Annotated in this window: 53 protein-coding genes and 1 pseudogene (1 of these 54 running past the window's edge); 13 read left to right on the top strand and 41 right to left on the bottom strand. The window is 60.6% G+C overall.

Annotated features, from left to right (window positions below; all coding sequences use genetic code 11):
• Nucleotides 1-537: the 3' portion of a mannose-1-phosphate guanylyltransferase/mannose-6-phosphate isomerase gene (locus H3V53_RS06750; RefSeq protein ID WP_336597303.1), read on the top strand. The gene continues 1,029 nt to the left of window position 1, outside the view; 537 of the gene's 1,566 nt are visible here — the last part of the coding sequence; its start codon lies beyond the left edge, outside the window; it ends in the stop codon at nt 535-537.
• Between the two features lie 211 nt (nt 538-748).
• Here H3V53_RS06750 and H3V53_RS06745 read toward each other — a convergent pair whose 3' ends face one another.
• The 16 genes from H3V53_RS06745 to H3V53_RS06670 form a co-directional block, all read right to left on the bottom strand.
• Nucleotides 749-2,122 (bottom strand): sigma-54 dependent transcriptional regulator, encoded by a 1,374-nt coding sequence (locus H3V53_RS06745; RefSeq protein ID WP_336597373.1) that lies wholly within the window; start codon nt 2,120-2,122, stop codon nt 749-751.
• A gap of 555 nt (nt 2,123-2,677) precedes the next feature.
• Complete coding sequence (locus H3V53_RS06740) at nt 2,678-3,376, bottom strand: methyltransferase family protein (protein WP_336597302.1); 699 nt, start codon at nt 3,374-3,376, stop codon at nt 2,678-2,680.
• 159 nt (nt 3,377-3,535) lie between these two features.
• Nucleotides 3,536-4,003: a MarR family winged helix-turn-helix transcriptional regulator gene (locus tag H3V53_RS06735; protein WP_336597301.1), complete on the bottom strand. Its 468-nt coding sequence runs from the start codon at nt 4,001-4,003 to the stop codon at nt 3,536-3,538.
• Between the two features lie 16 nt (nt 4,004-4,019).
• A complete protein-coding gene (locus H3V53_RS06730; protein WP_336597300.1) occupies nt 4,020-5,003 on the bottom strand; it encodes a type II secretion system F family protein in 984 nt (327 codons plus the stop codon).
• 42 nt (nt 5,004-5,045) lie between these two features.
• Nucleotides 5,046-6,023, bottom strand: coding sequence for a type II secretion system F family protein (locus H3V53_RS06725; RefSeq protein WP_336597299.1), 978 nt, complete (start codon nt 6,021-6,023; stop codon nt 5,046-5,048).
• A 75-nt stretch (nt 6,024-6,098) separates the two neighbouring features.
• Nucleotides 6,099-7,454: a TadA family conjugal transfer-associated ATPase gene (locus tag H3V53_RS06720; RefSeq protein WP_336597372.1), complete on the bottom strand. Its 1,356-nt coding sequence runs from the start codon at nt 7,452-7,454 to the stop codon at nt 6,099-6,101.
• A gap of 27 nt (nt 7,455-7,481) precedes the next feature.
• A complete protein-coding gene (locus H3V53_RS06715; RefSeq protein WP_336597298.1) occupies nt 7,482-8,660 on the bottom strand; it encodes a CpaE/TadZ family protein in 1,179 nt (392 codons plus the stop codon).
• A gap of 27 nt (nt 8,661-8,687) precedes the next feature.
• The gene (locus H3V53_RS06710; protein WP_336597297.1) at nt 8,688-9,152 is read right to left on the bottom strand and encodes a TadE/TadG family type IV pilus assembly protein; all 465 of its coding nucleotides are present in this window, start codon (nt 9,150-9,152) and stop codon (nt 8,688-8,690) included.
• Nucleotides 9,149-9,637 carry a TadE/TadG family type IV pilus assembly protein gene (locus tag H3V53_RS06705; protein WP_336597296.1) on the bottom strand — a complete coding sequence of 163 codons (489 nt, stop codon included), beginning with the start codon at nt 9,635-9,637 and terminating at the stop codon, nt 9,149-9,151. Before H3V53_RS06705 ends, H3V53_RS06710 begins: the two co-directional genes overlap by 4 nt.
• Before the next feature lie 10 nt (nt 9,638-9,647).
• Entirely contained in the window at nt 9,648-10,895 is a 1,248-nt protein-coding gene (locus H3V53_RS06700; protein ID WP_336597295.1) for a TadE/TadG family type IV pilus assembly protein, read from the bottom strand.
• 24 nt (nt 10,896-10,919) lie between these two features.
• On the bottom strand, nt 10,920-11,228 hold the full coding sequence (locus H3V53_RS06695) for a hypothetical protein (RefSeq protein WP_054919480.1): 309 nt from the start codon (nt 11,226-11,228) through the stop codon (nt 10,920-10,922).
• 21 nt (nt 11,229-11,249) lie between these two features.
• Nucleotides 11,250-13,187 (bottom strand): type II and III secretion system protein family protein, encoded by a 1,938-nt coding sequence (locus H3V53_RS06690; RefSeq protein ID WP_336597294.1) that lies wholly within the window; start codon nt 13,185-13,187, stop codon nt 11,250-11,252.
• Between the two features lie 100 nt (nt 13,188-13,287).
• Nucleotides 13,288-14,124: a Flp pilus assembly protein CpaB gene (cpaB, locus tag H3V53_RS06685; protein WP_336597293.1), complete on the bottom strand. Its 837-nt coding sequence runs from the start codon at nt 14,122-14,124 to the stop codon at nt 13,288-13,290.
• A 63-nt stretch (nt 14,125-14,187) separates the two neighbouring features.
• Nucleotides 14,188-15,615, bottom strand: coding sequence for an ATP-binding protein (locus H3V53_RS06680; RefSeq protein ID WP_336597292.1), 1,428 nt, complete (start codon nt 15,613-15,615; stop codon nt 14,188-14,190).
• Between the two features lie 126 nt (nt 15,616-15,741).
• Nucleotides 15,742-16,290, bottom strand: coding sequence for an A24 family peptidase (locus H3V53_RS06675; RefSeq protein ID WP_336597291.1), 549 nt, complete (start codon nt 16,288-16,290; stop codon nt 15,742-15,744).
• Nucleotides 16,291-16,410: 120 nt separating this feature from the next.
• Nucleotides 16,411-16,599, bottom strand: coding sequence for a Flp family type IVb pilin (locus H3V53_RS06670; protein ID WP_007737244.1), 189 nt, complete (start codon nt 16,597-16,599; stop codon nt 16,411-16,413).
• A gap of 1,465 nt (nt 16,600-18,064) precedes the next feature.
• Between H3V53_RS06670 and H3V53_RS06665 the strand changes: the two are divergent.
• A pseudogene (locus H3V53_RS06665) lies at nt 18,065-18,175 on the top strand (hypothetical protein); the annotation flags it as partial.
• Nucleotides 18,176-18,197: 22 nt separating this feature from the next.
• On the opposite strand, the gene H3V53_RS06660 reads toward H3V53_RS06665, so the two are convergent.
• A complete protein-coding gene (locus H3V53_RS06660; protein ID WP_336597290.1) occupies nt 18,198-19,787 on the bottom strand; it encodes a methyl-accepting chemotaxis protein in 1,590 nt (529 codons plus the stop codon).
• 212 nt (nt 19,788-19,999) lie between these two features.
• On the opposite strand from H3V53_RS06660, the gene H3V53_RS06655 reads away from it, so the two are divergent.
• Nucleotides 20,000-21,100 (top strand): MraY family glycosyltransferase, encoded by a 1,101-nt coding sequence (locus tag H3V53_RS06655; RefSeq protein WP_336597289.1) that lies wholly within the window; start codon nt 20,000-20,002, stop codon nt 21,098-21,100.
• A 100-nt stretch (nt 21,101-21,200) separates the two neighbouring features.
• Here H3V53_RS06655 and H3V53_RS06650 read toward each other — a convergent pair whose 3' ends face one another.
• From H3V53_RS06650 to H3V53_RS06635, 4 genes are read right to left on the bottom strand one after another with little or no spacing between them, the layout of a single operon-like run.
• Nucleotides 21,201-23,090, bottom strand: a complete 1,890-nt coding sequence (locus tag H3V53_RS06650) for a polysaccharide biosynthesis protein (protein WP_336597288.1) — start codon at nt 23,088-23,090, stop codon at nt 21,201-21,203.
• Between the two features lie 5 nt (nt 23,091-23,095).
• Complete coding sequence (locus H3V53_RS06645) at nt 23,096-24,127, bottom strand: MraY family glycosyltransferase (protein WP_336597371.1); 1,032 nt, start codon at nt 24,125-24,127, stop codon at nt 23,096-23,098.
• Entirely contained in the window at nt 24,124-25,092 is a 969-nt protein-coding gene (locus H3V53_RS06640; RefSeq protein WP_336597287.1) for a UDP-glucose 4-epimerase family protein, read from the bottom strand. The genes H3V53_RS06645 and H3V53_RS06640 overlap by 4 nt, the downstream gene beginning before the upstream one ends.
• Nucleotides 25,089-25,934 carry a glycosyltransferase family protein gene (locus H3V53_RS06635; RefSeq protein ID WP_336597286.1) on the bottom strand — a complete coding sequence of 282 codons (846 nt, stop codon included), beginning with the start codon at nt 25,932-25,934 and terminating at the stop codon, nt 25,089-25,091. Before H3V53_RS06635 ends, H3V53_RS06640 begins: the two co-directional genes overlap by 4 nt.
• A gap of 461 nt (nt 25,935-26,395) precedes the next feature.
• Here H3V53_RS06635 and H3V53_RS06630 point away from each other — a divergent pair, with 461 nt between their 5' ends.
• The 9 genes from H3V53_RS06630 (at nt 26,396) to H3V53_RS06590 (ending at nt 37,843) form a co-directional block, all read left to right on the top strand.
• Nucleotides 26,396-27,385 carry a GDP-mannose 4,6-dehydratase gene (locus tag H3V53_RS06630; protein ID WP_336597285.1) on the top strand — a complete coding sequence of 330 codons (990 nt, stop codon included), beginning with the start codon at nt 26,396-26,398 and terminating at the stop codon, nt 27,383-27,385.
• A gap of 31 nt (nt 27,386-27,416) precedes the next feature.
• A complete protein-coding gene (locus tag H3V53_RS06625) occupies nt 27,417-28,133 on the top strand; it encodes a sugar phosphate nucleotidyltransferase (RefSeq protein WP_336597284.1) in 717 nt (238 codons plus the stop codon).
• A gap of 3 nt (nt 28,134-28,136) precedes the next feature.
• Nucleotides 28,137-29,102, top strand: a complete 966-nt coding sequence (locus H3V53_RS06620) for an NAD-dependent epimerase/dehydratase family protein (RefSeq protein ID WP_336597283.1) — start codon at nt 28,137-28,139, stop codon at nt 29,100-29,102.
• A 108-nt stretch (nt 29,103-29,210) separates the two neighbouring features.
• Nucleotides 29,211-32,720, top strand: coding sequence for a glycosyltransferase (locus tag H3V53_RS06615; RefSeq protein WP_336597282.1), 3,510 nt, complete (start codon nt 29,211-29,213; stop codon nt 32,718-32,720).
• 43 nt (nt 32,721-32,763) lie between these two features.
• Nucleotides 32,764-33,393, top strand: coding sequence for a NeuD/PglB/VioB family sugar acetyltransferase (locus H3V53_RS06610; protein ID WP_336597281.1), 630 nt, complete (start codon nt 32,764-32,766; stop codon nt 33,391-33,393).
• A gap of 21 nt (nt 33,394-33,414) precedes the next feature.
• Nucleotides 33,415-34,497 carry a DegT/DnrJ/EryC1/StrS family aminotransferase gene (locus H3V53_RS06605; protein ID WP_336597280.1) on the top strand — a complete coding sequence of 361 codons (1,083 nt, stop codon included), beginning with the start codon at nt 33,415-33,417 and terminating at the stop codon, nt 34,495-34,497.
• Nucleotides 34,494-35,576, top strand: coding sequence for a glycosyltransferase family 2 protein (locus tag H3V53_RS06600; RefSeq protein ID WP_336597279.1), 1,083 nt, complete (start codon nt 34,494-34,496; stop codon nt 35,574-35,576). The genes H3V53_RS06605 and H3V53_RS06600 overlap by 4 nt, the downstream gene beginning before the upstream one ends.
• Before the next feature lie 200 nt (nt 35,577-35,776).
• Nucleotides 35,777-36,745, top strand: coding sequence for a class I SAM-dependent methyltransferase (locus tag H3V53_RS06595; RefSeq protein WP_336597278.1), 969 nt, complete (start codon nt 35,777-35,779; stop codon nt 36,743-36,745).
• 27 nt (nt 36,746-36,772) lie between these two features.
• Nucleotides 36,773-37,843, top strand: coding sequence for a glycosyltransferase family 4 protein (locus tag H3V53_RS06590; protein ID WP_336597277.1), 1,071 nt, complete (start codon nt 36,773-36,775; stop codon nt 37,841-37,843).
• Nucleotides 37,844-38,238: 395 nt separating this feature from the next.
• Here the strand turns inward: H3V53_RS06590 and H3V53_RS06585 are convergent, their stop codons facing one another.
• The 13 genes from H3V53_RS06585 to H3V53_RS06525 form a co-directional block, all read right to left on the bottom strand.
• Nucleotides 38,239-38,976, bottom strand: coding sequence for a glycosyltransferase family 2 protein (locus H3V53_RS06585; RefSeq protein WP_336597276.1), 738 nt, complete (start codon nt 38,974-38,976; stop codon nt 38,239-38,241).
• A gap of 4 nt (nt 38,977-38,980) precedes the next feature.
• Nucleotides 38,981-40,330, bottom strand: a complete 1,350-nt coding sequence (locus H3V53_RS06580; protein ID WP_336597275.1) for a hypothetical protein — start codon at nt 40,328-40,330, stop codon at nt 38,981-38,983.
• Between the two features lie 22 nt (nt 40,331-40,352).
• Nucleotides 40,353-41,261, bottom strand: coding sequence for a glycosyltransferase family 2 protein (locus H3V53_RS06575; protein ID WP_336597274.1), 909 nt, complete (start codon nt 41,259-41,261; stop codon nt 40,353-40,355).
• A 62-nt stretch (nt 41,262-41,323) separates the two neighbouring features.
• On the bottom strand, nt 41,324-42,490 hold the full coding sequence (locus tag H3V53_RS06570; RefSeq protein WP_336597273.1) for a glycosyltransferase family protein: 1,167 nt from the start codon (nt 42,488-42,490) through the stop codon (nt 41,324-41,326).
• Nucleotides 42,490-43,791 (bottom strand): rhamnosyltransferase WsaF family glycosyltransferase, encoded by a 1,302-nt coding sequence (locus tag H3V53_RS06565; RefSeq protein WP_336597272.1) that lies wholly within the window; start codon nt 43,789-43,791, stop codon nt 42,490-42,492. Before H3V53_RS06565 ends, H3V53_RS06570 begins: the two co-directional genes overlap by 1 nt.
• 158 nt (nt 43,792-43,949) lie before the next feature.
• The gene (locus H3V53_RS06560) at nt 43,950-44,696 is read right to left on the bottom strand and encodes an ABC transporter ATP-binding protein (RefSeq protein WP_336597271.1); all 747 of its coding nucleotides are present in this window, start codon (nt 44,694-44,696) and stop codon (nt 43,950-43,952) included.
• Between the two features lie 11 nt (nt 44,697-44,707).
• A complete protein-coding gene (locus H3V53_RS06555; protein WP_336597270.1) occupies nt 44,708-45,490 on the bottom strand; it encodes an ABC transporter permease in 783 nt (260 codons plus the stop codon).
• Between the two features lie 64 nt (nt 45,491-45,554).
• On the bottom strand, nt 45,555-46,475 hold the full coding sequence (locus H3V53_RS06550) for a glycosyltransferase family 2 protein (RefSeq protein ID WP_336597269.1): 921 nt from the start codon (nt 46,473-46,475) through the stop codon (nt 45,555-45,557).
• Nucleotides 46,476-46,534: 59 nt separating this feature from the next.
• Nucleotides 46,535-47,428, bottom strand: coding sequence for a dTDP-4-dehydrorhamnose reductase (rfbD, locus tag H3V53_RS06545; RefSeq protein ID WP_336597268.1), 894 nt, complete (start codon nt 47,426-47,428; stop codon nt 46,535-46,537).
• Between the two features lie 9 nt (nt 47,429-47,437).
• A complete protein-coding gene (gene rfbC, locus H3V53_RS06540) occupies nt 47,438-47,989 on the bottom strand; it encodes a dTDP-4-dehydrorhamnose 3,5-epimerase (protein WP_336597267.1) in 552 nt (183 codons plus the stop codon).
• Nucleotides 47,974-48,867, bottom strand: coding sequence for a glucose-1-phosphate thymidylyltransferase RfbA (gene rfbA / locus H3V53_RS06535; RefSeq protein WP_336597266.1), 894 nt, complete (start codon nt 48,865-48,867; stop codon nt 47,974-47,976). Before rfbA ends, rfbC begins: the two co-directional genes overlap by 16 nt.
• A 10-nt stretch (nt 48,868-48,877) precedes the next feature.
• Nucleotides 48,878-49,939, bottom strand: a complete 1,062-nt coding sequence (rfbB, locus tag H3V53_RS06530; protein ID WP_336597265.1) for a dTDP-glucose 4,6-dehydratase — start codon at nt 49,937-49,939, stop codon at nt 48,878-48,880.
• A 198-nt stretch (nt 49,940-50,137) separates the two neighbouring features.
• Nucleotides 50,138-51,040 (bottom strand): NAD-dependent epimerase/dehydratase family protein, encoded by a 903-nt coding sequence (locus tag H3V53_RS06525; RefSeq protein WP_336597370.1) that lies wholly within the window; start codon nt 51,038-51,040, stop codon nt 50,138-50,140.
• Between the two features lie 334 nt (nt 51,041-51,374).
• Between H3V53_RS06525 and H3V53_RS06520 the strand changes: the two genes are divergently transcribed.
• Nucleotides 51,375-52,223 (top strand): symmetrical bis(5'-nucleosyl)-tetraphosphatase, encoded by an 849-nt coding sequence (locus H3V53_RS06520; protein ID WP_336597264.1) that lies wholly within the window; start codon nt 51,375-51,377, stop codon nt 52,221-52,223.
• A 44-nt stretch (nt 52,224-52,267) separates the two neighbouring features.
• Here H3V53_RS06520 and H3V53_RS06515 read toward each other — a convergent pair whose 3' ends face one another.
• The 7 genes from H3V53_RS06515 to H3V53_RS06485 all read right to left on the bottom strand — a co-directional run.
• Nucleotides 52,268-53,119, bottom strand: coding sequence for a lysophospholipid acyltransferase family protein (locus tag H3V53_RS06515; protein WP_336597369.1), 852 nt, complete (start codon nt 53,117-53,119; stop codon nt 52,268-52,270).
• 45 nt (nt 53,120-53,164) lie between these two features.
• Nucleotides 53,165-54,442, bottom strand: coding sequence for a dihydroorotase (locus H3V53_RS06510; protein ID WP_336597263.1), 1,278 nt, complete (start codon nt 54,440-54,442; stop codon nt 53,165-53,167).
• Nucleotides 54,443-54,494: 52 nt separating this feature from the next.
• On the bottom strand, nt 54,495-55,535 hold the full coding sequence (locus tag H3V53_RS06505; RefSeq protein WP_336597262.1) for an aspartate carbamoyltransferase catalytic subunit: 1,041 nt from the start codon (nt 55,533-55,535) through the stop codon (nt 54,495-54,497).
• Nucleotides 55,536-55,691: 156 nt separating this feature from the next.
• Nucleotides 55,692-56,204, bottom strand: coding sequence for a bifunctional pyr operon transcriptional regulator/uracil phosphoribosyltransferase PyrR (pyrR, locus tag H3V53_RS06500; protein WP_336597261.1), 513 nt, complete (start codon nt 56,202-56,204; stop codon nt 55,692-55,694).
• Nucleotides 56,191-56,631: a Holliday junction resolvase RuvX gene (ruvX, locus tag H3V53_RS06495; protein ID WP_336597260.1), complete on the bottom strand. Its 441-nt coding sequence runs from the start codon at nt 56,629-56,631 to the stop codon at nt 56,191-56,193. Before ruvX ends, pyrR begins: the two co-directional genes overlap by 14 nt.
• The gene (locus tag H3V53_RS06490) at nt 56,628-57,203 is read right to left on the bottom strand and encodes a YqgE/AlgH family protein (protein WP_147234566.1); all 576 of its coding nucleotides are present in this window, start codon (nt 57,201-57,203) and stop codon (nt 56,628-56,630) included. The genes ruvX and H3V53_RS06490 overlap by 4 nt, the downstream gene beginning before the upstream one ends.
• Nucleotides 57,204-57,452: 249 nt before the next feature.
• A partial coding sequence (locus H3V53_RS06485) for a DUF3597 family protein (RefSeq protein WP_336597259.1) occupies nt 57,453-57,671 on the bottom strand: 219 nt, incomplete at its 5' end.

Raw genomic sequence — 57,671 nt, 5'->3', positions numbered from 1 at the left:
GTGCTGCTCGAAGGCGCGCGCGACACCTATGCACACTCGGAAGGACGGCTCGTCGCGTGCGTCGGCGTGACGGGCGTGGTGGTGATCGAAACGGCCGACGCCGTGCTGGTCGCCGCGAAAGACCGCGTGCAGGACGTCAAGGCCGTCGTCAACCGCCTGAATGCCGCGCAGCACACGGAAGCGAAAGTGCACCGGAAAGTGGAGCGGCCCTGGGGCTGCTACGACTCGATCGATCGCGGCGAACGTTTCCAGGTGAAGCGGATCGTCGTGAAGCCGGGCGGGCGGCTGTCGCTGCAGATGCATCACCATCGCGCGGAACACTGGATCGTCGTGCGCGGCACGGCGCGCGTGACGCGCGGCGATGACACGTTCCTGCTCACGGAGAACCAGTCGACCTATATTCCGCTCGGCGTGCAGCACCGCTTGGAAAATCCGGGCAAGACGCCGCTAGAGATCATCGAGGTGCAATCGGGCGGGTATCTCGGCGAGGACGATATCGTGCGCTTCGACGATCAATACGGGCGTGTAGGGTCTTGAAACGCAGGCCGCGGCCGCGTGGAGGCGGAACACGGCGAGTGCCCTGAAGATCTCCTGATACATCCATCTCAACTATCGGCAGCGGTGGTAACAAGCTGAGGCCGTATCACTGCCGGGGCGCTCGCCCCGGCAATTGAATCCTCTGCTGGGTTCTCATCAAGAGGAGCGACGACAACGCGTTACACGCCAATGCCTCGAGCCATCGCGAGGTTCAGTCGGCGTCACAGCGGCGCTTGCGAGGTTTGACGCAGACGCTGTCAGGTCCACGCATCCGATACATCTCCATAAGACGATAGAGCGTTACTCGCGAGATACCTAAATCGTTTGCTGCTTCACCATATCGCCCGCGATGCCGCAGCAATGCTTGTTCAATCGCCTTCCGCTCAGCATCTTCTCTCACTGAACTCAAAGATAAAGGTATTTGATCCGTGAGCAGTTCAAGATCCTTTGCACCGATTAACCGCCCCTCGGCCATCACCACTGCACGCCGGATACGATTTCCCAGTTCCCGGATATTGCCAGGCCACGTATGCCTGTACATTGCCTCGATGGCATCAGGCGCAAAACCCTGGATACGCCGGCCCGCACTCTTGCGAAGCTGACCCAGCTGATGATGAGCAAGCAGTTCAATGTCGTTACCTCGCTCCCGCAGAGGAGGCTCGACCACGCGCAACACGCAGAGCCGATGATAGAGATCCTCGCGAAACCTTCCTTCCGATACAGCTGCCTCTAGATCAACGTGGGTTGCGGAGATAATCCTTACATCGACGTCGATTGACTCAAATCCGCCAAGCCGCTCGATCTTGCGCTCCTGCAAAAAACGCAAGAGGCTCGCCTGGCTGTCAGCGGGAAGATCGCCGATTTCATCCAGGAACAATGTGCCGTGATTGGCCGATTCGACCCGGCCGATTTTGCGCTGGGTCGCGCCAGTGAATGCTCCACGTTCATACCCGAAGAGCTCGGACTGGACGAGGTCACGCGATATCGCACCACAATTGATGGCCACAAAAGGAGCATCCCGTCGCGAAGACCGGCGATGAATCGCCACTGCAGTCAGTTCTTTCCCTGTCCCGGACTCTCCCGCGATAAAGACAGGGGCATCCGTCGAAGCCATGCGTTTGATAGATCGAAACAGGGTTTGCATCGATTCACAGGCCCCCAGCATTTCGCCTTCCACAGCCTGATGTGCAAATTCCTCCCGGGATTCACCGGAAAGCGTCACCATTCCATGTGCATGACCGACGGCTCGCAGTGCTCTGTCAGGAATAACGGGTGTCGTCACGTAATCCGAGCAGTAGTCGCGTACCAGATGCCTCAGCGTGGCATGGGCCAGTTGTCCCGGCGAAACAATTGCAACCCAACCGGTATTCGGCATGGCCAGGCACGCCTCAAGCGAGTCGTACTCACCGGAAGGCAGACCAGCAGCCAGATCGAGCAGCCCACCCGCCGCCGGATTATTTTCTACCGCCCTTCTCAATTCCTTGCCCGACCGGACCTGACTGACATTCCAGTCGCGCCGCTCGAAAAATTCACGTAGTTCGGCGTCAGGCTTCGTCGAGAAATATATCAATCGCCGCGAGTTCATCATCTGCCCCTCTATGGTCGCGCGTGGGTCTCCTGATATCGAGAAGAACTGCTACAAACCACATTCTGGCTGCAATCCAATTGGCAAACGCAAATCACCGACGCCGTCCTGGCCTTCGCGCAAAGCGAACCTCGTATATCAGATAGCCCGCTTATCTTCCATTTCTTCGAAGAACAGAACCGGCTGTCAGCGCAGTGACAAAGCGATAATTCATTATGCGCTTACCACATGACCATCTGACGGAAGGGTCGCTACAACTACGAGCGGCAGGCTTTACGGATCGCGGTGCCTGCATTATGTATCGGCATAATCGCGAGGACCTTGAGGCTTCCGGCTGGTAAACCATGATTCGCCAATATCCACAGTCTGCTCTGGCATCGTTTTACGGATCGAGAGCAAATTCTTGTCGATATAACGGCAGCGATTCGTTATCTGACCACGGACGCCGACCAGTATCGTCTTGCGGTATTTAAAGACATCCACGACAGCCGACTACGTTAAAAAGCAATCAACTGCCCGCGTCGGTCGAAATTACACGGCATATCGATAACGCATTTAGTACAGTCCCGGCAGGACGCGATATCGAACGTTGCTTGTGTACGCACGGTAAAGCGCGTCATCGCTCAGGAGCCGTTCCTCCCGTGTGATTCTGCACGCCTGCAAGGCAAACTGGATTCCAAATACCAACAGATTCTGTCCGCCGAAGTTTGAAAGCAGGAAGCCGACGTCTTCGACGAGATAGCCCAGATACATCGGATGTCTCACGAAACGGTACGCGCCTGTAGAGACGACGCCGCGGTTCGCAGGCAATATCCCGAACGAGCGACGCAGCGAAGCCTTCGCAAACAGCTGCCAGCACATACCGGCAACCTGAAACGCCGCGCCCACCGCCTCCGGCACAATCTGGACACCGGGCCCGAGTTGAACCGCGAGAAAGTAGTACGTAGCGCCAATCGAACAGATGTAAGCGAACGGTGTCCAGTCTCGCCGGAGAGGAACACGGGAGAATAACGAAAGGCCCACCGTGAAGCATTGCGTGAGAACCAGTAACAATAATGTGGCGCGCCCAGGGTCGGCAAGCCAGTGCAGGAATGCTGCATAGCTGAAAATCCCCATCACCACAGCTGCGCATGCCCGCGCAGTGACTTCGTACAGCACATCCACCGTCCGGGGTAAAGCCGGGGGAACAATAGGTGCTGAACATCCCAGGGATTGCGCCCCCGAACTACTCGCTTCATCGACGATCGTGCTCATATCCCCTTGCCCCGAAAAGTCCTTGCATGCCATCAAAGACGTCCAAATTTCGATTGATCGGTTTGAAACAGGTCTTCCCGGTTACGGGCACAAACTGCACAGCTTGCAGCACAGCCATCCGGCAGTGAACCGTCGCGAAGGCAAGCAGTCGCTGCGGTGTCAACCTAACCGGTTATTTGCGTTCGCCATGTAGTTATCAATTATTTTCAGCATTCCTGATAAGTAGCTTTTTATGCTTTCCCGTTCTTCACTACCGAATGTGTCGGCAAACTCTGCAAGATTACGGTTGACCTCCTCGAAGCAGGCGCTAATCGTTGCACGACTGCCCGGAATGAAACGCAGCAGAATGCGCCGGCCATCGGTCGGGTCCGGCTCACGGGCTATCAGCCCTGCTCTTTCGAGGTTCTTCAGAGACGTCGTGATGCTACCCGGCGATAACCCCGTCAGCTTCGACAACCGGCCTGGCGTAACGGGCTGCACCTCGTCGAAATAGGCGACTTCGAGGCATTCCAGGTCTGTAACGCTCAGTCCCAGACGCTCAGCCACGAACTGGTTGAAAGCTGACAGCTTGACGCCCAGCATGAATCGCAACTTGACGACCTCCGCGTTCCGTTCCGCATATGTCATGGTTTGTCTCCAACCATTACTGCAAGGGCACTGCGCCATCTGCCTGGCCAGCCATCGTCGGCAGCAGCACGCGAAGGATCTGAATAAAAGCCGGACCCAGCAATATGAGCATCAGCGTCGGAAATATGCAGAATATGAGCGGAAACAGTAATTTGACCGCGATCTTCCCAGCCGCCTCTTCCGCCTTCAGCCGTCGCTTGAGCCGCAGATTATCCGAGTGCACGCGCAACGAATCGCCCATGCTGGTGCCGAAGCGCTCGGCCTGAATCAGCATGGAGACCAGCACGTCGATTTCCTCGACACCCGTGCGCATTGCCAGATTCCTGAGCGCCGTTTCCTTGCTCAATCCCGCTCTCAGTTCGAGCAGGAGAAGCTGGAGTTCAGCGCTCAGCGTCCGGCTCTTGAGGTCCATTTCATCGGCCACTTTCATCAGCGCCGCATCCAGCCCGAGGCCCGCTTCCACGCAGACCGTGAGCAGATCCAGCGCGTCGGGAAAGTCCTCGAATATGGTCCGCTGGCGCTGCTGCATCCGGCGCGCGAGCACCATATTGGGCAGGTAGTAACCGATTGCCGCAAGCATGAGCAGCAACAGTAAAAGCAGACGATTTTTTTCGTTCGAGAGATACGGGCCCGCTACTACAAGGCAGACAAGGGGCAGCCCGATCACGAGGACCGTCTTGGCCGCAAAGTAGATGCCGGGAGCGGACGCGCCCCGCCAGCCGGCATGCATGAACTTCTTGCGCAGCGCGGAATTTTCCCAACCTTCTTTGGGGATCGAAAGTTTTGCAATCGGCTTCGAAGCTTCCGCAATCTTCCTTACCCATTGAGCCTCCTCCCCGTCCGTCGCTGCTGCCGAATTCAGCTCGTCGCCGGTAAGCTTGCCGAGGCGGCGGTGGATCGAGTTCGGCATCAGCAGTGCCATCAGGCCGAATGAGAAAAGGGCGACGATTGCGAATACGGCAGCCAGCAATATGAGTTGTTCAGTTTTCATGGCGGGCATGGGATCGACCCATCCTCAAAGAATGGAAATGGCACGCTTTTCTTAAACATGGATATGGATGACTTTGCGCATCCAGATCATGCCGAACACCATCATGACGAGCGCCGCGCCAACCAGCTTGATGCCGGCCGGGTCGGTCCACAGAATCTGAAGGAAGCCCGGATTGATAATCGAAATCACGAACGCGACCACAAACGGCAAGGCGCCCAGCACCACCGCCGACAGCCGCCCTTCGGCCGACAGTACCCTGACCTTGCCGAGCAGCGCCAGCCGTGCCCGGATGATCTGGCTGATGTTGCCAAGTATTTCAGCAAGGTTGCCGCCGCTCTCACGCTGGATCAGCACTGCGATTACGAAATAGCGCAGGTCGCTAATCGGTATGCGGTTGGCAAGGCCGCCCAGTGCGTCATTGAGCGATACGCCAAAATTAATCTCGCCGAATGTCGTGCGAAACTCGCTGCCGATCGGCTCGGGCATTTCATCGCCCACCATGCCGAGCGCCGTCGAGAACGAATGTCCGGCCCGAAGCGACCGGCTGATCATGTCGGCAACCTCGGGCAGCTGTTGCTCGATCTGCTTCATCCGCTTCGCCTTCGCGCGCTGCACTCCGAATGGCGCAATCATGCCGGCAATCACGATGGCGGCAAGAAGCGGCAGCAGCGGCACGTAAATCACGCTGCCTGCGATCCAGACCACGAGTGGCGGCAACACGGTATAGGTGAGGAGCTTCCCCACCGACCAGTCCAGCCCGGACTGAACCAGCCAGCGGTCCACCACCTGGATGCGCGGCACCCACAGCAGCAGCCTGGTCAATAGCGGCGACGTACTCAATTCGCGTTGCTTGAGAATCGACATCGCCTCGTCATTACCGTGTCCGCCGGCGGACATCATGCGAATGCGGTTTTCGAGACGTTTAGCCTGACTGCTGTGCTTGCTTTGCCACCACAAATAGGTGGCCTCGATCAGCAGGATGATCGAGAAGAAAACCAGAATGACGAATCCATAATATAAGTAGTTCATTTCCAGATCCCTCTCTCTAGCGCAGCCGTGGCTAGCGCCCCGTGCTGTTTTCCCGCTCCATTCGTCATGCGCGGCTTATACCGGGTAGTGCTTCGACGGGTCGTACAGCGAATCGGGCACGGCCACACCAAATGCCTGGAGGCGCTCGGAGAATTTCGGCCGCACGCCCGTCGCGCAGAAATGCCCGCATACCTTCCCGTCCTTGTCGACTCCGGAGCGCTTGAAAGTGAAGATCTCCTGCATGTTGATAATGTCGCCTTCCATTCCGGTGATTTCCGAGATGCTGGTGATCTTGCGGCGCCCATCCGTCAGACGGGCGGCCTGGACGATGACACCGATCGCCGAACTGATCTGGTGGCGAGCGGACTTCTGCGGCAGATTCAGCCCAGCCATGCCGATCATGTTTTCGAGTCGCGTCAGCGCATCGCGCGGCGTGTTCGCGTGTATCGTTGCAAGCGAGCCTTCGTGGCCGGTGTTCATGGCTTGCAGCATGTCCAGCGCCTCCGCGCCGCGCACTTCGCCAAGGATGATGCGGTCCGGCCGCATCCGCAGTGCATTGCGCACCAGCGAGCGCTGGGTGATCTCGCCCTTGCCTTCGATGTTGGGCGGACGGGTTTCGAGCCGCAGCACGTGCACCTGGCGCAACTGAAGCTCGGCCGCGTCTTCGATCGTGACGATCCGCTCATCGGACGGAATGAAGCCCGACAGCACATTGAGCAGTGTCGTCTTGCCACTGCCCGTGCCGCCCGAAATCAGCACGTTCACCTTGGCGGCCGACAGCGCTTCGAGCACCTGCATCATGGGTGGCGTGACGCTTTGATACTCGATCAGGTCTTTCACGCTAAGCGGGTTGACGGCGAACCGGCGAATGGACATCAAGGGGCCGTCAATCGCCGATGGCGGAATGATCGCGTTCACGCGCGAGCCGTCGGGCAAACGTGCATCGACCATCGGGTTCGACTCATCGACGCGGCGGCCCACGCGCGACACGATCTTCTCGATCACTTTCATCAGATGCGCGTCGTCGTAAAACGTCACGTCGGTCAGTTCCAGCTTGCCTCGCCGCTCGACAAAAATCTGCTTGTACGTATTGACGAGAATGTCGGAGACGGTCGGGTCGGCCAGTAACGATTCGAGCGGGCCGAAGCCGAGCATTTCGTCACGCACGTCGCGCACGAGCTCCCGCCGCTCGGCCTCGTTGATCGGCACGTTGTCTTCTTCAACGATGCGCTGCACCAGTTGTGCCAGTTCATGCTGGATCTGTTCGGTCGAAAGACGCTGCAGCTTTTCAAGTTCGACGCGATCGATGATGGCCTGGTGGACGCTCCTCTTGAGTTCCTGATACGCGCGCCTCGCCATCCGGTTGCGGCTGAGGTCCTCATCCCGGGTGGATACACCAACCTGATCGAAAAACTGTTCACGCAACGTCAAGACGTTTTCCATTTTTTATCTCCTCGCTCACACCCGGCCCAGCGTCGGCCTGTTGAAGATCTTCTGCAAAATGCTGCCCCGTCCCGACTCGGGCTGCGGCGACAACGAGCGCACCAGTTCACAAAGGCCTTTGGCCACGCCGCTCGAGCGGGCGAGCCGCAGGATCGGCACGCCCTGATTGATCGACGCCGATACGGAAGCGCCGTCTTCCGGAATTACGGTGGCCACCCGCAGCCCCAATGCTTTTTCCAGTTCGGGTAGCCCTACCGGCCCTTTCTTTTCATAGCGATTCACCAGCACGCGTACTTTGTCGCCGCGATACCCGAGCGAGCGAAAGATATCGAGCAAACGCCGACCGCCACGCAGATACGGCAGGCTCAGTTGCAGCACCGGGAAAATGCAGTCGCTCTGGTCGAGCGCCGCGATGGATACATTGCTGATGCTCTGACCGATATCGAATATGACGAGATCGTATCGATGCCTCACCAGATTCAGGATGCGCTGCAGATGCTCGGGCTTGATTTCTTTCGCTTTCGCTGGATCGGGCGCACCGGCCAGCACATCGAAACCGTCGCTGATATGGGTCAGGCACGCATCGAGAAACGCGGGATCGAGCCGCTCGATCTGTGCACTCACGTCGGCCAGCGTCGCGGGCGGTGTCACTTCCGAGACGAGAAAAGCCGCTTCGCCGAACTGCTGGTTGAGATCGATCAGTAGTGCGCGCTTACCCGCGGTCGATGCCGCGAAGGCCAGGTTGGCGGCAAGGAACGACGTGCCGCTTCCGCCCTTGCAGGAAATGAATGAAATTACTCTGCCGTCACGTCGCGTGCCGTTCGACTTCATGGCGATGCGTTCGACGGCATGCCGCAAATCGTGTGGATCGGCGGGCCACGGCTGGACGTCGCGAACGCCCGCACGCATGGCACGGATAAGCAGCTCCGCGGACGGCGACGGCGTCAGCAACATGCAGGTCAGATCGGCATGCTTCGTCGCGATAGCCGACAGCGCGTCGAAGTCCTCTTGTGTCAATCGCGCACCGTCAAACATCAGCAGGTCGACGCCATCAAGCGCCTCCTGGTTCGTGCAGAGATCAGACAATCTCGCCGTCGACGTTCTGACGCGATGGTGGGAGTCTCCCGCCTCGACAATCTGCGCAATCGCGCCGGCATGCGCTGGATCGGATGAAATTATGAGGATGTCGATCATTTCACTCTTCCTGTCACGGGAGATGGCTTAGCTACAGGTGGGATTGGTCCCGCCCACGCTGTTCAGACTTTCTCTCGGCAACCTCGTCGAGAATGGCGGCATGGTCAGGTTAAATGGCACGAAAGGCACGACCGTATTGACGGCAACGTTGGTGATGGCAACCGTCACGGAAGTGCATGACGTGGCATCACAGCCCGCTGGCGCATATGTCACGGTTACGTTGGCAGGCTGCAGAATCGGCAACATGCTCCGCATATTCTTGATTACGGGATTGCTTGCCGACTGGCTGCTGTTGACGTCGCACACCACGGCCACGCGCGCGCCCATCCGCGTGGCTTCCCCTGCCGTGTTCCAGTAGAACAGCACGCGCCCCATCTCCATGATGCCGATCAGCAGCGTGAAGAACACCGTAGATATCAGGGCGAACTCGAGCGCGGCGACGCCACGCTGGCGACGCGCGCCAGGTAGACGATGGATATTGAGCCTTTTCATAGCACCTGCCTCATGACGCAACTGATGTCCCCGAAGACCAGGCCCCCGAGATTGAAGAACCCGGTGATCTGCGTGTACGGATAGCCGGTGACCTTGACCTGCACGAGATTGATCGTTTCGGCGGCCGGATTCGTTGGGACGTTCTTGAACTGTCCTGTGCACCCGGCGGTGTTCACCTGATCGCATACCACGACCATGCTCGTCTTCAGGCCATCGACAAGAGGCGAACCTGAACAGTCTGTCGTGCCATAGACGGCAAGACACTGGGCTTGCGCAACCGGATAGTCGGCGGCGTCGGTCGGGTCATACGCCGACAGCAGACGCGTCGAATCCCGTACCGACTTCACGATCGTGTTGTACTGATAGAACGCGTGACCAAACTCGGCGATGCCAAGCAGCAGCGTGATCAGCGGGACTGCCAGCAGCGCGAACTCGACGGCCACCGCGCCCTGCATTTTCCGGATCGACCTTCTTTGCCTGAGCATGACGATCCTCCTATTGAACCAGCACGGGCACCATCGGCCCGATACCGGCCGTCGTGCTTCCGGGAATGCCTTGAGTCGCGCAGGGCGTGGCCGGATCGGTCGCATCGCCGCGATACTCCAGGTAGATGGTGCCGTTCATGATTCCGTTGTTGTTCTTCTCCATCGGGTGAAGCATCAGGACGCAGGACCACGACAGGATCGGCGCCTGCTGACTGCCCTGCAGCGCGGTACAGTCGACCATCGGAACCAGTGCGAGTCTACGGTCGGCACCATTCACGTAGTCGCTCTGCGATTGGGTGTTTCCCTGCACGCTGAGGCCTCCCTGATACGGCGTGTGACTCGGGCGCCGGTTGTCGCGGAAGTCCGGAAACGCATTACCGTTCGGGATGATGCTGCCGATGTTCTTCGTCGGCCAGTACGAGTAGCCCGTGAAGTCCGAGACGCCGGAGGGATTCGGCGGGCCGTTGTAGGGGTTCTGGTAAATCCCGAAACGGGTGTTCCAGGCTGAATCCATGCTTTGCACGTTGCCCGTCTTGCCGACCTGCGTGCCGAGCGTCGGCAACGTGCATTGTCCCGAGCCCGTCAACATGGCTTTCATGTCGGGCACATTGTTGGCACCAGGGTAAGCGACCCACATGAAGTTGCCCGTCATTTGCCCGTCTGAACCCACCTTGCTCGGAATCCAGTCCCCCGTGTTGTACGGGGTGCCTGCGGGCGCTTTGCAGACGGCCACGGGCAGCGCGCAAGTGGTCTGCGACTGCGTAGTCGATGCAACCGCCGTGGCCGCGACGGCCGACGTGCCGAGCGTGGCGTTGACTACCTGCATGAACCAGTTGGCGATGCCCGTGCGGCTCAGCGTACAGCGGACGTAGCCAATGCCCGGTACGTCCGCCGCCGTGAACTGGTCCTTGGTCAGATAGGGGCCAGCAAACTGCTTGCTGAACGTGACGTTGCTGTTGGTGCTGAGCGCGACGTTCTCGCTCTGCAGTACTACACGGTTGATCGATCCAACCGTCATGCCCGCAGCTTCGGGGGCGGCAAGCGAGACCGCCTTCGTCAGGTCGCGCGCCGCTGCCAGAGCGCACGCATCCGCCGCGTTGGACAGTTCGGTTTTCGCGACGTACAGCTTGCCCAGATCGAGCGCAATACCGGCGAAGGCGACAAGCACCGCAAGCGTGAGTGCGACGATGATCGCCACGACGCCGCGCTCGCCGCGACGAGCGGCACCGTACTTACCCGAATGATTGACGCGTCGCATGACGATCTCCCGTGCATGTCCCCGTTACTGGCCGCCGCCCGGCGTTCCGCTGCCCACGCCGATGACGAATGCGTTCGGCGACGGCGTCGGCGCGCGGAAGGACTTGTCGTAGCTGTCCATCGCCGAAGCGGCGGCCGTGCCATCGATGCCGGATGTCGACTGTGCGTGTTCAGCCGCATGCGGATCGATGATCTGAGCCTGGGTGACGGCCCTGAGCGCCTCGCCCATGTGCTTGTCCCAGATCGGCGTGCTGGACATGCATCCAGCCAGCGCGCCGCATACCGACACCGCGAGCGCTGCCTGGCGCGCGAAAACAATGTGTGCGAGTTTCATCAGATTCCCCTTGGCGTGACTTCAGTGGTCCAGCGCATGGCGTGAAGCATCGGTGTTCGCGACGTCCTGCCGTCCCTCGCCTGCAGCGATCCGGCGGGCGGCGCTCTCGATGCGCGCAATCCGTGCTGCCTGTTCGTCCGTCACCGGATTGAGCACGACGGGTTGCGCCGACGGCTCGGCCTTCTGCGGCGGCGTTGCATTACCGGACGCGGCCGGCTGCGCCGGCGCGCTCGACGTGGCTTGCGTGCCGTGCGCCGGCAGTGCATTCGACACGGGTACGGCGGGCGCCTGAGGTGCGGGTGCGGGAACAGGTGCCGGCGCTGGCGCACTACCCGGCTCAGCCCCGGCGGGCGCGGCGGAATACTTGCCATGGCGGCCTTCCATATTCCCCGTCGCATAGACGTCAGCTTCATTCGGTTGCGAGAAGCTGTCTGTGGGCAGTGGCAGGTTCGCGGTTTGCAGCGGCTTCACGAGGTGCGGCGTGATGATGAACACGAGTTCCGTCAGGTCCTGCTGGAACGAGGTGCTACGCATCAGCGCGCCGAGAACAGGCACTTCGCCAAGACCCGGGATGGCTTTCAGCGCACCCGTCACGTTGCTGCTCAGCAGTCCGCCGATCGCAAACGACTCGCCGTCGTGCATCTGCACGGTCGTCGACGCCCGACGGGTGTTGATGAGCGGCAGGATCGAAACACCCGACAAGCCCGAAGCCGAGACCGCGACACCCGTGGGTGAGAGTTCCGACACTTCAGGCGCCACCTTCAGACTGATGCGCCCTCCCGCCAGCACAGTCGGCGTGAACCTGAGCCCGACGCCGAACTCTTCTTCCTGCAGCGTGATGCTCGACACGCCGTTGCCGCTGCTTTGCGGAATGGGAATGAAGATCTTGCCGCCCGAGAGAAACGTGGCTTCCTGACCGCTGATCGTGACGAGGTTCGGTTCCGCAAGAATCTTGATCAGGTTGTCGGTCTTCTGCGCATCGAGGGCGAGATTGAACGGACGGTTGTTGGCCTTGCTGACGGCGATCGCGCTGGTCACGCCGGCAAGCAGGTTGCTCACGAGAGCCCCCGTCCACGAGCCGAAGCCGCCCTGGATATTCAACGCCGAGCCCAACTGGTTGATCAGTGTCTTCGCCACTTCCGCCACCTTGACTTCGAGCATCACCTGCTGCGGCGAGTCGACGGTCATCATGTTGATCACCGTGGCCGCCTTGCTGGTGCTCGAACTCTGCTGGCTCACGCTCGCCGTCCCGTTGCCCGAATTCGACGAGGCCGCCTGCTGTTGCTGCGTGGGTTGCGAGTCCGCGAAGGCCTGCGCGATCTGCATGGCCTGCTGCGCGGCGGGGCCGCTCGACACGCGGCCGCCCATCACCAGGTTGCCGGCCGCCGTCGAAACGTGGATACCCCGCTCTTCGGGCATCAGCTGCCGAAGCGCCTGCTGCAAGCCTCCGGCGTCGACATTGACAATCACATTGATCATCTGGCAAGAGCCGCTCTTGCCCTGCACGATCATGTTGGTCGTGCCGACCGTCATCCCGACGACGTAGAGCGTGCGCGGCGACACCAGCGCGGCCTGTGCAACAACGGGGTTGCCGAGCGTGCGGTTGCGCGTCGGTTCGGCAAGCGGGACGAGCACCGATTTGCCCACCGGCACGGCAACGGTGGTTTCATCGCGGATCTCCCCCGTACAGCTCGGGCCGCGCAACGGGATGGGCCCGCTCATCGCCGCTGCCGCCGCCGGCACGGGTGCCATCGCCATCATCATGGGCGCTGCGCCGCGCGCAGCAGGCAACGGTGGCGCCGCCCCGCGCTTCGCGAGCGCCGGATTGTCGACCGCTTCCTGCGCCTGAGTGTTCTGCATGCCGATCAGCCCGAAGCAAAGCATCACGGCAAGCGCCTTGCGGCCCAGTGTGCAGCGGTGCTGCTTGCTAGCGCGCGAAAGTTCCGGTTTCGTTTTCATTTGGTCATGCCCCCGTTACCCGATGTTTGCAGGTTCAAACCTGCACTCCTGCCTTGTTGTTGCCAGCCGCGGCGAGCCGGTCAGAACGGCCGCAACCGGTCTAGAAACATTCGACACTGCCCAGCACACCCGACAGCACACCGATGCAGTCACGCGGCGAAGCCGGGTGCGCCGCATAGTGCGCCCGCACGGGGCGCACGGGCGCCGACGCGGCCACGGGGGCTTGCGTGCCTAGAAGCGTGAATTTGGTCGCGCCCGACGTCGGCAGCGTTGCTGTGTCGACCTGGTTGCGCAGCACGAGCGACAACGTCCCCACACTGCGCGCCAGATCCAGCTTCTCGGCCTGTTCAGGCGTGACTTCGAGCGTGACGGCGTTGACCACCTTGGGCTTGGTTTCGTCGCGGCCGACTTCCTGCGCGACGGCCAGCACGAGGATCTTCTCCAGCACGATCTTCGAAATGCTCTCGTCCTTGTTCGCGCTCTTCTCGCCGCCCTTGTCCTGCTGCGTGCTGACGATGATGTCGACGTAGTTGCCCGGCAGCGCGAAGCCCGCGACGCCGATCACATCGTTGACACGCACGGTGATGGCGCGGCGCCCTTCGCCGATCACAGCGGAAAGACCGCCCATGGTGCCCACCGGGCTCAGCTTGCCCTCAAGGATCGGCTCGCCACGCAGCACGCTGTTTTTCATCACGCGCCCATCGAGCGTCTGGCCATCGGTGAAGGCGCCGGGCGGTACGCTGCCCGACGGCCAGTCGACCATCTTGATGAATTCGGGATTCAGCCGTTGCCCGAGATTGATATCGATGGCCGCGACGGCAACCTTGGCCGTCATGCCCGACGACCTGTCCATCAGCCAGCGCGATGCCATTGCCACCGCGGCGAGCCCGGCAACCGCGGCAACCAGCAACATCACCAACGCACGAATGTTTTTCATGACAGCTCTCCCTGATGCGTGACCTGTTTTCTGACTAGGGTTTCCGGCCGCTTAACCGGTCCATTAACCGGCCGCTGATTTTTTTGCGCTTCGCTCAGCGGCACCTTGCTGTTGCGGTGGTGGCGTGTCGTGCTCGCCGACCACCGCGAAGTACGCGTTCCACGCGCGCAGAAGACTCAGCGCGTCCGCGATGGGCGCCTGATCCTGGTACTTCGCATTGGCGAGCACGATGCGCAGAAGGTCGCCCGGATAACACGCGAGCAACGGCCGGCCCGACGTCATGTGCAGGTGATGCACAAGGTATTCGAAGGCATCATCGTCGGAGACCACGCGCAACTCTTCGCAGCGGCGTTCGTACACGGCGCGGTACTCGGCGACGTCGAGCGCACCGACGTAGAGCTTGCAGCCGAGGCGCCGGAAGAAGGCCTCATCGCCCAGATCGGCCGGCGAGAAGTTGCTGGAAAACGCCACCCAGACGTCGAAGGGCAGTGAGAAGCGCAAACCTGTATGCAAGGTCAGCATGTCGCGGCCGCGATCGAACGGCACGATCCAGCGGTTGAGCAGTTCAGCTGGCTCTACACGCTGACGGCCGAGGTCGTCGACCACATAAAGACCGCCATTGGCCTTCACGTGCGGCGGCGCCTGATAGAAGCCGCTGGTTGCGTCGTAGCGCAACTCGAGCATGTCGAGCGTGAGCTCGCCGCCCGACAGCACCGTGGGCCGCCGGCAGATCTGCCAGCGCGCATCGGCGGGCGCACTCAACGCGCCGTCGTGCGGAGCCATCGTGACGGGCTCGTGAATCAGCGGGTCGAAAATCTGGATGACTTCGTTCTCGACGGCAACGGCATACGGCACCGCGACGCGGCCAGGCAGCAGATTGCCCAACCGTTCGGCAAGCGAAGTTTTCCCGCTACCCGGCGGCCCGAAAAAGATCACCGGTTTGCCGCTATTGACTGCGCCGCCAATGTCGTCGAGCAGCGAAGTGCGGACCGTCAGCCCCGCGAAGGCCGCGCGCACCTGCGCGTACGTCACGTGCATTTGCCGCACGGATTGCCGTTTCAGGGCCGCTTCATAGTCGGCGAGCGACACGGGTGCGGGACCGGCATAACGGCAGCGGTTCATGAATTCGGCCGCACGCTGACGGCCGCCGTCCGTCAGTTGGAGCTCGACATCGAGGTCGCTGGCGCCACGCCGGACGATTTCGAGAATCCGTTCCCGCACGCCGAACGCCACGACGCTGTCGAGCACGCTGGCGCCGAGCTTGAGCCGCTGCACCAGTTGCGAGAGCGACACCTTGCCCATCACGAAGGCGGATTTGGCGACGAGTTCGAGAAGGAAAGTCTGTTCCAGGCCCGTTTCAGCGATGGTCCGCGGCGCGCGCGCCAGCAGGCTCGTTCCCGCCGGGTCCGCGTCTGACCGTGCGCGACTTGCGTCGTAGAGACGCGTCACGTCGGCCGACGCTTGCGGCGCCGTTGGTTGTTCGTCTTTCACGTTGTACCCCCGAATTGGTCCTGCGCATTGCGCGAAGTCTTTTCCGTCTGCCACAGGCTCTACTGTCTTTTCTTGCTCTTGCCCCTCGACGGTGGGCTCTCTTTTTGGATTGAAACCGGCTGCGCACTAACCGATGCTCTGCCCCGTGTGCAGGACCATGATGCCAAGCGTGCCCAGGACAATCGCCACGCCATACGGCAGTGACCCGACAGAAGGCAATGCCGCGTCCTTTGGAGTTTCAGACAGTCTGCTGCCCAGCCCTCTGCCTGAGAGCAGGATGGCCAGCATGTTGGTGCCCGTCGACTTCAACGCGCGCCTCGACACGACCACCGCAAGCGCCCAGATGCCGCCGACGACGCAGGTCACCAGCACGATCTCGAGCGCCAGGTCCGGCCCGACGAAAGCGCCTACCATCGCCATCAGCTTCACGTCGCCTGCGCCCATGCCGCGCAGCATATAGAGCGGAAGAAACAGGCCCCCGCCCGTCAGTAGTCCGAGCCCCCACGCCGTGTACCCCAGAGCCGCACCGTGCTGCCACCACTGCACGGCGAGCGCCAGTGCCAGGCCCGTCAGCACCAGCCAGTTAGGAATACGACGCGAATAAAGATCTGATCCCGCTGCCACCGCCAGTAACATCAGCAGACACGCGCCGACTGGAAATTCGAAAGCGTTCATGGCATTTCCCCCGTTTTCATTTCGGCGTTTTTTAGGAAAGAGCAGCCCTGAATCAGGCAAGGACTGCTCTTTCGATGCACCGTCAATACTGCGACTTCCCGATGACCAGTCGAGCGGCCTTTACGCCGGGTTGGCCGCGAGCAGCTTGCCGCTGATGTAGTTGAACGTAGAGCTAAGCTGAGTACCCAGACCCGTGGCAGCCACGATGATGCCGCACGCAACCAGCGAAGCCAGCAGACCATATTCAATCGCCGTCACACCATCTTCTTCGCGGGCAAAGGCACGGATCAGGTCGAGAGTTTTTTGCATTTTGAAGCTCCTCAAAATTAAGTTGATTTACTCAGGTACGCTAAACATGCCCGCTGCGGGACCGGACATTGGTGACGGCTGCAGACCGCACAGCCGGAGTTGGCCTGGACTACCGGTTCGGAGCTGGAGCGCGTTGTTCTGATTCGCCGCGCTCCAGCCCGCCCCTCCCCAACGCCACTTTCTTCGGGCACTGCGATGCCGGTCCAGACTGACATCGCAGTGCCCTGAACTTCGCACGATCGGCAGTGAAGACCGGACGTATCGAAGTTTTCCAGTGCCACAGAACGACCCCCGGCAGCTTTCCTGTGGCACCTGAAATCGGGACGCTGTTACTGCGCAATCATGTGCGTCGCCGGTGCGGGACATATAGCGAGAGCGATGCCACCCAGGCCGTGAGCCTTGCTGGCATTAGTTCGTTTAGCCAAAAGAACGATGTGTTCAAGCGACCGCGACGCCAAATGTTTCAGAAGTGAAAATTGTCAAAACCGTTTCAATCGTGAACGGCGCAGTTGCGAATGTGGGGAGGCGAACAGAAAAGGTCTGAGGAAAGCCTTGGACCGACCGGTGCGAGATGATTCGCAACGAGCAAATTCAAGCATTTGCGGGCCAGGGACACGCACGTAAGGCATAGGAGGTCACGCCCGGACAGCGAGACATAACCGATGCTGTCGCGTCACATATTGTTACAACCTTGATACGCAGATTTTTCACGTCAGACGATTTTCGCATTCGAGTCAATTTCCCACATTGAGTAAATCGTACCGACTGGAGGCGCCGGTAGCGCTTCCACTGGGCATCAGCACTGGTGATTTCACGGATAAACGCGAGGGATTTCGCCCTTTGTCGGCACGCCGAAGCAAGTCCGTCACATTTTGTTACAGGGCTGATACGGAAGAGGTAATCATTACCCCCCAGAGGAGGAGTTCACGTCGAAGCCCGGACGAAATTACTGGAACGTTTATATAGCGCGATCGTCTGCGAGTGGCCTGGTCCGCATAACCTGGTGGGGCGCCAATCGCGCACTCGCAACGTGAGGACATTCTTCAGGTGCTTGCGCAGCCACAACATGGTCCGTAGGCCGGGAGGGGGCTTCTGCGGCCTCGCCGATGGGGGAAGCGAGCCAAACAGGGAGCGCCCGCCTACCGACCGATATACCTACCGGACCCCTTGGAAGCCTGCGAAGAAGCTGATCGGCAGGGCGGACCATTACGTCGTGACGGCCTGAAATATCCCCCGCGTGCCGTGCATGGATGACGATGGCGCGGGCAACGCGGCGGACGGCTGCGTGCGGGTCGAAGGCGCCAGCGACACGGATGCGCACCTAGGCGGATGGCGCGCCGTACGCATCGGCGTGACGCGCGTGGCGGTGATCGACACGGCCGACGCAGCGCTGAATCGCCGCGAGCGACTGCGTGCAGGAACGTCAAGACCGTCGCGGACGGCCGGAACGTCTCGCAGCGAGCCGGAAAATCCGCGCAAGACGCCGCTCGAGATCATCGAGGTGCGATCGGGCGTGTATCTCGGCGAGGACGATATCGTGCGCTTCGACGATCAATACGGGCGTGCGGACGCGTAATGCAATGGCGTGAGTTTCAGTTTCAGGCCGCGTCTAACGCCGGATGTCGGGCCGCGCCCGCCGTTGCTTCGACGCGGAACACAGCAACAGCCTCGCGCAGCACCACGGCCTGCGCTTCGAGCGATTTCGCGGCTGCCGCGGCCTGTTCGACGAGCGCCGCGTTCTGCTGCGTCACTTCGTCGATCTGGCCGATCGCCTTGTTGATCTGCTCGATGCCGTCGCTCTGTTCGTGCGCGGCGCCTTCGATCTCCGTCATGATGCCCGTCACGCGCTGCACGGAGTTCATCGCCTCTTCCATCGTCTTGCGCGCGTCGGCGACGAGCGACGCGCCCTGCGCGACCTGCGCCGTCGAATCGCCGATCAGATCGCGAATCTCCTTCGCCGCCGCGCCCGAGCGCTGGGCGAGCGCGCGCACCTCCGAAGCGACCACGGCAAAACCGCGCCCCTGCTCGCCCGCGCGCGCCGCCTCGACGGCCGCGTTCAGCGCGAGGATGTTGGTCTGGAACGCGATGCCCTCGATGATGCCGATGATCTCGCCCACTTTGCGCGACGATGCCGTGATGCCGTCCATCGTCTGCGTCACGCGCGTGACGACATCGCTGCCGCGCACGACCGTCTCCAGCGCGCCTTGTGCGAGACGGCTCGCCATCTTGGCGTTGTCAGTGTTCTGCTTGACGGTCGCCGACAGCTCTTCCATGCTCGCCGCCGTTTCCTGAAGCGCGGCGGCTTGCTGCTCGGTGCGGCTCGACAGATCCGCGTTACCGGCGGCGATTTCGTTCGCGCCGAGCGTGATCGAGTGCGTGCTGCCGCGCACTTTCGACACCGTGTCGACCAGCCCATCGCGCATGTGCAACAGCGCCTGCAGCAGTTGCCCCATTTCGTTGCGCGAGCGGACCTTGACGTCCGTCGTCAGGTCGCCTTCGGCCATGCTTCGGAAATGGCGGATGGTCTGGTTCACCGGCTTCACGACGGCTGCCGACAGTCCCACGCGCGCGATCGCGCCCACAATCAAGGCGGCCACGCCGATCGCGATGAACAGGCCCGTCGAGATCATGAAGCGCTTTTTCAGCTGCTCCGACTGAAGCTGGCGATTGCCGGCCTGCGCGTGCTGGAGCGCGTCAATCGCTTTCGCGTAGATCCGGTAGTAGCGGTCGGCTGTCTCGCCCTGAATCGTGCGGAACGTATTGAAGTCGTTGTCGATGAGCGCCTTGTGTTCCGGCTCGATCGCCTGGTCGACGAGCGCGGTGCGTGCCTGCGCGACCGTCTGCGCGAGCTTGCGCTCTTCGTCGCTGCCAAAAGGGCTCGCCATGTAAGTGCGGAAATCCTCGTTCGACGATTCGAGCACCTTGTGCGCGGCCGCGAGCAGCCCGTCCGTTTCCTTGCCGACGCTAAAGAGCGTCTCGTAGCTGCCGAGCGCGAGGCGCACCTGCAGGAGCTTCTCGGAACTCGACGTCAGCGCGTGCATCGCCGACGAACTTTGCTGCACGTTCTCCAGGCCGTCGCTCGTGAATTTCAGCGCGCCCCAGCCGACTCCGATCACGGTCAAAAGAAACGCCGCAAAAATGGCGATGACCAGCGTCAGCCCTTGTCGGATGGTGAGGTTGTTGAGCATGGAAAGTCCGTCGCGTGCAGTCGGCCGGCCGGGATGGCGACCCCATCGATGGCTAACGGCAACGGGTTGCGAACTCCGAATAGGGACAATCCATGATGCGACATGTGGGATGCAGCTGAATGAGAGATGCCGGACGGCGCGAGCGTCAACCCGTCCGGGCGCGCTGCGTTTCATTTGTATAATCCACCGTTTGCTTTCCGGCACCCACTTTCATGCTCAGTTTCGCGCTAGGTTTCATCGTTTCATTGTTGATCACGCTCGTGATCGTGCGATACGCGCATCTGCATGAAACGTTTGCGGACTCGGATCTGGCCGGCGTGCAGAAATTCCATGTGCGCCCGGTGCCGCGCATCGGGGGAACGGGAATTCTTGCCGGACTGATCGCGTCGGCGATCCAGCTTTACGGCGCCTACCCGGGTGTGTCGGCGGGCATTTTGGGCATCGTCGCGTGCGGCATGCCGGCATTTGCATCCGGTCTCATCGAAGACCTGACGAAAAAGGTGTCGCCTCTGGCACGCCTGATCTGCACGATGATCGCTGCCGCCCTCGCCTATTTCGTGCTGGGCATTGCCGTCACGCGCATCAGCGTGCCGCCGCTCGATTTTCTGTTGTCCTACGCGGCCATTTCCTGCGCCGTCACGGTGCTGGCCGTCGCCGCGCTGGCAAACGCGATCAATATCATCGACGGCTTCAACGGCCTCGCATCGATGGTCGCGTTCATGATGTTCGCCTCAATGGCCTATGTCGCGTTCCAGGTCCATGATCCCATTGTGTTGTCGGCGTCGCTCATCATGATGGGCGCGGTGATGGGTTTCTTCATCTGGAACTTCCCTGCGGGCCTGATCTTTCTCGGCGACGGCGGCGCGTATTTCATCGGCTTCATGCTCGGCGAACTGTCGATCATGCTCGTGATGCGCAACCGCGATGTGTCGGCGTGGTATCCCGTGCTGCTCTTCATGTACCCGATCTTCGAGACGTGCTTCTCGATCTACCGGAAGAAATTCATTCGTGGCATGTCGCCTGGGATTCCCGACGGCGTACATCTGCACATGCTCGTCTACAAGCGGTTGATGCGATGGGCCGTCGGGGCGCGTACGGCGCGCGAGTTGACGCGGCGCAATTCGCTGACGTCGCCGTATCTCTGGCTGCTATGCCTGATCGCCGTGGTGCCCGCGACGCTGTTCTGGCGGCATACGCTGCATCTGTTCTGCTTCGTCGTGGTGTTTGCGCTGACGTATGTGTGGCTCTACGTGAGCATCGTGCGGTTCAAGGCGCCGCGGTGGCTGGTGGTAAGGAAGGGACGGCATTCGTGATGCCGTCGTCAATGGCAAACACGCGCCATTCGTGACGGACGGTTCGAACCAGTCTCTACGGCAACAGACATGAAAAAAGGCGCCTGGGCGCCTTTTTTCGTTACATGGAAGCCCGTTTGCCAACTGGCGGCGGCACGCTGCGCAGCGGCGGTGCGGCCAGCGTCGGCTGATATTCGCCGACCCAGCGACGCAGATCGCGCCGCACCTCGTCGTCGGTCAGCACGCGATGTTGCATCAGCCACGGCAGCAGTTCGTCGAGCAGATTGTCGGGCACCTCGCGCGCCTGCGCGATGCGCAGTTTCGGATGCGGCGTGCGCGTGGTCGTTTCGTCGTCGGCGAGCAATTCTTCATACAGCTTCTCGCCGGGACGCAGTCCTGTGAACTCGATACGGATCTGCTCTTCGGTGAAGCCATAGAGCCGGATCAGATCGCGCGCCAGATCGACGATCTTCATCGGCTCGCCCATGTCGAGAATGAAGATTTCGCCGCCGTGACCCATGCTCGACGCCTGCAACACCAATTGCGATGCTTCGGGAATCGTCATGAAAAAGCGCGTGATTTCCGGGTGCGTGACCGTGACGGGACCGCCCTTCGCAATCTGCTGCTGGAACTTCGGAATCACGCTGCCCGCGCTGCCGAGCACGTTGCCGAAGCGCACTGTCTCGAACTGCGTGCGTGCGCTCGTCTGCTGCAGCGCCTGGCAGGCCATTTCGGCCAGACGCTTGGTCGCGCCCATCACGTTGGTGGGATTGACCGCCTTGTCGGTCGAAATCAGCACGAAGCGCCTCACGTCGTGGCGAATCGCGGCGCGCGCCACCCGGTACGTCCCGAGCACGTTGTTGCGCACGGCTTGCCAGGCGTTCTGCTCCTCCATCAGCGGCACGTGCTTGTAAGCGGCCGCATGGTAGACGATGTGCGGCGTAAAGCGCGCCATCACCTGATCGAGCAGCAAGGAATCTTTGGCGTCACCGATCACGGGCACGATCGACAGCCCCGGAAAGCGTTCGTGCAGTTCTTCCACGAGCCGGTACATCGCGTATTCGGAGATATCGAAAGCGATCAGTTGCGCGGGCTCGAAACGCAGGATCTGACGGCACAATTCGGAGCCGATCGAGCCGCCCGCGCCCGTCACCATCACGACACGCGCATGCAGCAGCGCTTCGACGTGCGGCGTGTCGATATGCACCGGCTCGCGGCCGAGCAGATCTTCGAGGTCGATGTGACGCACGCGCGACAGCGACGCCTGGCCTTCGCCGACGTCCGTCAGCGCCGGCAGCACCATCGCCCGCACGCCGGCACGCACGCACAGCGTGGCCGCGCGGCGCTGCTGCTCGACGGGCGCCGACGGAATCGCGATGATCGCGTACTCGGTCTTCATCGCCTCGGCGATCTCCGGCAGCTTGCTGATCGGGCCGAGCACCTTGTAGCCGTAGATCTCGCGGCCCTGCTTCGACTCGTCGTCGTCGAGCAGGCCGATCAGCCGCCATTCGCTCGAGCGCGACAGCTCGCGCGCGAGCATCGCGCCCGCCGTACCCGCGCCGATCACGATGACCGGCTTGCCTTGCGCGACCAGCCCGCCATACAGATAGAACTCCTTGCCGGCGCGATAGAGCGCGCGCGAGCCGCCCATCGCGAGAAACAGCAGCAGCGGCGAGACGAGCAGCACCGAGCGCGGCACGATCGGCACGGGCTGGATCATCACGGCGAGAATCATCGACAGCAGCGCGCCCGTCGCGACGGCCTTCGAAATGCGCATCAGGTCCGGCAGACTCGCAAACACCCACAGGCCGCGATACAGCCCGAAGATGCGAAACATCATCCCGTAGACGGGCAGCACCCACATGAGCGCGCGCAGTGCGCCTTCGCGGAACTCGACGGGCACGACGCCGTTGAAGCGGATCACATAGGCGACGAGCCACACGGTCGCGACCGCGGCAAGGTCGAAAAGGAAAGCGCTGAAGGATAGCCAGCTGGCTTTGGTTCTGAACATCAGCGTCATACCTCGGATTGTTCGGACAGTGTTGACTGGAACCGGCGCCAGCGCAGATCGATGAACCTTCCGATCACGATCAGCATGACAGCCCATCCGGCGACAAGGGTCCATTGGGCGACCATGGAACGGCCGAGCGCAAACAGAGCAAGACCTATACCGACGACCATCACTGCGTACCACGCCCACGCAGTGCCTGCGTGGCCGACTCCCGAGCGCACCATGCGCTGATAGTAGTGCTCGCGATGCGCTTGCCAAAACTTTTCGCCGCGCGCGAGGCGTCGCGCGAGTGTCACCGACGCATCGCCGATGAACGGCGCAAATACCAGCGCCGGAAACCACACGGGCCACGCGCCGCCGCGCCACCCCCAGTAACCGAGCGCGCCCGCCAGATAGCCCAGCGGTATCGATCCCGCATCGCCTAGGAAGATCCGCGCAGGATGAAAATTGAAGAACAGAAAGCCCAGCGACGCGCCCGCGATCGCGACGCAAGCCAGCCCCAGCTCGGGCATCGGGTTGCTGCCCGACAAGGCGGCAATTGCGTAACCCGAGAAACCGAACAGCGCCATGCCGCCCGCGAGACCGTCCGCCCCATCCATGAAATTGTAAAGATTGACCAGCCATATCATCAAGAAGACGAGCACGCAGAGCAGCCACCAGGGCGCATCGGCGGGAAACAGCGCGACGAATGCGGCCACGGCGAGCAGATGCGCGGCAAACCGCACGCGCGCAGGCAATCCGCGGCGGTCGTCGACTTGCGAGACGGCCGCGAGGAACGCCGCCGCCAGCGCGGCGAACCATAGCGACGGCGCGACGAGCAGCATCGCCACCACGGTCACGGGCACGATGCCCCAGCCGCCGACGCGCGGCGTCGGCCGCACGTGCAGCGAGCGGTCGTTCGGAATGTCGGTGGCGAGGCGCCAGGCGAGGCCTGTTTTCAATAGCGTGTGCAGGATGGCCGCGCACACGCCGACGGCCAGGACGCCCACGACGGGCACCGTGCTCCACATCACCATCAATGAGGATTTCATTTTTATTTGTGGGTTGAATGGATCGAACGATACCAGTCGGCGGTCGCCGACAGGCCTTCGTCGGTCGAAAACGGCGGCTGCCATCCGAGCGTTTGGCGGATATGCGACGTGTCGACCTGCAAATTGCCGATCAGCCGGTCGACCTGCGCCGAGCGTCCCGTCAGGCGCCCGACCGTCCGCAGCCAGCTGGCGGGGACGGGCAGCATCCGCGACGGCTTGCCAAGATGCCGGGCGAGCGAGCGCACCAGTTCCGCGACGGTGGGCGCGACGCCGTCCGCGACATGGAAACACTGGCGCGACGCGCGCGGATCGGTCACGCAGTGAACCAGCGCATCGGCCAGATTGCGCACATACACCATGCTGCGGCGCGCCTCGACGGCACCGAGCGGCAGCGGCACGCCGCGCCAGACGGCGTCCATCAGGCGCAGGAAATTGGCGCGCACGCCGGGTCCGTACACCAGCGGCGGCCGGACGATCACGATGTCGAGCCCGGATTCGTCGCCCAGGCGCACGAGCGCCTCTTCGGCGGCCCGCTTCGAGCGGCCGTACGCATCTTCGGGCTGGGCGCGATTGTCTTCGCGAAGCGGCTGCCCATTGTCCTGCTCCGCGACCGCCTTGATGCTGCTCACGAACACGAATCGCCGCACGCCATGCTGCCGCGCAGCCGCCGCGAGGCGCAGCGTGCCGTCGACATTGGTCGCGCGAAACGCGGCGTCGGGGTCGGGCGTGTCGTCGTTCATCACGTGCACGCGTGCCGCGAGATGAACGACGCAATCGGCATCGAGGCTGGCGGGCCAGGCGTTCATCGCGTTGACGTAGTCCGCGCCCGGCTCGACCCACTCCGTCACGCCGTCGATACAGCCTCCCGGCCGGCGTACAAGACCCGTCACGCGATGCCCGGCGTCGATCAGCGCGCGGCACAACGCACGCCCGACAAAGCCGTTCGCCCCGCTCACGATCACATGACTCATAGCCACTTCCAGCCGAAGCGGTTGAAGAACTTGAACGCCGATGCGGCGAACATGCGGATGTGCGCGGAGCCCTTGCGCGCGGCGCCGCCGCCGTGGTGAAGCACGCGCACGCTCGGCGCATAGACGACGCGCGCCACTTCGTGCGTACGCAGGCTCAGGTCGTAGTCCTCGAAGTAGAGGAAATAGCGCGGATCGAAGCCCGCGAGTCTTTTTAGCACGTTCGTTCGAAACAGCATGAAGCAGCCGCTGACGATGGGCGGGTCCCAGACGATATCGCGCTCGTTGATTACATCGCGCATTTCATATGCAGCCAGCCGGATCGAAAACAGGCGACGGATACGATGCGGCAGGAACCCTCTGATCAGCAAGTCGAGCAAGGTCGGATAGCGGCGGCACAAATACTGGAGACGCCCGTTCTCGTCGCCGATGCGCGGCGTCAGTAGTCCGGCTTCAAGATGACGGTCGAAGAAATCGCAGGCATGCACCAGGGCTTCGCGATCGAGATCGATATCCGGATTCAGCACGAGATGGAACCGGCTCGCGGCACGCCCGATTGCCAGATTGTGGCCGCGCCCGTATCCCACGTTGCCGTGTCCGCTGATGATCGACAGACGGACGCCGCTTAGCCGCAGTGGCTCAAGATCGATGGCAACGTCGGACAGACCGCCGTTATCGACGATAAAGAGTTCGGCGATCATGTCCGGCCTGCCGGCGCGAAGCGCATCGACGGCTGCCCGCAGGCTGTCCAATGTCAGTTGCAGCTGCGTCGGATCGGGGCGATAGACGACCACGGATACCGAAATAGCGTTGGTTTCTGCGGAAGGCGCGCTGGAAGCGTTCATGTAGAAGGCAGCGTGCCTGATAGCGACACTGTGAAGTTGAAAGGGCCAGAAGCGCCAAACTTATCGGGATTTTTAGGACTCGGCAACCGCAGCGGCCGACTGCCGACATTTCGATTTGTGGCCGTTTCGCATTATAAAACAACGGCGTGTCTATTCGAGGCGATATGCACTGGCGATACAGGGCCAATCACCAACTGGCCCGACACCATGCAGTTGTCGGCGAGATGGCGATTTTCTTGAATTGAGCCATTTGTTACAGATGCAAATAATCGTTTCAAGAACCGGCTTTGCAGGCTTTTACGTCTGGCGATAGTCGTTATGCCAAGCGCGATTTGTTGGGACTAAATGACGTCCGGACCCGCTTCATAATGTGCTCGACCGCCGGTTAAACCGACGGGCCAGGGTGGTCTTCGTACGCCGTTTGTGAGAACATTCGGCGCATTCATATATCGGGAAGTGACATGCTGACTGGACGCAAATACCTGGTGACTGGAGCGGGCGGATTTATTGGCAGCCACCTCGTCGAAGCCCTTGTGCGCGAGGGTGCCGACGTGACGGCGATGATCAAGTACGGTTCGTCCGCAAGCTGGGGCAATCTTGACTTCCTTTCCGACGACGTCAAAGGTCAGTTCCGCGTCATTGCCGGCAATATCGACGACGGCGACTTCGTCCACCACGCAGTGGAAGGCATGGACGTGGTCTGCCATCTCGCTGCGCTGATCGCCATTCCCTACTCGTATGTCGCTCCGCGCAGCTACGTGCGCACGAACGTCGAAGGTACGCTCAATGTGGTCGAAGCGGCGCGGCGCCTTTCCGTGGGCCGCGTGGTGCATACGAGCACGTCGGAGGTCTACGGCACGGCGATGCGGGTGCCCATCGACGAAACGCATCCGCTGCAAGGGCAGTCGCCGTATTCGGCATCCAAGATCGGCGCCGACAAGATCGCTGAGAGCTACTACCGCTCGTTCAACACCGGCGTGGTGACGCTGCGCCCGTTCAATACGTTTGGCCCGCGGCAATCCGCACGCGCGTTCATCCCGACCATCATCGCGCAAGCTGCGACGCAAGACGAAATCCGTCTCGGCTCGCTGACCCCGGAACGCGACATGACGTTCGTGACGGATACCGTCGCTGGCTTCATCGCCGCGTCCACGACGCCCGGAATCGAAGGCGAAACCATCAACCTCGGCACGGGCTCGACCTATACGATCGGACATTTCGCAGAACGCATCCTCAGCCTGATGGGCGCCAGCGACAAGCCGATCGTCCAGGAAGCGGCACGCATGCGCCCGGAAAAGAGCGAAGTTCTCAAGCTGGTGTCAGACAATTCGCGCGCCGCCCAGTTGATGGGATGGACGCCTCGCGTCAGCCTCGACGACGGTCTCATGCAGTCCATCGAGTTCGTGAAGAAGAACATCCATCTGTATCGCCCGAACGTGTACACGGTATAAGCCGTTCGCACCTGTTCATCTGGAGTCACTTATGAAAGCTGTGATCATGGCCGGCGGCAAGGGCACCCGCCTCCAGCCGTATACCGCTTTGTTCCCGAAGCCGTTGATGCCGCTCGGCGACATGCCCGTTCTTGAATTGCTGCTGCATCAACTGCGCAAGGCCGGCATCACGGAAGTGTTCCTGGCCGTGAATCACCTGCATCATCTGATTCGCGCGTTCTGCGGCGATGGTTCGCGCTTTGGCCTCAAGCTCGATTACAGCCTCGAAGACAGTCCGCTCGGCACGGCAGGCCCGTTGGGCGGCCTGCTCGACAGGCTCGATGGCGATTTCATCGTCACCAACGGCGATCTGCTGACAACGCTCGACCTTCGCAAGCTGATCGACGATCACAGCGCGCAAAACGCGGCTGCGTCCATCAGCGTGTATGAGCGCGAAGTGAAGATCGACTTCGGTCTGGTGCAGACGGACGCCGAGATGCGGCTCACGGGCTACCTCGAAAAACCCGTGTCGCGACATCTCGTGAGCATGGGTCTGTACGTGCTCAACCGCGATGCGATCGCTCCGCACGTCAAGCTCGACACGTATCTGGACATGCCCGATCTCATGAAGGCATTGATTGCCGAAGGGAAGACGGTGCACTGCCACCGGCAGCCCGATAGCTTCTGGCTGGACATCGGCCGTCCGGACGATTACGCCACGGCGCAACAACTGTTCGCCGAGAAGCGTGAACTGTTCCTTCCCGCCTGAGCGATGCGCGTACTCGTTACAGGCGCGAGCGGCTTTGTCGGCAATTGCGTTGTCGATCAACTGACGGAACGCGGCGCAGAAGTTGTAACCGTCGGTCGATATGCACGGGCGGCGGACGCATCGCACAGGGCCATTGGCGGCCATCACGTGCTTCACCGCCCGGACGATGCCGCCGAAGTGAAAGCGCTGGTGACTGAGATCGCCCCTCAATGCATCATTCACCTCGCTGGTTCGTCGTCGGCACCGTCAATCGCGGACCTGTATCGCGTTAATACGATTTTTGCGGCAAACCTGCTGGAAGCAGCAGCCGTGGTCAGGCCGAATCCGCATGTTTTGCTGGTGGGTAGCGCAGCTGAGTATGGGCCTGTGCCCGACGCAGATCTGCCCGTCATAGAAACGTTTCCCTGCCGGCCGAACACGGCTTACGGGATCACCAAGCTCGCGCAGACGCTGCATGGTCTCAATGCGGCGGCAACCGGATTGCCCGTGACCATCGCTCGCGTATTCAATCCGATCGGACCGGGCATGTCCACTTCGCTCGCGCTCGGTAGCTTTGCCGATCAGATTGCCCGTCTATCGTCGACGGGGGGAAGAACATTGAATACAGGCGATCTGGATGTCGAGCGAGACTTTATTGATGTCCGCGAAGCAGGCCGCCTCCTTGTCGAACTCGCGTTGAGTGCCGTAGGTCAAGGAGGAATCGTCAACGTGTGCACGGGCGTCGGATCGCAATTGCTGGACCTTACCCGACGACTGATTGCCTGCTCCGGGACTCCCATACAACTCCGCTATGAAAGCAGCCGCACAGGGAACAGCAACGTACGGCGGTTTGTAGGATCAACAGCAAAACTCAAGTCGCTGGGACTGTCCGTCGCTCGCCCCGACTTCGACACGCTTTTGCCGGCCATGCTGGCGCGGGCGCAGTCGGACGCCACGAATTCCGGCGCACAACCCACAGCAGCAAGCTAAGGCTTCGCTCCGCTGAGCTACTCGTTCGTTTGTTTCGCGCTTGGCACGCTGCTCGCGTGATATTGCCGCGAAACAGTGCCTTTTCAAGCGCTTTTGACGCCCAGGTTAATGATGGCATTGCCGACTAATCCGGAATTTTCGTGCAACGGCTGCGGACGCCGCGAATTCACGCCAATGGCGGTTCGTGCAGATGGTGTCAACATCATTCAGTGCGTACATTGCGGACTTGGCGTTGTCGAATCCATTCCCGATAACCTCGCGGCATTTTACGGCGACAACTACTACGTCAATGGCGGCGAACGCGGTTACGCGGATTACCGATTCGCCGCCGAGCATGGAACCGGCTGGGCCGCGCAATTGATCAAGTTGCTTCGCGACGACGGCACGATTCTGGATATCGGATGTGCGGACGGATATCTGCTGAACCACGTTGGCGAAGGCTTTCAGCGCTTTGGTATTGAAGTCAACGCTGAAATGGCGCAGCGGGCTCGAGGTTCCGGCATCACGATTGTCGGCAACGATCTATTTGCGCCGGAAATCCGCCATCAGTATCGCGGCCATTTCGATGTCGTTTCGGCCATTGCAGTATTCGAGCATCTGAATGATTTCCGTGCGGGCTTCGAGGTTGCGGTAGACCTCCTGAAGGACGACGGCATCCTCCTCTTCGAAGTCCCTGTTATGTCCGAACAGGGCAGCAATCAAGCCTGGCTGAACAGCTCTTTCGAACATATCTACTATCCAACGGAAACGTCTATCCGATACATCGTGGAGGAGCGGCTGAATCATCATCTCGTCGGCGCAGAACTCGTCGTCAAAGACTATGCGTCGACTTATGCAGGCGCGATAACGAAGTCAGCGGAAGGCGCGAAGAAATTTGAAGCTGTGTTTTCGAGGCTACTCGATGCAGACGATGTGTCCTTGTCAAAGAACGAAAGACTCGCGCGTTTGCATCTTCGCTTGATGCATATGGCTCAGTCTTCCGAAGCGTCGGTATACGATCTCAACACGCTTCCAAGCGAGCAACTATCCGAGCCGATAGTGGCACGCATTGTCCAGTTGTGGACGTTTGATTTGCAACGATTGAAGGCCAGGAAAAAGGAATTGAACGAACTCACGCAAGAACGCGACACCCTCCAGGAACTGGCAGACCGATGGGAGAAGTCCTGGCGCCAAAAGTCGGAGCAACTCGCCACCGAAACGGGAAGATTGTCTTCGCTGCTGGAAGTCGCGCGGCGCGATGGAAAATTGAACGCCGCAAAGGCAACTCACGCAATCGCCGTTGAAATGGAACGCTATGCTGCTCTCGAAGCGAAGGCCAGCGAAGCATACGTACGCGCGGCCAACGCAGACGCGAGGGTCGCAGAAGCGCAAGGCAGATATGTAGCTGCAGAACAGGAGTTGGCTGCCATTCGAACCAGCGTCCTGTGGCGAGCGATACAACCACTTCATCGGCTGGGCAGACGTTACCCCTCTATATCACGACGACTGCGGCAAGCGGCCAGGCTGACATGGTGGGCGATGCAATTTAAACTCGGCGTCAACCTTCGAGAGGTGCGACGTCGTCGGGCGGAGTTCGCCGCGGTTCTTGAAGCCGAACGCCACAGCGCCCAGGAGGCAGCGCGGATCGCCGACGCGAGGCTGTTGCCCGTCGCGGGAATGGACGCGGAAATGGAGTATGGGCTCGATAAAGCCCTATGGCCGGACGATCGCCCGCTCGTGAGCATCATCGTCCCATGCTTCAACTACGGACATCTCGTCGCTGACGCAATCGAATCGGTGATGGCCCAAACGTTCCAGGACTTTGAAGTTATCGTCGTGGAAGGTGGCTCGAATTCGATCGAATCCCGCAAGAATTTCGCCGCTCTAATTGAGCGCGTGCCGTCGCGGGTCCGCGTGCTGCTGCAGGACAAGCCCTATCGTGCAGGCGCGAATCGCAATTACGGTATCAGCCACGCACGAGGCAAGTATGTGTGTTGCCTTGACGCAGACGACAGATTGGACCCGACCTATCTCGAGAAGGCTGTCTTTATGCTCGAGCACTACGGCTACGATGTCGTCGGCCCGAGCCTCAAATTTTTCGGCAATCGCGACGAGGTCTGGGTGCCTCATGAACAACCCGATCTCGACATGCTCGTCAAAGGCAATCATGTGCTCACTTGCTCGCTGTTCCGTCGCGAGCTTTGGCGCCAGGCGGGCGGCTATCGCGACTCTGATCCGTCGGCCGGTCATATTCACGAAGACTGGCTGTTCTGGGTACGGCTGGCGGCGCTTGGCGCCCGTTTCGCAAACATGCGCGACCCGCTGTTTTTCTATCGCAGCCATGGAAACACACTCAGCAACAGCGATGCAGTGCTTGGCAACGACGTGCAGGCTGAGAAAATCTGCGAATTCAATGCGGATGTTCTGACGCCGGATGCATTCAGGCTGGGGCGGCGCCGTGCTGCGATGGAGATTCGTACGCCGAATCCACTGCGTAACATGTTGCGCAGTGGGGATGACATAGCAAAGCGCGACACGCGCACCCTGATGCTGGCAGTTCCCTATCTGATTCTGGGCGGCGCGGAGCGTTTGCTTAGCGCTATCGTTGCGCATCTGGCGTCGCATGGGTGGCGAGTCGTCATTGTGAGCACCGTGCATAGCGACGCTTCGAATGGCGACACCACCGAATGGTTCCGGCAGACCACAAACGAAATCTTCCACCTTCCGCGCTTTCTCCGTCAGGACAGATGGAGGGATTTCGTGGATTACCTGTTCGCCAGCCGGAACATTTCGGTGCTGTGGGTAGTGGGAAGCGCCTTCATGTACGACTGCTTGCCGGCATTGAAGCACACATATAAGCATCTCAAGATTGTGGATCTGCTGTTCAACACGGTAGGGCACGTCGGCAACAACCGTCGCTACGCAGATTACATCGATCTGAACCTTGTCGAAAACACGGAAGTTCAGCAGTGGCTGATCGACGCCGGAGAATCGCCCGACCGAATTCGCCTCATCGAGAGTGGAGTCGATCTGGACGTCAATTCACCCGGTGAGAAAAACCCGGCCCTGCTCACTCAACACGGAATTCCGTCGGGACGGCTGATTGTCGGATTTTCCGGTCGCTGGTCGGAAGAGAAGGATCCGCTCGGCTTTGTGGAAATCGCCAAAAGGGTTCCGTCGCATGTGCGCGTCACATTTGTCATTACAGGCGCAGGTCCGCTCGACGGCGCGCTTCGCGCTGCCGTCCAAGAAGCATCGTTCCCGCGTGGGAGATTCATCATCTGCGGTTCCGTGCCCGAACTTGCACCTTACTTGCGTCTGTATGATCTGCTGCTGTTGCCATCCCGCATCGATGGGCGGCCGAACGTCGTGATGGAGGCGCTAGCCAACGGGACGCCTGTAATCGCATCGCGCGTCGGGGCACTGCCCGACCTGCTCCAAGACGGCCAGCAAGGCTATCTCTGCGAACCGGGCGACTATGATGAATTTGCGCGAAGAATCGTGGAAATGGCCGCGGAGCCTGCGAAGCTGGCAACCTTCAAAGAAAGCGCCAGGAAGATCGCGGAGCGGCGATTTAACCGTCAGGCGATGTTAAACAGGTATGCCGAGTCAATTGAGCAACTCGTCGAGCGAAGCTGACTGACTTGGCGCATGCGCAATACGGCGCGGCGAGAAATTTTGTATGACGATACGAATCATTGGTGCGGGTGGCTTGGGTCGGGAAGTACACGCCGCACTTCTTGCGATGGGGCTCGAAGTGGATTCGTTTCTTGTCGAGCGAGGATTCGCTTCCGGGCCGGTGCAAAACCTGCCGGTACGCGAACTGGCTTTTGAAGACCACGATGAAATCGTCAACGCTGAGTTCGTCATCGCCGTTGGCGACAACAAAGCTCGACTTAGAATCGCCGAGCAGCTGGGGCCAACCAGTTTCAGAACGGTGATCCACCCTGCCGCAACCATCGGCCCGCAGGTGAAATTCGGCGAAGGCGTCATGGTGCTTGGCACTGGGAGTTTTACGACTGATATCAAGATCGGCCCTCACGTACTCGTGAATCCGGGCTGTAATATTTCGCACGATTGTATAATTGGCGCTTTCGCAAGCCTTGGCCCAGGCACATCCCTTGCCGGCCGTGTAACGATAGAAGAAGGCGCGAACCTCGGTGTCGGCGTGGTCGTGGCACCTGGATGTGTCATCGGCGCGTGGTCTACCGTAGGTGCGGGCGCTGTAGTGGTGCGATCCGTAGAACCAGGTACCACTGTCGTGGGAGTGCCTGCACGCCCGCTCGTCAGGCGGCAGCCTGATCATCTTTAATTTTCCGATGTCCTGTCACTCATGCCGAGCGAAACTATCAAAGTATTGATTCCGCGCCTCCCGAGCACGGACGCGCTGTTACCTTATCTCAACCGCATCGATTCGGCTCGCATCTACAGCAACTATGGGCCGCTTCATCACGAGTTCAGTGCCCGTCTTTCGCAACTGACGGGCGCACCCGGCATCACGATCACGTGCAATGGCACATCAGCGATCGAACTGGCGCTACGCGTTCGCGCGAAATCTGGACGACGTTATTGCTTGATGCCCGCGTTCACGTTCATCGCAAGCGCGCACGCAGTCTGCAACGCTGGACTTACGCCATTTCTACTTGACGTGTCCGAGCAGCACATGATGCTCACGCCGGAGATCGTAGAAGCTGCACTGCCGCAACTGGACGAACCGCCTGCCGCAGTACTCGTCGTCAGTGCGTTCGGCGCTCCGCCCGATTTCAGCCGTTGGAAAGCATTCGAGGCGAAGCACGGTATCCCGGTCGTATTTGATGCGGCTGCCGCAGTGACCGCTCTCGATGGAGTCGGCGAACAACCGGTATGCGTCAGCCTGCATGCAACAAAAGTGGTTGGAATTGGCGAAGGCGGTGCCATTCTTTGTTCCGATCGCGATCTGATCGAACGCACAACCGCGATGACAGGTTTCGGTTTTCTCGGTGCCGAACGGGTATCGGCGATCCAGGGCGGCAACTATCGGATCTCTGAGTACGCCGCGGCGGTCGGCATGGCGGTCATGGACGGTCTCCCCGCACGCCTTGAGGCATTGCGGAAGCTATCACGTGCCTATCTGGAAAGATTAAAGACGAAGGACGTCCGGGTACAACGCGGCGTAGGTGACGAATGGGTCACCATGACCTTCAACGTGGTCGTGCGGCCTGAAGCGTTGCAAGCTACCCTTGAGCGGCTTGACGCTCAGCATATCGAATGGCGACGCTGGTGGGGACTCGGATGTCACCGGCATCCCGCATTCGCCGATGCACCTCGCTGCAATCTGACGACCACAGACGCACTGGCGCCTCGCGTGATCGGCCTTCCTTTCCATGATCGTCTATCCGAACAAGACCTCGACCGCATTGCCGATTGTCTTCCATGAGCGATAAACCTCTGCTTTCCTACATCGTCCTCTCGTACAACTACGAGCGCTACATCGATAAGACGATTCGGAGCATCCTGAACCAGACCATCCAGGACTTCGAAATCGTGGTGGTGGACGATTGTTCGCGCGACAATTCGGTCAATGTCGTGCGGAGCTTCCGGGACCCGCGGATTCGCGTCATCCAGAACGAGCGGAACCTGGGTGGCGCGGGCAGCTACAACCGCGCGGTCTCCGCCTGCAAGGGCGAATGGATGGTCAACCTGGACGCGGACGACTGGATCGCGCCACACAAAGCGGAGCGTCAACTTGCGCTCGCTGCTGCGAATCCGCGCGTCGATATCATCGGCACGTACATCTCGGTGTACGACCAGGACGGCTGCCCGCATCCGAATGCGGACGCTCTGGAAGAAGCTGTCAATCGGCCTCACGAGTTTGGGCGGGTCGACACATGGATCGGTGCCAATCATCTTTGCCGCTCATCCACGATGGTGCGGAGCGCGGCCCACCATCGCATCGGGCTCGATGACGCGAACATGGTTCGCGCGCCTGACTACGAACTCTGGACGAGAGCATTGCGCGAAGGGTGCGGATTTGCCCTCATTCCCGAGAAGCTCACATTCATCCGCGCCACCTCCAGCGGCGTAACACATGCTGACCCCCTCGGCTCGCTGTTGGAGATTGCCTATGCAACGCTGCGCAATCTGATTCCGCTCGCGGAAAAACGCGCGCTCCACCCATCGATCGCACGCATGATCGGCTGGGTAGCTCACCATGAACAGTTGAGTCGGCTAACGCCAACTGAGCGGTATCGACTGCTCGGCATGCTGATGCAATCCACGTCGGTTGGCGACTATGAGAGCTTCAGAGCCCTCCTGAGAAACACCGAAGAGCGCCCTGAGTTGGTGACGGTGGGACGCAGATGCATGGCGTTACTCGATAAGGGCACGCCCCTTTATCAGGAACTGAGCAAGCTCAACAAAGATGTCGAGGCATACATCGGCGCTCGTGACCATTGGCGTAGCGAATGCGAGAAATGGCAGCGTGCCTATCTCGAAGCTACGGGACAATCGGTATAACGCGCATACGACAGACGAGGCTTTGGCCAGTCTCCAGACGTGCACCGCCGGTCGCGTCCACAAAGACACCCGATGAACGAATTCTTATGACAGACAATCAGGCAGCCCAATTCACCTGCAACATATGTTCGCATTCCAGTTTCTCTCGAACGGTGACTCGAGGCGATGGCCGACGGGTTCTGTTCTGCGAAAGCTGTGGAATGGGTGTCGTCGAAGCGCCACCTGGCGACACCAGTGTCTTTTACCGCGACGACTACTATGGGAAGAACGAAAGCGAAACCATTGGCTATGCGGACTATGCATTCACCGCCGAACACGGGCTATTGTGGGCGCAACTTCTGGTTCAGGCTCTCAAGCCGGCCGGGCGAGTATTGGACGTTGGATGTGCCGACGGATTCCTTCTCCGCAAACTCGGCGACGCCTACGAGAAATTCGGTATCGAGGTGAATAAAAAGGCAGCGAATACGGCAGCTGCGGCTGGCGTCACGATGGTTGCAGATGACGTCCTTAGTCCCGCCGTCGCCGCACAACTCGGTGGTTCGCTCGACGTAGTCACATCGATCGCAACGTTCGAGCACGTTCTGGATCTAAGGCGCGCGTTCACTACCGCTCTTTCGCTGCTCAAGCCCGATGGCGTGCTGGTCTTCGAAATTCCGTTGATCTCGGAGACCCGCGATAACAACGACTGGTTCAACGGCTCATACGAGCATATCTATTATCCGACGATACCTGGGCTCGAACGCCTGTTTTCGAGCTACGACGACTTGTTTGTCAGCGGCTTCGAATCTGACATAAAGGGATACGGGTCCACGTATATCGGTGTCGTGACCCGACAGCAGGAAATGAGCGTTCGTGTCGACCACCTCGTCAAGGCTATGAAGCAGACGGATCTTCAAGCACTGACCGAGCAGGAGAAGGCGCTCAATCTCGCATACAACGTCGTGCACTCGTTCCACCCAACTCCTGAGCGGGTACTCGCCCTTCCCGTCTTGCTCCAACGAGCCTACAGCCACGCGTTAGTGACTCGCCTGACTCAACTCTGGTACACCGATAGCGTGAACGCCGTCAACGCTGATTGGTATGAAGGTCAAGCCAGGAACTGGCGTAACGCATACGAGCAACTCGAGAAAATGACACCTCGCGATGCGGGTGAGCAATCTCAAGACTAACTTTGATCTGGCGGCCTGAGCGCAGACATGAAGAAACCTACTATCCTCGCCTTGCTGCCCTTCCTCGTGAAAGGCGCGTTGTCCATCGCGGTGTTGCGCGAAATGCGCAAACGCGGCTTTGATGTCACGGTAGCGTATTGCGCCGACGCTTCCACTGTCTATACACCCGATCCGATGGATGACTTTTGGTCCGCCGATCGGATCCTGGACCTTAGCGGTACGTCAGTTCATGAGTATCGTGAGCTCGTTTGGAACGAAATCCAGCGGCGCGACGTAGATCTGATACTCCAGATAGGTGCCTACTCGTTGTATTCGCATTTGCCATACTGGAAGGAAAGAAGACCCGAGCTCCGAATCGTCGATACGCTTTACAACGAGGTCGGCCATGTCGTAAATCATTTTCTTTACGAGCGCTGCATGGATGGGGTGATCGTTGAAAGCGAGTACATGCGACGCTTTGTTCAATCATGCACACACAAGGAAGACGCCAATATTGCAGTGGTACGCAGCGGCATCGATGTCGATTGGCTGACGCCAGATAGCAATCGTAGATCGGGAAATGGCATCGTTGTCGGATACATCGGGCGCATGTCGTCGGAAAAGAATCCTCTTGGATTCGTCGAACTGGTAGAAGCAATTCATGAACTCGTTCCTGGGGCAACGTTCCGGATGAGCGGCGAGGGAGATCAGGCAGCGTTGGTGCGCGGACGCATCGAAGTGAGTCCCGCCGCCGGAAGGCTCACTTACGATGGTTATGTCGAGGACCTCCGCGCAGCACTACGTTCACTCGATGTTCTTGTGCTGCCGTCTAAACTCGATGGGCGCCCGAATATCGTCATGGAGGCCAATGCGTGTGGCATTCCCGTCATCGGAGCTCCCGTCGGCGGAGTGCCGGAGCTGATCGAAGACGGTAAGAACGGCTACCTCATTGGCCCCAAAGATGCACTTCCCATCGCCAATCTGCTGGCTGGATGGGCGAACGATCGCGCAGCGCTTCGCGAGATTCAGAGAACTTCCAGGCTCATCGCTGAAGAAAAATTCAGCCGACCGAAAATGATGGATACCTATGCCGACACGTTTGAGCGGTTTGTGACTTGAACGAATCGCGCGGTATCAAGGCGGGCGCCGGGCAAACGTTTCTACAAATCACGATTAAATAGCTCAATTGCTCCGCCGCCCGCCCAATCGACGCGACGGATAGATGATTGTCCGATGACGGACCTGCGGAAAATTTCAGAGACTAACCTACCCTTGAATTTGTCGAGTGTTCGGGAAAGACGCCGGAATCCGCGAAGCGTTTGAAGTATTGGCGAAGCGTAATGGAATAGCCCGCGTCCATTCGCTCTGCCTGCTCCGGCAGCGTCACCAACAACACGAAGTATCGCTTTGAGAGCACTCAAATGGCTTTCAATTACTTCCGAGCCGCGGACGGGTTGACTGGACGGCGCGCGCGGAAAACTGCGCGTAAGCCTCTTTACCAGCGATTGAAAAGGCTAACTTCGCCCAGCCGCAATCACTTTCCGGAAAAAGTCAGACGGCCGCGGAATACTGTCCGCCGCAGAAGTCTGCTTGACCAGCGACATACTTCTCGTTCGAATCGCATGCGCGGTGTTCGGCACGATCTTATGAATACCGCCGCGATTAAGCACATCGATGTTCCAGCACCAGTCCTCATAGCCAATGCCGTTTTTGAGGTCGGTGCCCGCATACGGCACTTCGCGCAATAAATCCGCCGAAGTAAAACACAGCGATGTCCAAAGATTGGTATAGCCGAGATCCGCTATGTGAAACGACGGATCTTCCATATCCACGTGCATAAAGATATAAGGCGTGACACCGAAATACGCGTTGGCTTCCGGGTGCCAAACGACCTTGCGAGGATCGGCTTGCGCGGCAGCATGAGCCCGAACCAGCCAGTCGGCTCCCCAGATGTCGTCTGCATCGAGAAAACCGATCCACTTTCCGTGAGCGCGTTCGACAGCAGAGTTCCTTGAGTAGCCCAGATCGCCGTGCTCGACGACCTCGATTCGCAGCCCCGGTTCATGCCGCGCGAATTCGTTGAAGACTTCCTGCGTGATCGCATTCGGCTTGTCCAGGATCGCAAGAAGCTCCACGCGCAGGCCGCTCGATCTCGCGTTGGCTGCGGCCTGCGAGAGGCTGCGCAACGACGGCTGTGCAATCAGTCCTTCCGCATGCCCATTGATGACCGCGGTGATGTCGAATTCTGGCATGGCTTCAATCGATAAAAGAGGGAGACGCCTGCAGCGTATTCATGATCGCTGCCCGCGAGCGATCTGCTTTATCCGCTTCGATCACATGCGCAGAACTGGCCGCATCGTTATCGGCGACAGCCTTAGCCGCACGACTGGGTGAATGCAGCGGCACGAGACGGCTTTTCAGTGAGGGAGGCAAACCATATTCGGATGCCACACTTTCCTGGAATTGAAGGCTCTCTACATACACTTTGCGCAAGAACGGAAGACCCTCGCGAAAGTGAGTGTGTGCAAAGTCATTCGCGCGACTGCCCACGCCGCCGTCGCTGCCATAAAGGTACGCATATAGATCGGTCGCCGATTGAAGCGCGCCGCCTTTTCGCACTATCGTGTCCCAACATGCAGCACTGTCGATATTGAGAACGGCCTTGGGTCGAACCGAAAGAATCAGTTTCTCTACGATCGATGCCCGTTCCGCTCGCGTCAGCGGTTCTCCGAAGTTCGACAGGCAACGCGTATGAACGCCCGCTGCGTGATCCTTGTTCGCTCGCTCATCGTCAGTGAACACGATGAGCGTCGAGTCCGCACCGTGCGCTTCAATTGCAGCGTGTGCGGCATCGAGGGCAATTTCCGTCATCTCTGCGTGAAGCGGATCGGCAACAAAAACGATGCAGCGAAACGGATGCTCCAGCGATTCGAACAATGCACGCCACGCACGAAGTGCCGGCCAATGTTGCCCGCCGCCATGAATGCCGAGAAGGTGCGGCGAGGCCAATGCCGGATCGAGCGCGACAGCGGGCTCCAAAGCGCCCGCCTCCTCGTACATCTTGCCGACCGTTGCAAATACTCGCGCATCAAGACCGCAACGCCTTCCCTCGTTTCGGCCGATCGTCAGATAGTGAACCAGCGGATGAAGGCCGCTTGGCAGAACGTCCGAATATTGCGTGGTGTACCAGCGCGGATCGAACGAGGGACTCGGCCGGCGGCCCTCTTTTCCGCCCCATTCGACGTAGTGCTTGAGGGGATCAATGCCAGCGTTGGCCACATCGGGATACGTCTGCCGGTAGAACGCCGCATCGAACAGCCCAGACTGCTCGATGATCCTGCGGTCTTCGGAAGAACGAGACCGGCTGCCGTTTCCGTTGCGGCCACCGTTAGCCGATCCAGGGATGCGCGACGGCGCGATCACGCGTCGGGCCGCTCGACGCAGCGACGAAATCAACGTATTGAGAAACATATCGACGGACCACACTCTCCGGGTTCTTCTCTCTCGATCACGCAATGGCATCCACTGGTGGAAACCGCTGTCGCATATCGATGGTTTGTTATCGTTCTGGCAGGCGGGTTGACGCTTTCCGGCGTTGGACATCATAGCTGCAACTCAATGGCACGCCTCATCTGGCGTTGCGCATCCGGACGCCGTCCCGCAACCCGTGCAGCATCTTGCCCAACGCGAGCAACCGCTGCGGATGGAACAGGGTCACGAACACCACCATTTGCAGCAGGCGTATCGTATCCAGACGTCTCCAGGCCCAGCACGGATAGCTGCGCCGCTGCAGCAGCATGCTGTTGCGAATCATGAAATAGTAGCGAAATGGCTTATGCAGCGGGACTTCTCGCCAGCGACCAAGCCAAACCCTGCGGCGCGATTCGCCAAGGGAGTGCGCCATCGCCGCCGCGCAATGGCCCCACGCCATATAGCCCTTGGCGCGTGCCCGCAGCACCCATTCTGTATCGACCTGGTCGATGAACAGCTGCTCATCCATCGCGCCGACAGCGTCGAGCACCTCAATCGAGATCAACGATCCCGACGAAATCAAAAGATCGGTCATGACGAACGGCTGGCCCGGCTCGCACCCGACAGGCGCGAAACGCAGCCCTCCGAAGCGCACATGCGGCGCTAAACGTCCCGTCTGACGATCCCTGCTGCGGGGCCCGACGGCTGCCACCTTGTTGCCCGCCGCCACGAGATCCTCATGCGCCGACTTCAGCGCGGCCACCATCCCACGATCGGGCTCGCTATCCTGGTCCATGAGCAACACGTACTTCGCGCCTTGCGTGCGCGCCCATGCAATACCGACATTGTGGGCAGCCGCAATTCCAAGGTTTTTTTCCAGCGATATCACGCGAACGGAGGTAATGCCCAGTCCCGTGACAAGACCGGCCACATCCTGCGCTGAACCATTGTCGACCACGACGACATGTTCCGTCTGCGGTGTAATGGCCTTAAGCAGCGCACCGAAACGCGTCGAATCTGGCTGATAGGTGACGACTACGGTCACCACTCCCGCAACAGCGGACATCGAAGATTCATTCATATCTGCACGGGTTGCGCGACACGCGTCCGTTTGGTGCGTCCGCCGCGTCAGTCGAACTGCAGCGCGGCGAGAATTACATCGCGCTGATTGAACCAGCCGTATTTCGAACGCGCGTCTTCTCGACCGCTTTCGATCAGCGCGGGCCATCTGGCACTATCGTCGATCGCGCGCTCGATCACCGTCAACCATTGCTGCGCCTGCGCGAGATAGCCGTTATCGCCGTCCCGGATCGCGCCGGCGTAGGTGTACGAAGGCGACGCGACGCTCATCGTCCCGACGACGGCCGCCTCGAAATACTTGAGTTCCGATTTGCAATTCGTGAAGTCATTGGACTGCAACGGCATCAGATTGAACTCGACAGTACTGATCAGGCGCTGCAAGTTGACGTAATCGTGAAACGGCTGACGCTTGACCCGGTCGCCGAATTTGCTGAGCGCCGGACCGGCCTCGATATAGCCGACCACCATCAGTTCGATTCTCGGATCTGACGCGAGCAACGCCTCGATGGCGGGAACGATGATCGCGTAGTCGAGCTTGTGCGACGGCGAACCGCTGAAATAGCCAAGGTGAATCTTGTCGTCGCGCGCGAACCCTGTGGCCTGCTTATGTTGAAAGAGCGCATCGGAATACTCGATTTGCTCCTTGTTCATGAAGTTCGGCACCACGCTCACCGGCAAACCGGAGAATGCTGCAATTTTGCCGGCCAGAAAATCGTTCGTCGTAATGGCGCCGTCGCACATTTTCAATGCTGTGCCGAGGCGGCCAATGTACGAGAACCAGTAATCCCAACGGCCGGCGTCGCGAACGTCTTCGTCGAGCGTGTTCATGATCAGGTGCGCATAGCTCGAATCGAAAACGAAATCGTCGATATCGAACAGCACGCGCTTGCCCCGAAGCCGGAACTTCATCACGAGCTGATTGATGCGATGACAGTAGCGCGATCGGCAGATCACCAGCACATCCGCGAGATCGGCTATCTCGTCGATTCGCGCCCAGTCCTGAAGAAAGAAAAAGCTCGCCGATACATCCTCGCTCTCGCCGTGGTTCAACACCTGCGCCATGTTATAGGCGCGGTAACGAAACGTGCTGTTATTCGGCTCTTCGTAGAAGTAGGCAACCCGCCGCTTGCCGCGCGCGAGCATCCTCACACGTTCGCTCAACGGCAGAATCCACGGGTCCGAATAGGCCTTTGGAGCGATATCGACTTTAAACATTAGAGTTCTTCGGACAGCTGCTTGATGATCTTGCCGAATGCTTGCTGCCAATCACCAGCAAGTCCGTTGTTACGGAAGTTCTGCTCGCGCAATGGCTGGTTCGCCGCCAATGTCACGGCGGATCGCAGCGCTTCAACCAGCGCATCACGATCGAGGTCCGCGCAAATCAGATTCGACGAATAGCTGGACAAGTCCGTCTTGTTGGCGAAGCGATTGGTCACCACGACCGCGCCGCTTGCGGCCAGATCCAGCGGGGGATAACTCGGGTGCGGCGTGCTCATCAGGCTCAGGCCAACATCGATCGTGCCTGCGAGATCGGCGTACTGGGACCACGTGAGATTCTCGAACTTCTGAGGCACATAGCCACCGTCGAAGACCACGGCGGGTATGTCCTTGCCCACCAGACACACATCCCATTCCGACGTATCCAGCACCTTTTCAGCGATCGCCCGCTCGATGACTTCGATCCCGAGATAGAAAAGATTGCGTCCGTTATTCGGCCGCGCATAAAAGAAGAAACGCTTCTTTTGCGACGGCTGCTTGATGCGCGGATGAAAAATGGTGGCGGGAAAAGCCGGCTCGAACCATGTTCCCTTCGCGGCAATATTGCTGAGACCGTCCGACGCAAAATGATCGAACAGGAGTTTGGTGTTGATCAGAAAACGGATGTTCGTGTTGCGCAACGTGTCTTCGCATTTGACGCGCTCGTCGCTAAACGCATAAAACATCCGCTCATCTTCCTGCAATAGATAAATGATCGATTCGTGCGGTACGCTGGGCAAAGTCGCTGCAGTCGTCCACCACGACGTCGTGACGAAGAGATCTCCCTCTTTGATGTCGAGTTCATATTTCTGATCGAAGAATGCGGCAAACTTGAACTGCACTTCGTGCTTCAGCTTGATGCCGTACAACGAGAGAATATGATCGATGTTTTGAGGTTGCGCACGCTGGGTGCGCGTGACGATTCGCAGTTGCGCATCGAGTTCATTGGCGAGCAGGGCCGAGAAGATCAGCGCGGTCCCGACTCCGCCGAACAGGCTGCCGCTCGAGACGCTGTCCGTCACGATACTGACGCGCCGGACACCGGATGCAGGAATCGAATACGTCAGCAACGGCGCAAGCGACTCGAAATGCTTGCGGTACAGTTGCTGCACGCTTCTCGGTCCCCGCTCTCTGCCCTCGCCCGATGCATTCGACGAAGCCTGGAGCTTCGTGGCCAACTTCCGGTAGACAATCTGCCGCAACGCCGAAGTCCCATGGCTTTTCCAGTAGCAGTAGGCCCTGTACGCACGATCAATCATTGGAAGTCCTCGTTGCATGCCGTTGCGCGGCACTCGTCATTTTATTTCGACCGACTATCGTTCACCATCGACTTCGGTGATTCGATTCCACAGCATCGAAGGCTGAAGCGCGAATACCGCTTCTTTCTCAGCCTTCGTTTTCAAACATCACTTTGCGCTCAAAACTGCGCTTCGTACTGCGAGACGACCTCTTCCGTCGGCCCGAACGCCCGGACGTGCCCCCGCTCCATCCAGAGCGTCTTGTTGCATACCTTCCGAATTTCCGAATTCGAGTGCATGGCCAGCACGACGATCTCAGCACGGCTGTGAAGATCTGCGAGACGTTGTTCTGCCTTATGCATGAACGACGCATCGCCTACGCCCATCACTTCGTCAAGCAAGAGAATTTCGGCGTCGACCGCAGTCGAAATGGCAAAACCCAATCGCACGCGCATCCCGCTCGAATAGGTTCTGAGCGGCAGATCGAGATAGTCGCCGAGTTCGCAGAACTCCGCGATCGACTGCTGCTTCTCACGAATCTCCGCATCCGTCATGCCGAGCAACAGACCTCGCAGACGAATGTTCTGCATGCCCGTCGAGTTTTCGTCCATGCCGAGACTGATATCGAGCAGCGGCACGACTTTTCCGTCGCTTTCGACCGTTCCATACGTTGGCGAGTAAATGCCCGCCATCAACCGGAGCAGCGTGGATTTGCCCGCACCGTTGTGGCCGATCAGACCGACGCGATCACCGCTTTCGAAACGCAGATCGACGTTATCGAGCGCACGGACGACGATCACGCCGTCGTTGCTCTCGGCGATCGAATTGCGCCGACCCATGCGCATGACCTGCTTCTTCAGCGACCGCGCCTGTACATCGTAGATGGGCAGATCGAGCGTCGTGCCTTTGAGTTCAATGTACGCCATGATGTGCCCTCTTAGACCCAATACGGAATGCGTTTCAGAAAGCGCCCCGTCAACGTGAGCGCCACGACCCAGCCGACCACGGCGAGACCGCCCGCTACACCCCACGTCATCGCACTCGGGAATTCTCCGATCAGCGGCGCGCGAACCAGTTCAATCAGATGCGCAAGCGGATTCAGTTCGACGATGAACGAATAATGGGTCAGCGAATTCGGACGGTAAATGATGGGCGTGACGTAAAACGCAATCTGCATCAGCGCCGCGATGATTTGCGGCAAATCGCGAAAACGTGCGGACAGCAGCCCAGCGACCATGGCAATCCACAGCGCGTTGATCATGTACAGCAACAAGGCGGGAATAAAGACGGGCAGCGTTTCCCAGCTCTTGACGCCGAAAAACACCATCAGCAGCAGCACGATCAGAAAGTTATGCGCGAGGATGACAAGATTGCGCCACGCAACCTGCAACACGAAGATGAGCTTGGGCGTCGCCGCCTGCCGGATGTACTGGCCGCTGCTGATGTACGCGGTGCTGCCCTCGAGAACCGTCGCGGAAAACGCGGTCCACAGCACGAGGCTGACGGCGAGGTAAGGCAGATAGTCGCTCATCTTCACGCCGAAGAGCGTGCCGTACACGATGCCGATCGAACCGATCATCACGCCCGTGCTGATCGTGAGCCAGAACGGGCCTACCCGCGAACGCGCGTAGCGTTGCCGCACTTCGAGCCAACCAAGAAGTGTCCAAAGCCGCCAGGAGGCGAGGCTTTGCTTCAAATCAGAAAGTGCCAGATTGTACATTTACGGACTTTTAAACTTTTGCGTTGAAAAAAGGAGGCCCAACCCCAGGGCGCTTCGCCCGTCGTCATGAGCGATCCAGCCGCCCCATGCGGCCTGTCAGGCCATGCCAGATTCCTGTGAACGCCATTCTCAGATGGCTGAGACGCGGCTCCAGGAACAATCCATAAATTGCCAGCCGAAACGGAAACTTGACGAGCTCCGTAGACTTCCAGGTCCAGGGAATATAGCTTCGTTTGATTAAGGCAACTGCGTTCCGGAAGAGATAATAATGTCGCAGCGGACTATGGCTCGGATACTGCCGGCCGAAAACCCGCACCGGCTCGCCGCCCAGTTCGTGCGCGAGCCGCAGGCCCGGCGCGCCAAGCACCGCATACCCTCTCGCCCGCGCCCTTACACACCATTCCAGATCGACGAAATCGATGAACAAGGCATCGTCCATCGGGCCAATTTCGTGCCAGGCGGCCAGATTGATGCACGACCCCGAACTGATCAGGAAATCGATCTCAAGTGGCCGCGTGCCAACGGGTGCAACGCGCTGCAGTCTCAGATACCCGAAGCGAACGAACGGCGCCACGCCGCCAAGACGCGCGTCCTCGTAAGCCGGGCCGATCAACGCAACCCGGCCGCGCTGGTGCTTTTCTTCATCAAGCAACTGCGGCAGCGTCTCCAGCAGCAGACTGGTCGGCTCGCTATCCTGGTCGAATATCAGTGCGCTCGTGCACCCCGCCTTCAGGAGCACGTCGACGCCCTGATTGATGCCCGTCGCGATGCCCAGATTCGCCCCGTTCGCGACGTACACGATCCGCTTGTCGAGGCCGAGCTGTTCGGCCGTCTGCGACTGCTCGGTGTTGTCGACGACAACGCAGAGCCCCGCATTGGCGTAACGATTCGCCCGACGCACGCAAGCGGCGTCGGGTCGATAGAACACGACAACGATTCCCGTCGACGCGCTACTCGACGAGGTAACCCGATCACCCAAACTCATGAGGGGAGATCACTTTAGAAAAATGGGAGCGCAAGTCTCGCGCGAATCGTGAACGCGAACTATGCACATCGATCGGCCATACAAAGACGCAACGCGTCTTGCCAATCCGGCAAGACAAGCCCGAACGTCTCGGACAGCTTGCGGTGCGACATCCGCGAATTGGCCGGCCGCTTCGCAGGAACCGGGTAGTCGCTCGCGCCAATCGGAATCACCTTCGGCGCTTTATCGCCCATCGCCATGTCGAGAATCGCTTTCGCGAAACCATGCCATGACGTTTCGCCGGCCGCCGTCAGGTGATAAATGCCCGATCGCTCGCGCCACCAGTCGATACCGTTGGCCGCCAAACCCTGCGCGACGATATGCGACGTCGAGGTTGCAATGGTGTTGGACCACGTGGGCGCACCGATCTGATCGGCGACGACCCGCAGTTCCGGCCGCTCTGCGCCCAGCTTCAGCATTGTCAGAAGAAAGTTCTTTCCGCGCGTGCCATACACCCAGCTGGTACGCAGGATCAGATGCGCGCAGCCGGATGCGGCGATAGCCTGCTCACCCGCGAGCTTGCTTTTGCCGTAGACGTTCTGCGGATCGGTCGCGTCGTCTTCGGCGTAAGGCGTGCTGCCCGTGCCGTTGAAGACATAGTCGGTCGAATAGTGAATCAGCACGGCACCGCTTCGTGCCGCTTCCTCGGCCAGAACGCCTGGCGCTTCCCCGTTCAGACGCATCGCGGCGTCGACTTCGGTTTCCGCCTTGTCCACCGCCGTGTACGCGGCGGGATTGACGATCACCGACGGCTTCAGCTCACGCACCGTCGAGCGGATTTGCGCAAGATCGGCCAGATCGAGCGCCGCGCGGTCGAGTGCAACGACGCGGCCAAGACCCTGCAGCGTACGGACGAGTTCAAAGCCAACTTGTCCGTTGACTCCGGTGACGAGGATGGTCGGTTGCATGCTCATCGGAATGCCTCAAGCAAACACTTCGGCTTCGCTCAGGCGCTTGCCGGCCGCATCCTTCGCGGCAAGCATGGGCTCGAAGTCGATCGGCCATTCGATACCGATTTCCGGGTCATTCCAGACGATGCTGCGCTCGTGCTCCGGGAACCAGTAGTCAGTGGTCTTGTAGAGGAACTGCGCCGACTCCGACAGCACGACGAAACCGTGCGCGAATCCCGGCGGAACCCACAACTGACGATGGTTTTCCGCAGACAGGATCAGACCTTCCCACTTGCCGAAGTTAGGCGAACTGCGGCGGACGTCGACGGCGACATCGAACACCTCGCCCTCGACCACGCGCACGAGCTTGCCCTGCGCATGCTGGATCTGATAGTGAAGCCCGCGCAGCACGCCCTTCGCGGAACGCGAATGATTATCCTGGACGAACTCGACGCCCGCCTGCACCTTCTCGGCAAATTCCCGCGCGTTGAAGCTCTCGGAGAAAAAACCGCGTGCATCACCGAACACTTTCGGCTCAATAATTTTGACTTCTGGCAGCGACGTACTGGTTACCTGGATGGCCATGCAACTTTGTCCTTCGAGAGATTCAGCAGATATTGCCCGTAGGCGTTTTTCGCGAGCGGGGACGCCAGACGGAGCAATTGTTCCTCGTTGATCCACTTACGCCTGAATGCAATCTCTTCAGGACAGGCGACGACGAGACCCTGCCGCTTCTGCAACGTAGCGATGAACGTGGCCGCCTCGATCAGGGAATCATGCGTGCCCGTATCGAGCCACGCGTACCCGCGCCCCATGATCTCGACATCCAGCTTCTTTTGCGCGAGATAGCGCGAGTTCACGTCCGTGATTTCCAGCTCGCCGCGCGCGGACGGTTTGATGTCGGCAGCGACGTTGCAAACGTCGTTATCGTAGAAGTAGAGCCCCGTGACCGCGTAGTTCGACCGCGGTTTCGCGGGCTTCTCTTCGATGGACAGCGCGCGGAACGACTCGTCGAACTCGACCACGCCATATCGCTCGGGATCATGCACGTGGTACGCGAAGACCGTTGCGCCATCCGTTTGTGCATTGGCGCGCTCGAGCTGCTTGGCGAGGTCGTGCCCATAAAAGATGTTGTCGCCGAGAATCAGCGCCGACGGATCATTGCCGACGAATTCACGGCCAATGATGAACGCCTGCGCGAGACCATCGGGCGACGGCTGCACGGCGTACTGGATATTCATGCCCCACTGCGCGCCGTCGCCGAGCATCGCCTCGAAACGCGGCGTATCCTGCGGCGTCGAGATGATCAGCACATCGCGGATGCCGGCGATCATCAGCGTCGACAGCGGGTAATAGATCATCGGCTTGTCGTAGACCGGAAGCAGCTGCTTCGAGACGACGTGCGTAATTGGATAGAGACGCGTGCCCGAGCCGCCGGCGAGAATAATGCCCTTGCGTGCCATCGTTCCGCCCTTACGCGCGCTGCGCGTAGTTCGTTTCGACCCACTTGCGGTACTCGCCCGAAGCGACTTCGTCGACCCATTCCTGATTGTCGAGATACCACTGGACGGTCTTCGCGAGGCCCGTTTCGAATGTTTCGGCGGGCTTCCAGCCGAGTTCGCGTTCGAGCTTGCGAGCGTCGATCGCATAACGGCGGTCGTGGCCCGGACGGTCCGTCACGTAGGTGATCTGGTCGCGATACGAGCCCTGCGCTTTCGGACGCTTCTGGTCGAGCAGATCGCACAGCGTATGCACGACTTCGAGGTTCTTCTTCTCGTTCCAGCCGCCGACGTTATATGTCTCACCCGGCACGCCGCGCGCCAGCACTTCGCGGATCGCGCTGCAGTGGTCGCCGACATACAGCCAGTCGCGCACGTTTTGACCGTCGCCGTAGACGGGCAGCGGCTTGCCCGCGAGCGCATTGGCGATCATCAGCGGGATGAGCTTTTCGGGGAACTGATACGGTCCGTAGTTGTTCGAGCAGTTGGTCGTCAACACGGGCAAGCCGTACGTGTGGTGATACGCGCGCACCAGATGGTCCGATCCCGCCTTCGTGGCCGAATAGGGGCTGTTCGGCGCGTACGGCGTGGTTTCGGAGAATTGCGGGTCGGTGGCCGACAGCGAGCCGAACACTTCATCCGTCGATACGTGCAGGAAGCGAAATGCCGCTTTGTCTGCATCGTTCAACGTGTTCCAGTACGATCGGGCCGCTTCGAGCAGCGTGAAGGTGCCGACCACGTTGGTCTGCACGAAATCGGCCGGCCCATGGATAGAGCGGTCGACGTGGCTTTCGGCCGCGAAATGCAGCACGGCGCGCGGCTTGTGTTCGGCGAAGAGTCTGTCCAGCGTGTCACGATCGCAGATGTCGGCGCGAACGAACACATGACGAGGATTATCCTGTTGAGATTTCAACGTGCCCAGGTTGCCTGCATAGGTGAGCTTGTCCAAATTCAGGACCGGCTCGTCGGAGGCATTCAACCATTCAAGCACGAAATTGGCGCCAATAAAGCCGGCACCGCCCGTTACCAGGATCATGGGATTCCTTCTAGAGATTATCTTGGCCGAGTGGCCGGACGCGGCGCAGCGGCGGCGACAGGTAATTATTGCCTGATTGGCCAGACCCGCCGGCAAAACTGACCGGAGTCACATGGGCGCACGTGGGTACGTAACCGGCCATTATAAAGGTGTCGATGAGAAACACCAGAGCACTAACAATCTGATGCAGTTCGTCAATCAAGCAAGAGAAAGCATCCAGCCGATGGTGTCTTTCAGATCGATGGCAGGCATCTCCGGCACGACGCGATTCAGACGCTCCGCGGAGCCGACCAGCATTTTGACTTCGTTTTGACGGACGAAAGCGGGATTGACGCGCACCTCGATATCGTGCCCCGATACTTCTCGCGCGATCTCAAGAATCTCCGTGAGGGTGCGTGGACTGCCGCTGCAAACATTGAGCACTTCGCCCGCGACAGGCGCCTCGAGCAACGCCCGATACGCCTGCGACACCATCCGCACATCGGAAAAATCGCGCGCGACGTCGATATTTCCTAGCTCGATAACGGGCCGTCGACGGACAAAATGGGAAACGATTTTCGGCACCAGGAATCGCTCGGACTGCCCGCGCCCTGTGTAATTGAAAGGCCGTGTGACAACGATCGGCAGCCGGTCGAACCACGTCCGCACGAGGTGCTCCATCGCCAGCTTGCTCGCCGCGTAGTGATTGACAGGCGCGGGGGCCGTGTCCTCGTCGACGACGCCTTCGGCATTGCCGTAGATATTCGCGCTGCTCGCGATCAGGATCTTGCGCGGCTCGTGTCCGACGTCGATGCACGCCTGCAGCAAGTTCGTCGTGCCGATCACGTTGACGTTGTACATTTCCAACGGATCGTCGTGCGCGACGAAGCTGATCGCCGCGAGATGGACGATGAACGCGGGTTTCAGTTCGCCGATCAGGCGTCGGCAGTCGGACAGCGACGTGATGTCGAGCGCGCGTTCGCCCGCCTGCGGCTCGCCCGCCGTCGTGCCGATGACTTCGTAGCCCGCGTCGGCGAGTTCCTGTCGCACGTAAGCCCCCGTGAAGCCGCTCGCCCCCGTGACAAGTACGCGATGGATGACTGGCTCAGACGGATGCCGCAAACCGCTTTCCTCCGTAATCTGACTGCGTTTCACGCAAAGGTCGCCGATTTTTCAGACAAATCGTGAAAAGGCATTTTGACGGTCAGAAAGTGATCAAAAAGTCCGAAAAAAATCAAAATAATTCCGCGCTTGCGTGGCGATTTCTGCGCGCTCGGCGCTGGTGCAGAAAACGTCTGACCATGCCGACGCTCGCCGACACGTAGCCGCGGAACGCGCGCTATCATGTCGCGTTGTGCAATGCAGCCAGCCGCAGCCGTTTCGGACGGATCGCCGGGCGAATGCCCGCCGCGCCGCAACCGTTCGCAGCTCGCTCCCCGGACACCACTTCTTCCCGATGACCGCTTCCACCCCTTCCGCTCCCCTCGCTTTCGGTGACCTGCAGGGCTGCCGTACCCAGTTCCAGCAACTGCTCGCGAAGGCTGCGCCGCCCGCCGACGCGCCGCTCTGGTTCGCCGGCGACCTGATCAACCGGGGCCGCGAATCGCTAGCGACGCTGCGCGATATCGTCGAGTTCGGCGAGCGCGCGGTGCCCGTGCTCGGCAATCACGATCTGCATCTGCTGTCGGTATCGGCGGGAATCAGAAAGTCCAAGAAAGGCGACACGATCGACGAAATTCTCTCGGCGCCCGACGCCGACGACCTGCTGCACTGGATTCGCCACCGGCCGCTCGCTCACTTCGAAAACGGCATGCTGCTCGTGCATGCAGGCGTGCTGCCGCAGTGGGACGTGCAACTGACGCTGGAACTCGCCGACGAACTGCAGCGCGCATTGCGCGCGCCAAACTGGAAAGAGACGCTCGCGGGCCTGTACGGCAACGAGCCGAGCCGCTGGAAACCGAGCCTCAAGGGCATCGACCGGCTGCGCATCACCTGCACGGCGCTTACGCGGATGCGCTTTTGCAACGCCGACGGCGCGATGGATTTTTCGTCAAGCGGAAGCGTCGACTCGGCGCCTTCTGGCTTCATGCCGTGGTTCGACGTGCCCGGGCGCAAGACCGAGGACATCACGATCGTGTTCGGGCACTGGGCCGCGCTCGGCCTGACGGTCCGCGACAACCTGATCGGGCTCGATTCGGGCTGCGTGTGGGGAGAGCAGTTGTCGGCCGTCCGGCTGGCTCGATCGCCCGCCGAACGCACGGTCACGCAGGTGGAATGCGAAGGCTGCCGCGCCGTCGTGAACTGAGCGCGGCAAGTTCCGCACAAGTTCCGCAACAAGCGGCTGACGCGCTACGCGTGGCGCGTCAAATCGACATCGGGAGTCGGCGACGGTTGTGCCGCACGGCGTGCGGCGGCGTCGATGAATGCCTGCGTGCGGTCGACGATCTGGCCCGAACGATGCGCTTCGGGGTCCTGCAACGCGGCGAGCGCGGCGGCGACAGAAGCCTGTGCCTCGGCGGCCAGCAGGCGCCGGTCGGCGCCGGGCGCGAGCGCCGCGCCGACATACACATGCGCGGTGAGTGGACCGCCGCGCAGCAGCGCATCGAGCGACTGGCCAAGCGACATCTCGCCGATATACGCGGGCGCCGTCGACTGCCTGCCCTGCGCGTCTTCGTACATCAGGCACACCGGCTGCACGGGACGCGACGCCGATACCGCCGCCTGGAACATGTTCGCGTGGAACGGCAGCAACTGCACGCCGTCGGACGTCGTGCCTTCCGGGAACACGCACATCAGTTCGCCCGCGTTCAGCCGGTTGGCGAGGTCATGCATGATGCGCTTCGCATCGCTGCGCTTCTCGCGCTGGATGAACACGGTGCCGAGTTGCTGCGCGCACCAGCCGACCACAGGCCACTTGCGGATCTCGGCCTTGGACAGGAACGGCGTCGGCCGCCACGCATTGATCACGTAGATATCGATCCACGAAATGTGATTCGCGACGACCAGCACGCCTTCGTCGAGCCGCGCGCCGTCGTTGTGCACGACGAGACGCATGCCGCATAGCTGCAGCATCCGCAGCGACCACGCGCGATTCAGTTCCAGACGCTGCTGTGGCGTCGCGCGCGGAAATCGTGTCCAGACCGTCCACATGCCGTGCAGCAGATGCACGACCAGCCGAGCCTTGCGTAACGCGAGCTTCATGTCGAAGTTCTTCCGCTTGTCTTCCAATACGGTTGCGCCGCGCGATCAGCGCTGCTCGAAGGCGATCTGCCCAGACACGACCGTCGCGCGCACGCGCGCCGGCAGTTCGTAGCCAAGGAACGGCGTGTTGTGCCCCTGGCTCTTCAGTGCGCGCGGCTCGATGCGCCAATGCGCGTTCCGGTCGAACACGCACAGATCGGCCGTCGCGCCCGGCTCGATGCGGCCGGCGGGCAGCTTGAGCACGTCGGCGGGCGCGGCCGTGATGCGGTTGAGCGCCTGCGCGAGCGGGACGTTGGCCTCGTCGGCCCACTTTACCGTCAGCGACAGCAGCAGTTCCAGGCCCGTGGCGCCCGGCGTCGCCTCGGCGAACGGCAGCAGCTTTTCGTCGTCGTCGACGGGTGTGTGGTCGGAGCAGATCGCGTCGATCGTGCCGTCCACGAGGCCAGCCCGGATCGCTTCGCGATCGCGCTGCGAGCGCAGCGGGGGATCGAGCCGAAACTGCGCGTCGAAATAGCCGATGTCGATATCGATCAGATGCACGTGATTGACCGTGACGTCGCAGGTCACGGGCAAGCCTTCCGCCTTCGCGGCGCGCATCAGCTCGACGCCCGCCGCCGACGACACATGCGACAGATGCACGCGTGCGCCCGTCACGCGCACGAGTTCGAAGATCGTATGCAGCGCGATCGTTTCCGCCGAAACAGGCACGCCCGACAGCCCGAGCCGCGACGCGAGCGCACCGCTCGCCGCGACGCCGCCCTTCGCGAGATACGCATCCTGCGGGCGCAGCCATACTGTGTAGCCGTACGTGTTCGCGTACTGCAGCGCGCGCAGCAGCACCTGCGTATCGACGATGGGCGTATCGGCCTGCGAAAAGCCGACGCAGCCGGACTCCGTTAACTCGACCATCTCGGTGATCACCTGCCCCTTGAGGCCGACAGTCAGCGCGCCGAGCGGATAAACATGCGCGCGGTTCAGATTGCGCGCGCGAAACTTGAGCATCTCGACGAGGCCCGGCTCGTCGAGCACGGGATCGGTGTCCGGCGGACAGACCAGACTCGTCACGCCGCCCGCGAGCGCCGCCGCCATCTCAGATTCGAGCGTCGCCTTGTGCTCGTAGCCGGGCTCGCGCAGCCGCGCCGACAGATCGACGAAACCGGGCGCGACATACTGGCCCTTCGCGTCAATGGTTCTCGCCGGGTTGAAATCGGCGGGCGCGCTGCCGAGCGCGACGATCTTGCCCGCCGCGATGAACACGTCCTGCTGTTGTTCCGTGCCCGCTGCCGGATCGATCAGCGTGCCGCCCTGAATATGAATCTTCATGCGCTGCCTTTTTCCCTGCCTATGCCTGATGAAGTTGCGCGGACCGCGCGAATCAGTCGTTATTGCCCGCGACGATGCCCATCACGGCCATGCGCACCGCAATACCAAACGTCACCTGGTTGAGAATCACCGATTGCGGACCGTCCGCGACCTGCGAATCGATTTCGACGCCGCGATTCATCGGGCCCGGATGCATGACAATCGCATCGGGCTTCGCGAGCGCGAGACGCTCGGGCGTGAGGCCCCAGCTCTTGAAGTACTCTTGCGCCGACGGCAGCAACGCGCCGCTCATCCGCTCGTTCTGCAGGCGCAGCATGATGATCACGTCGACGTCTTTCAGCCCTTCGTCGAGGTTGTGGAACACGCGCACGCCCATCTGTTCGAGGCCGCCGGGCAGCAGCGTGCGCGGGCCGATTGCGCGCACTTCGGGCACGCCCAGCGTGGTGAGCGCGTGAATGTCGGAGCGCGCGACGCGCGAATGCAGAATGTCGCCGACGATCGCCACGCGCAGATTCGTGAAATCGCGCTTGTAATGGCGGATCGTGTACATGTCGAGCAGGCCTTGCGTCGGGTGCGCGTGACGGCCGTCGCCGGCGTTGATCACATGCACGTGCGGCGCGCAATGCTCGGCGATCAGGTACGGCGCGCCGCTCGACGCGTGACGCACGACGAACATATCGGCATGCATCGCCGACAGGTTGTTGATCGTGTCGAGCAGCGACTCGCCCTTGCTCGTTGAAGAAGCGTTGATGTTGAGGTTGATCACATCCGCCGACAGCCGCTTGGCGGCGATCTCGAACGTGGTGCGCGTGCGCGTCGAGTTTTCGAAGAACAGGTTGAACACCGATTTGCCGCGCAACAGCGGCACCTTCTTCACCTCGCGGTCGGTCACGCTGACGAACTGCTCGGCCGTATCGAGGATGTGCGTGACGATCGCGCGCGGCAAGCCTTCGATGGTCAACAGATGCTTCAATTCGCCGTTCTTCGTGAGCTGCGGATTGCCCTTCAGGAAGCCGTAGCGAAAACGGTCCGTCGACGCGGCGCTATCGGTCGAATCGGTGGAACCTTGGGAAACCGGGTTGGGCGTGTTCATGCGTATTCCTGAGTCAGACCTGGACTGCGGGTCGTGCTGAAGCTGTTCAATGCTGCGGTTCTGCGTTTCTGGGTGCGCATTTGCGTACGTTCGCGCCCTTCACACGCGCCGGACGAGAAGCCTTGCGCGCGCCGACGCATGCGGGCGCGCTCGGCCTCAATCCGCGCGAGGCTCGGTGTGAAACGCGAAGCGCTCGCCGTCGCGCGTCAGCACTAGCGTCGAATGCGCGGGGACGTCGATCGTGCCGCCGATAAAGCGCGCCGCGACGGGCAATTCGCGCCCGCCGCGATCGGCGAGCACGGCCAGTTCCACCGACGCCGGACGTCCATAGTCGTAAAGCTCGTTCAAGGCGGCGCGCACGGTGCGGCCCGTGTACAGCACGTCGTCGACGAGCACGATGCGGCGGTTGTCGACCTCGAACGGCAGCGACGTGGGACTGGCCTGCGTGTGCAGCCCTTTCTTTGCATAGTCGTCGCGATGCAGCGCCACATTGACGACGCCGAAGGTCGGCAAGTTCAGGTCTTTGGCGAGACGCTCGGCGAGCCACGCGCCGCCGCTGTAGATGCCCGCGAGCACCGCGCCGTCCTGGCCACCCAGCGCGTCGCCATAGGCGGCGTGAATCTGCTCGAGCACGGCGCGATACAGCGCCTCGGCGTCAATGGAGCTCATGATCGTCGGAGAGTCCGTCCAGATATTGCTGAAGAATGATGCTCGCGGCTTCGGCGTCGAGCATGCCGGCCTGGCGCGAGCCGGCGCGGATGCCCGCCTCCGCCTCGACGGACGAGTAGCGCTCGTCCACCCACGAGACGGGCAGATTGAAGCGGCCGTTCAACTGGTTGCCGAAGCGTTTGGCGAGCTGGGTTCGTTCGTGCGGCGTGCCATCGGGATGCATCGGCAGGCCGACGACGAGGGCATCAGGCTTCCATTCGTCGATCAGCTTGCCGACGGCCTCGAAGCGATATTCGCGACTGCGGTTTTGCACCACCACGAGTGGCCGCGCGCTGCGCGTGAGCGAATTGCCGACGGCCACGCCGATGCGCTTTTCGCCATAGTCGAACGCAAGCAGCGTCGCTTCGCGTCCGGCCAAAACGCTCATGCGTGCCCCGCTTCGCCGGAAAGCATCGACGACGAAATGCCGAGCAGCGCGAGCGCGGCTTCGAAGCGGTCTTCGGCGGGGACGTCGAACACGATTTTCGGATCGGCCTGAACCGTGAGCCAGCCATTTTTCGAGATTTCATCTTCCAGCTGGCCCGCGCCCCATCCGGCATGGCCGAGCGTCAGCAGAAAACGCTCCGGCCCTTTGCCGCTCGCGACGGCTTCGAGCACGTCTTTGGAGGTGGTCATTTCGAGCCCGCCCGGTACCTGCATCGACGACGTATAGCTGCTCTCCGATGCGTCATGCAGCACGAAGCCGCGTTCCGTCTGCACCGGGCCGCCGAAATACACGGGAACATGCAACAGGGGCTCGATCTCGAGCTTGAGATCGATGCGATTGAAGAGCGCCTGAAGATCAATGTCGGTCGGCCGGTTGATGACGAGGCCGAGCGCGCCGCGCTCGCTGTGATCGCAAAGGTAGACCACCGTTCCTGAAAACGTGGGGTCCGCCATGTTGGGCATGGCGATCAGGAACTGGTTGGTCAGATTGATGCGATCGTTACTCTTGGGCATAGGTGGAATTTTAGCAAAGACAGTGCGCGACTGCGGGGCTGCGCAATGCGCCGAAAATCGTGCAGCAACACGACGGGGAAACCCGCCAGCGACCTGTCTGCAACGGCGCGCGGCCCGAAAACCGCAGTCCATGAACCTGCACTCTATCACGCGCTTTGGCCTTGCCGGGAAGGAGCAACGTGCGCTATCGGGCGGCTCGCGGCATAGGCCCGGCGCCCTTCGCCATCCGATGCGGCATGTCCGTGTCCGTCAGGCGTCGCCCTGCTCGATTGCTCGCGTCAACGAAGCCAGAACGGCCGGCCGCGGACTGCGGTGCGACGCCCGCCGCGACCTTGTGCAGCATCGCGCGCAGCGCTTCTGCGGCGGCTTCGAGATCAACTGCTTGTGCAGCCAGATGTTCATGGACGCTGAATCGTTCATGTCGCCGCCGTACTTCAGTTCGCCTGCCAGCGCTTTGCGGTGCTCGAG

Origin of the sequence: Paraburkholderia bengalensis (assembly GCF_037126505.1) — a bacterium.
Classification (GTDB): Bacteria; Pseudomonadota; Gammaproteobacteria; order Burkholderiales; family Burkholderiaceae; genus Paraburkholderia; species Paraburkholderia bengalensis.
The sequence above is the reverse complement of the archived record's forward strand: the minus strand, read 5'-3'. Positions and strand labels throughout refer to the sequence as shown.

Excerpts from the sequence above, each read along its gene's own strand:
- H3V53_RS06745 (WP_336597373.1), bottom strand. The coding sequence starts at position 2,122 with ATGAACTCGCGGCGATTGATATATTTCTCGACGAAGCCTGACGCCGAA.
- H3V53_RS06740 (WP_336597302.1), bottom strand. The coding sequence starts at position 3,376 with ATGAGCACGATCGTCGATGAAGCGAGTAGTTCGGGGGCGCAATCCCTG.
- H3V53_RS06735 (WP_336597301.1), bottom strand. The coding sequence starts at position 4,003 with ATGACATATGCGGAACGGAACGCGGAGGTCGTCAAGTTGCGATTCATG.
- H3V53_RS06730 (WP_336597300.1), bottom strand. The coding sequence starts at position 5,003 with ATGCCCGCCATGAAAACTGAACAACTCATATTGCTGGCTGCCGTATTC.
- H3V53_RS06725 (WP_336597299.1), bottom strand. The coding sequence starts at position 6,023 with ATGAACTACTTATATTATGGATTCGTCATTCTGGTTTTCTTCTCGATC.
- H3V53_RS06715 (WP_336597298.1), bottom strand. The coding sequence starts at position 8,660 with ATGATCGACATCCTCATAATTTCATCCGATCCAGCGCATGCCGGCGCG.
- H3V53_RS06710 (WP_336597297.1), bottom strand. The coding sequence starts at position 9,152 with ATGAAAAGGCTCAATATCCATCGTCTACCTGGCGCGCGTCGCCAGCGT.
- H3V53_RS06705 (WP_336597296.1), bottom strand. The coding sequence starts at position 9,637 with ATGCTCAGGCAAAGAAGGTCGATCCGGAAAATGCAGGGCGCGGTGGCC.
- H3V53_RS06700 (WP_336597295.1), bottom strand. The coding sequence starts at position 10,895 with ATGCGACGCGTCAATCATTCGGGTAAGTACGGTGCCGCTCGTCGCGGC.
- H3V53_RS06695 (WP_054919480.1), bottom strand. The coding sequence starts at position 11,228 with ATGAAACTCGCACACATTGTTTTCGCGCGCCAGGCAGCGCTCGCGGTG.
- H3V53_RS06690 (WP_336597294.1), bottom strand. The coding sequence starts at position 13,187 with ATGAAAACGAAACCGGAACTTTCGCGCGCTAGCAAGCAGCACCGCTGC.
- cpaB (WP_336597293.1), bottom strand. The coding sequence starts at position 14,124 with ATGAAAAACATTCGTGCGTTGGTGATGTTGCTGGTTGCCGCGGTTGCC.
- H3V53_RS06675 (WP_336597291.1), bottom strand. The coding sequence starts at position 16,290 with ATGAACGCTTTCGAATTTCCAGTCGGCGCGTGTCTGCTGATGTTACTG.
- H3V53_RS06670 (WP_007737244.1), bottom strand. The coding sequence starts at position 16,599 with ATGCAAAAAACTCTCGACCTGATCCGTGCCTTTGCCCGCGAAGAAGAT.
- H3V53_RS06660 (WP_336597290.1), bottom strand. The coding sequence starts at position 19,787 with ATGCTCAACAACCTCACCATCCGACAAGGGCTGACGCTGGTCATCGCC.
- H3V53_RS06655 (WP_336597289.1), top strand. The coding sequence starts at position 20,000 with ATGCTCAGTTTCGCGCTAGGTTTCATCGTTTCATTGTTGATCACGCTC.
- H3V53_RS06650 (WP_336597288.1), bottom strand. The coding sequence starts at position 23,090 with ATGTTCAGAACCAAAGCCAGCTGGCTATCCTTCAGCGCTTTCCTTTTC.
- H3V53_RS06640 (WP_336597287.1), bottom strand. The coding sequence starts at position 25,092 with ATGAGTCATGTGATCGTGAGCGGGGCGAACGGCTTTGTCGGGCGTGCG.
- H3V53_RS06635 (WP_336597286.1), bottom strand. The coding sequence starts at position 25,934 with ATGAACGCTTCCAGCGCGCCTTCCGCAGAAACCAACGCTATTTCGGTA.
- H3V53_RS06630 (WP_336597285.1), top strand. The coding sequence starts at position 26,396 with ATGCTGACTGGACGCAAATACCTGGTGACTGGAGCGGGCGGATTTATT.
- H3V53_RS06625 (WP_336597284.1), top strand. The coding sequence starts at position 27,417 with ATGAAAGCTGTGATCATGGCCGGCGGCAAGGGCACCCGCCTCCAGCCG.
- H3V53_RS06620 (WP_336597283.1), top strand. The coding sequence starts at position 28,137 with ATGCGCGTACTCGTTACAGGCGCGAGCGGCTTTGTCGGCAATTGCGTT.
- H3V53_RS06615 (WP_336597282.1), top strand. The coding sequence starts at position 29,211 with ATGATGGCATTGCCGACTAATCCGGAATTTTCGTGCAACGGCTGCGGA.
- H3V53_RS06610 (WP_336597281.1), top strand. The coding sequence starts at position 32,764 with ATGACGATACGAATCATTGGTGCGGGTGGCTTGGGTCGGGAAGTACAC.
- H3V53_RS06605 (WP_336597280.1), top strand. The coding sequence starts at position 33,415 with ATGCCGAGCGAAACTATCAAAGTATTGATTCCGCGCCTCCCGAGCACG.
- H3V53_RS06600 (WP_336597279.1), top strand. The coding sequence starts at position 34,494 with ATGAGCGATAAACCTCTGCTTTCCTACATCGTCCTCTCGTACAACTAC.
- H3V53_RS06595 (WP_336597278.1), top strand. The coding sequence starts at position 35,777 with ATGGGTGTCGTCGAAGCGCCACCTGGCGACACCAGTGTCTTTTACCGC.
- H3V53_RS06590 (WP_336597277.1), top strand. The coding sequence starts at position 36,773 with ATGAAGAAACCTACTATCCTCGCCTTGCTGCCCTTCCTCGTGAAAGGC.
- H3V53_RS06585 (WP_336597276.1), bottom strand. The coding sequence starts at position 38,976 with ATGCCAGAATTCGACATCACCGCGGTCATCAATGGGCATGCGGAAGGA.
- H3V53_RS06580 (WP_336597275.1), bottom strand. The coding sequence starts at position 40,330 with ATGATGTCCAACGCCGGAAAGCGTCAACCCGCCTGCCAGAACGATAAC.
- H3V53_RS06575 (WP_336597274.1), bottom strand. The coding sequence starts at position 41,261 with ATGTCCGCTGTTGCGGGAGTGGTGACCGTAGTCGTCACCTATCAGCCA.
- H3V53_RS06570 (WP_336597273.1), bottom strand. The coding sequence starts at position 42,490 with ATGTTTAAAGTCGATATCGCTCCAAAGGCCTATTCGGACCCGTGGATT.
- H3V53_RS06565 (WP_336597272.1), bottom strand. The coding sequence starts at position 43,791 with ATGATTGATCGTGCGTACAGGGCCTACTGCTACTGGAAAAGCCATGGG.
- H3V53_RS06560 (WP_336597271.1), bottom strand. The coding sequence starts at position 44,696 with ATGGCGTACATTGAACTCAAAGGCACGACGCTCGATCTGCCCATCTAC.
- H3V53_RS06555 (WP_336597270.1), bottom strand. The coding sequence starts at position 45,490 with ATGTACAATCTGGCACTTTCTGATTTGAAGCAAAGCCTCGCCTCCTGG.
- H3V53_RS06550 (WP_336597269.1), bottom strand. The coding sequence starts at position 46,475 with ATGAGTTTGGGTGATCGGGTTACCTCGTCGAGTAGCGCGTCGACGGGA.
- rfbD (WP_336597268.1), bottom strand. The coding sequence starts at position 47,428 with ATGAGCATGCAACCGACCATCCTCGTCACCGGAGTCAACGGACAAGTT.
- rfbC (WP_336597267.1), bottom strand. The coding sequence starts at position 47,989 with ATGGCCATCCAGGTAACCAGTACGTCGCTGCCAGAAGTCAAAATTATT.
- rfbA (WP_336597266.1), bottom strand. The coding sequence starts at position 48,867 with ATGGCACGCAAGGGCATTATTCTCGCCGGCGGCTCGGGCACGCGTCTC.
- rfbB (WP_336597265.1), bottom strand. The coding sequence starts at position 49,939 with ATGATCCTGGTAACGGGCGGTGCCGGCTTTATTGGCGCCAATTTCGTG.
- H3V53_RS06520 (WP_336597264.1), top strand. The coding sequence starts at position 51,375 with ATGACCGCTTCCACCCCTTCCGCTCCCCTCGCTTTCGGTGACCTGCAG.
- H3V53_RS06515 (WP_336597369.1), bottom strand. The coding sequence starts at position 53,119 with ATGAAGCTCGCGTTACGCAAGGCTCGGCTGGTCGTGCATCTGCTGCAC.
- H3V53_RS06510 (WP_336597263.1), bottom strand. The coding sequence starts at position 54,442 with ATGAAGATTCATATTCAGGGCGGCACGCTGATCGATCCGGCAGCGGGC.
- H3V53_RS06505 (WP_336597262.1), bottom strand. The coding sequence starts at position 55,535 with ATGAACACGCCCAACCCGGTTTCCCAAGGTTCCACCGATTCGACCGAT.
- pyrR (WP_336597261.1), bottom strand. The coding sequence starts at position 56,204 with ATGAGCTCCATTGACGCCGAGGCGCTGTATCGCGCCGTGCTCGAGCAG.
- ruvX (WP_336597260.1), bottom strand. The coding sequence starts at position 56,631 with ATGAGCGTTTTGGCCGGACGCGAAGCGACGCTGCTTGCGTTCGACTAT.
- H3V53_RS06490 (WP_147234566.1), bottom strand. The coding sequence starts at position 57,203 with ATGCCCAAGAGTAACGATCGCATCAATCTGACCAACCAGTTCCTGATC.